This window comes from Cellulomonas sp. ICMP 17802, assembly GCF_041295535.1.
Classification (GTDB): Bacteria; Actinomycetota; Actinomycetes; order Actinomycetales; family Cellulomonadaceae; genus Cellulomonas.
This window is the reverse complement of the sequence record NZ_JBGFQZ010000003.1, coordinates 111875-169545: the sequence shown is the minus strand read 5'-3', so window position 1 is coordinate 169545 and position 57671 is coordinate 111875. Positions and strand designations below refer to the sequence as shown.

The window sequence follows — 57671 nt, the reverse complement described above, 5'->3', positions numbered from 1 at the left end:
CACCGCGTCACGGCACGTTCGCCCCGCCGTTGACGTTGATGACCTCGCCCACCACGAAGCTCGACTCCGGCGACGCGAGGAACACGTAGGCCGGTGCCTGCTCGACGGGCTGGCTCGTGCGGCCGAGCCAGGAGGACTCGCCGAAGCCCTCCAGCTTCTCGGACGGCTGCCCGTCGGTGACCTGCAGCGGCGTCCACACCGGCCCGGGCGCGACGGCGTTCACGCGGATGCCGCGCGGCGCCAGGTCGGCGGCCAGCGCCTTGGTGAAGCCGATGATGGCGAACTTGGTCGACGCGTAGTTGATGATCATCGGCGAGGGGTTGTAGCCCTGGACCGACGTGCTGTTGATGATCGTCGAGCCGGCGCCCAGGTGCGGCAGGGCGTCGCGGGTGATCCAGAACATCGCGTACAGGTTGGTCTGGATCGTCCGGTCCAGGTCGGCCTCGTCGAGCTCGTCGTAGCTCGGGTGGTACACCTGGTGCGCCGCGTTGTTGACCAGGATGTCGAGTCCGCCCAGGCCCTCCACCGCGTCGGCGACGAGCGTCCGGCAGAACTCGCGGTCGCGGATGTCGCCGGGCAGCAGGACGGCCGTGCGGCCCTCGGCGCGGACCAGCGCAGCGATCGCCTCGGCGTCCACCTGCTCCTCCGGCAGGTAGCTCAGCGCCACGTCCGCCCCCTCGCGCGCGAACGCGATGGCCACCGCCGCGCCGATCCCCGAGTCGCCGCCGGTGATGAGCGCCTTGCGGCCGGGCAGGCGGCCCGTGCCCCGGTAGCTGGTCTCGCCGTGGTCGGCCTTCGGGTCGAGCTCCGCGTCCAGGCCCGGCACCGGCTGCCACGAGGCGTGCGGCTTGATGTGCGCGTGGCGCTCCACGGGGTTGTCGAACGTGAGCTGGTCAGGCGACATCGTCATCTCCTCGTGAGCGGTTCGATAACGATATCGGTCCGGCCGTCTCACCACTCGTCGTCGCGACCCCAGCCGCCGAAGGCGCCGTTGGCGCGCGACCGCAGGTAGGAGCCGATGACTGCGGCGCCCAGGTCGTCGGACTCGGGCGTGACCACGGTGCCGCCCGCCCGCCGGGCCATGGAGTCGACGAAGCGCGCGAGCCCCGGGTCGTCGCCGAGCCGGAAGAAGGTGGTCCGGGCGCCCAGGCGCGACGAGCCGTCGAGCTCGCGCACCGACAGCGCGATCGTCACCGGGTTCGGCGGGTAGTCGAAGAAGACCTCGCCGTCGGGCTCGAGGTGCGACGTCGGCTCGCCGTCGGTGACGATGAGCAGCACGGGCTGCGCGTTCGGGTGCTTGCGGAAGTGGCGGTTGGCCAGCAGCAGGGCGTGGTGCAGGTTGGTGCCCTTCTCCCACTTCTCGTCGAGCCCGACCAGCTGCTCGATCTGCATGACCGAGGCGCTGCGCCCGAACCCGATCAGCTGCAGCTGGTCGCCCCGGAACCGGCTGGTGATGAGGGTGTGCAGCGCCAGCGCGGTGCGCTTCATCGGCACCCAGCGCCCCTCCATCGCCATGGAGAACGAGGTGTCCACCAGCAGCGCCACGCACGCCTGCGTCCGAGCCTCGGTCTCCTGGATCTCGACGTCGTCCACCTGGATCGTGCGCGACCCGCGGGCCAGCGCGTTGGTGAGCGTGCGGCTCACGTCCCACGGCTCGGTGTCGCCGAACACCCACTGGCGCGTCGAGCCCGACGGCTCGCCGGCGGCGCCGGAGCGGCGGACGTCGTGGCCGCCTTGGCGGGCCGACATGGTCTCGGACACGGCCTTGAGCACCGCCTTGCCCAGCTGGCGCATCGCCTTCGGCGTGAGCATGAGCTGGCCGTCCGAGCCGCGCCGGACGGTGCCGTCCTTGAGCGCGTGCTCCAACCGCTGCAGGGTGCGGGCATCGACGACGGCCTCGGAGCCGAGCTGGCGCGCGAGCTTCTCGAGGTCGAGGTCGTCCAGCTGGGAGCCCTGGTACGACTGCGCGAGCTGGTCGGCCAGGGCGTCGAGGTCCGCGAGGTCCTGGAAGACGCCGGTTCCGTCGCCGAGCCCGAGCCCGTTCTCGCCGTCCATCCGCTGCGAGCCGCCCCAGTCCTCGCCGGGCCGCAGCGAGCGCAGGCTGTCGTCCATCCGGCTGAGCTCGTCGATGAGGTCCGACGAGCCGAACGCCTGCTGCGCGAGCGCGTCGAGCTCGTCGCGCTGCTCCTGGGTCATCGAGTTCCGCATGCGCTGCGCGGCGGCGGCACGCTGCGCGAGGGCGTCGAGAAGCTGGTCGAGGGTCTCCGGGTTCTCCGGGAAGTACTCGCCGTGCTGGGCCATGAAGTCGTCGAACTGCTCCTGCGTGTCGGTGCCCCGTCGCCGCGCCTCGAGCAGACCGTTGAGGTCCTCGAGCATGGCCTTCAGGTCGGCCCGGTCCTCGTCGGTCGCGTTCTCCAGCGCCTCCTTCAGGCCGGCGATGCGCTGGTCGAGGATCTCGCGGCCCAGCAGGTCCTTGATCTTCTCGAACTCCTGCCGCGCCTCGCTGCTGCGCCAGTCGTAGCCGTTGAGCTCCTCGACCGCGGCCGCCGGGGACGACGGCAGGTTGTCCAGCTGCAGCTGCGCCAGGGCCCGGTCGCCCTCGTCCATGTCGACGTCGCGCGCCAGCTGCTTGCGCTCGGCCAGCACCGCCCGGTCGAGCAGCTCCTTGACCTCCTGCAGGGTGCCGTCGAGGTTGTTGTTGCGCGTGAGCTCCCGGCGTCGTTGGGCCACCCGCCGCGCGAGCTCGTCGAGGCCGACCTGGTCCTGGCCGCCGCGCCGCAGGAACTCCCGCATCGCGCGCTCGGGCGAGCGGCCGGCCATGACGTCCTCGCCGATCGCCTCCAGCGCTTCGGCCAGGTCGACCGGCGGCGCGAGCGGGTCGGGCCCGTCGACGTAGTGCGTGTACCGGGCCAGCCGCCGGTTGGGTCTAGCCATAGATCGTCTCGCCGCCGCCCGACTCCTTGCTGATCCGGCGGGCCAGATACAGGCCCTCCAGCGCGAGCTCGATCGCGGCGGCGCGCTCTCCGTCGTTGGTGGCGTGGAGCCGAGCGCAGACCTCGTCGTAGAGCTCGGACTCCCCCAGCGCCGGCAGGCCGGTCAGCACGTCGCGGGCCGTGACCTGCTCGCCCGTGGTCACCATCGCCCCGCCCTGGATCGCGTCGACCAGCAGGCTGAAGTCGACGCCGCGCAGGTGCGCGCGCACGGTCTCCGCCGTCGCGGTGCGCAGCAGGTGGTCGAGGATCTCGTCCTCGCGCCCCTCCTCGCCCGACTCGAACTCGATCTTCCCGGCGAGGACGTCGACCGCGGTCTCCAGGTCCACGGGCCGCGCGACGGCGTGGTCCTCGCCCTGCCGCGCGGCCCGGTGCAGTGCCGACGCGGCGACGGTCTCGGCGCCCGCGATGGCGAACCGGGCGCTCACCCCGCTGCGCTGGTCGACCGCGCTGGACTCCCGCAGCGCGCGCGTGAACCGGGCGAGGATCTCGATGAGGTGGTCGGGCACGTCCGCGTGGAGCACGGCCTCCTGGCGGATGACCGCGACCTCGTCGGCGAGCTCGGTCGGGTAGTGCGTGCGGATCTCGGCCCCGAACCTGTCCTTGAGCGGCGTGATGATCCGCCCGCGGTTGGTGTAGTCCTCGGGGTTCGCCGTGGCGACGACCAACACGTCGAGCGGCAGGCGCAGCACGTAGCCGCGGATCTGGATGTCGCGCTCCTCCATCACGTTGAGCATCGCGACCTGGATGCGCTCGGCGAGGTCGGGCAGCTCGTTGATGGCGACGATCCCCCGGTGCCCGCGCGGCACGAGGCCGAAGTGGATGGTCTCGGGGTCGCCGAGCGCGCGCCCCTCCGCGACCTTCATGGGGTCCACGTCGCCGATGAGGTCCGCGACGCTCGTGTCGGGCGTCGCGAGCTTCTCGACGTACCGCTCCGTTCTGTGGCGCCAGGCGATCGGGAGGTCGTCGCCGTCGGCGGCAGCTCGTCGCTTGCTCGCGGCCGTGATCGGCTCGTACGGGTGCTCGCCGATCTCCGACCCGTCGATCACCGGGGTCCACTCGTCGAGCAGGCCCTGCAGGGTGCGCAGGATCCGGGTCTTGCCCTGGCCGCGCTCGCCGAGCAGCACGATGTCGTGGCCGGCGATGAGGGCCCGCTCGAGCTGCGGTATCACGGTGTCGTCGAACCCGTGGATGCCGGGCCACGGGTCGCGACCCTCCTTCAGAGCGGCGAGGAGGTTGGCGCGGATCTCCTCGCGGACAGGGGTGTGCACGTGGCCGGAGGCCCGGAGCTCGCCGACAGTTGCGGCAGTGGGACGCATCATTCGGTCGAGCGTACGTCCGGTTGCGACCGGTTGCCGATGGGTGGTCGCGGGGGCAGGGTCGGTGCAATGGCGAACAAGAAATCCACCGGTGTCGCCCTGGCGGTCGCGTGGCCCCTGGCCAAGAAGGCGGCGACGCAGCTGAGCGTGTTCGTCGCGAACAACCCCGACATCCAGAAGCGGCTGGCGGGCCTGGGCGCGAAGGTCTCCGACGTGCAGCGGGCCCGGACTCCGGAGGCCAAGATCGCGCGGGCGATGACGTCGGTGCGGGAGCAGGCCGACCTGGTCCTGGCGTCCGAGCCCTCCGACTCCGTCGCCGCGCTCCAGGCCTCCGGCTGGAAGCAGCGGGCCGACCAGGTCGAGAGGGCGCTCCAGATCCTCCAGCACCAGCCCCGCGCGATGCAGAAGTCGCAGCGCCCCCGGATCGCCGCGATGGCGGACTCGCTGGTGGCCGAGGTGCTGACGTCGTTGATCGACGACGACGCCGCTGACTAGCCGCGTCTTGTCGAGACCGTCACGGTGAACTTCGAATCGCGGCTGGCCTGCCGGGTCGGCCCGACGACGCGCTCCAGCGTCGGCCGGTAGCGCAGGTGCGAGTTCCACACGGCCCACAGCTCACCGCCGGGCTTGAGCACGCGCGCGGCTTCCGCGAAGAGCGTCCGGGCCACCCCGTCGTGGACCGCCGCGCCGACGTGGAACGGCGGGTTGAGCAGCACGAGGTCGGCGCTCGCGCCGGGGGTCGTCTCAGCGCCGTCCGCGCGCACGACGACAACCCGGCCCTCCAGCCCGTTCGCCGCGACCGTCGCGCGGGCGGAGGCCACGGCGGCCGCGGACTCGTCGGCCGCCGTGACAGTCACGTGCTCGTTCGCGCGCGCCAGCAGGACGGCCAGCACCCCTGTGCCGCAGCCGAGGTCGATGGCGCTCGCGAGGTCCTGCGGCATCGCGTCGAGGTGCTGCAGCAACGCGCGCGTGCCGATGTCGATCCCGGTCCCGGCGAACGCGCCGCCGTGGGCGCACACCGTGATGCCGAGGTCGGGGTGCTCTCGTCGTTCGGGCCAGCGCTGGTGGGTCTCCGGGCGTGGCACCGACGCGGTGAGCACCCGCGACTTCTGCCGCGCCAGGTGCGCCTGCACGGTGGTGAAGTGCCGCCCGAGGACGTCGTTCATCGCGGTCGTCATGTGCTTGACCCGGCCGCCCGCCACGACGAGCACCTCCGGGTCCGCGTGCGCGGCGATGAGGCCCGCGATCTCGTCGAGCGCGTCGAGGGACCGCGGAAGCTGGAGAAGCACGACCCGGGCGCCGTGGACTAACTCACGCGTCAGTCCGTGACTCGTGAACCCGTCGAGACCGAGCCGCTCGGCGTTCGCCTGGAGCGCGCGCTCGCCGAGGAGGCGGTCCTGGTGCGTGCGGACGCCGTCGAGGTGGTGCCGCGTGATCGCGCCGAGGGTCAGAGCGCCGTGGTGGTCGCCGATGACGACGACACCGGCTGCCTCTCTCGCCAGCGCTGGCGCGGCCTCGTCGAGGATCAGCCGGTCGCTCGCGTCGACCGCGTGCAGGTTGGGCGCTTCGAGGTCGGGGTAGCGCCGGAGGTCGGCGAGCACGTCGGTGTCGTCGTGCCCAGCCGCCTCATCCACGCCATCGAGGCTAACGGTCGGCCCGCCATCCCCACGGGGCGCGCCCCCCGTCGCCTCACGTGTCGATCGCCTCGATGTTCGCGCGGCCCTCGGTCGCGAGGATCAGCGAGATCCAGCCATCGGTCCCGCGGAGCCGTCGCGAGGAGGCGTCGGTCACGACGTACCGCCCGACGAACTCGTGCGTCACGACGTACGTCGCGTCGACCCATCGTCCGCAGACCTCGCCGGTGGCCGCGAGGTCCAGGCTGCGGTGCCTCGTCCCGGTCACGTGGACGGCTGCGGTGGCCGGTTCGCACTCGCCGGGCGCCGGCAGGCTCCCGTCTGAGCTGCTGAGCCTCGCTCGGTACGACCCGTCGAACGGCACGCCGGTGATCGCGCCCCTCAGACGAGCGCTCCCTCCGGCATCCAGCGCGTACGAGCCGATGCCGTCTCCGCGCAGGTCGACGGCCGGCCGCGGTGCGGCCATCGCCGGGGTGGCGGGGGCGAGCGCGAGCAGGGCTCCGATCAGTGCGGCTGCCTTCGTCTTGTGGTTCATGGTCTGGTCTCCTCGGTGCAGGTGGCGGGGTTGCCGTGTCCGACCGTGCCGCGGGACCCTTGAGCCGGTCCTGAGCATGGCTTGCGTCCTGCGCTCGACCGCGCCCGTTCGGGCGATCGCGTCCTGTTCGACGAAAGAGTGGGAGCGTGGCGGACCTCGGAGCAGTGCGACTCCGGGTGCTCGGCGAGCTGGGGGGCACGCGCGACGGCGCGGTCGTCGACCTCGGCGGGCGACGCCAACGCGCCGTCCTCGCGGCGCTGGTCATCGCCCGCGACCAGGTCGTTCCTGACGACCGCCTCGCGACCTGCGTCTGGGGGGACGACCTCCCCGCGAACCCGGCCGGCGCCCTGCAGGCCTACGTGAGCCACCTGCGACGACGCCTCGAGCCCGAGGCCGTGGCCCGCCGGCGCGACGGCGTCCTCGCCCGCGAAGGTGCCGGGTACGTCCTGCGGCTCGAGCCCGACGCGGTCGACGCGTGGTGCTTCGAACGCGCCGTGGACTCGGCGGCGGGCCTCGCGCCGGCCGAGGCGATCTGCACCCTGGACGACGCCCTGCGACTGTGGCGGGGTCCCGCGTACGCCGACTACCTCGGCGAGCCGTGGGTCGAGGCCGAGGCGCTGCGGCTCACCGAGCTGCACGCCGTGGCCCGCGAGCGCCGTCTGGAGACCCGGCTCCAGCTGGGCGACGCGGCCGTGGTCATCGGTGAGCTCGAGGCACTGGTCGCCGAGGACCCGCTCCGGGAGGAGCGCTGGCGGCTCCTCGCGCTCGCGCTCTACAGGGCGCAGCGGCAGGCGGGTGCCCTGGCCGCGCTGCGGAGGGCACGCGAGACGCTCGCCGAGGAGCTCGGCGTGGACCCGGGGCCCGCGCTCCGGGCGCTCGAGGCGGAGGTGCTCGCCCAGTCGCCGGCCCTCGACGGCCCCGCCCGGCGGGTGCAGGTGGATCTGCCGGCCGAGAAGGCGCCTGAGCCGGTCGCGCCGACCGACCTCGTCGACCGGACCCGCGAGGTCGCAGCACTGCGGCGGCTGGTGGAGGAGGTGGCCGACGGCAACGCCGGCTGCGTGCTGGTGGAGGGCCAGGCCGGCATCGGCAAGTCGCGGCTCCTCGTCGAGTCCGTGCGGCTGGCGACCTCGGCGCAGGTCCGCGTCCTCTCGGCCCGGGGCAGCCAGCTCGAGCGCTCGTTCGGCTTCGGCGCCGTGCGCCAGCTCTTCGAGCCCTGCACCAGCGACCCCGCCGCCCGCGACACGCTCCTCGCCGGTGCCGCCTCCGTCGCGAGGGCGGTCTTCGAGGACGTGGCCGGCATCGACGCCACGGACAGCGGCAGCTTTGCCGTGCTGCACGGCCTCTACTGGCTCACCGTGAACCTCGCCGCCGCCGGGCCGCTGGTGATCTGCGTCGACGACATCCAGTGGTGCGACAGCGCCTCGCTGCGCTACCTGGCGTACCTCGCCAAGCGGCTCGAGGGCCTCCCCGTCCTCGTCGTCCTCGCCCTGCGGACCGGCGAGCAGCATCCCGACGACGCTCTGCTCGCCGACATCGCCCTGGACCCGTCCGTCACGGTGCTCCGGCCCGCCCCGCTGTCCCCGGAGGCGGCCGCGACGCTCGTGCAGGAACGGCTCGGGGAAGGCGCCGACCAGTTCGTCGAGGCCTGCCACCGGATGACCTCGGGAAACCCGCTGCTCCTGCGGCAGCTGCTGCGCGCGCTGGCCGACGAGGGGGTCCGGCCCGATGTCTCCCACGTCGACACCGTGCGGGCGGTCGGCTCGCGCGCCGTCTCCTCCCTGGTGACGTTGCGGCTCCGCCGGATGCCGTCCGCGGTCACGGCCGCAGCGCGCGCCGTGGCCGTGCTCGGCGACGCCGCGGACCTGCCCACCGTGGCGGCGCTGGCCCAGCGACCCGAGGCCGAGATGGCCACGGCCCTGGACATCCTGAGCCGCAGCGAGATCCTCACGGACGACCGCCACCTGACCTTCGTCCACCCGCTGGTCCGCGACGCCGTCTACGACGACCTCCCCGTCGGCGAGCGCGCGCTGCACCACGACCGAGCCGCCCAGGTTCTGCTGGCGCAGGGCGCCACCCCGGAGCAGGTCGCGATCCACGTGCTGCGGGCGCCGCGCCGAGGCAGTCCCGCCACGGTGCAGCTGCTGCGCGCGGCGGCCGGTACCGCGATCTCGCGTGGCGCCTCGGACGCGGCCGCAGGACTCCTGCGACGCGCCCTCGAGGAGCCGGTGTCCGGGGCCGATCGCCCCCGCGTGCTCGTCGAGCTCGGGCGTGTCGAGGTGCACGTCGACGGACCCTCCGGTGTGGCCCACCTCCGCGACGCCTACGACGCCCTGGACGACCCGCGCGAGCGCGCCCGCCTGGCGATCGACATCGCCCGGACCCACGTCTTCGTCTCCCCTCCGGGCGTGGCCACGACGTTCGCGCACGACGCCGCCGCCCACCTCCCCGACGACCTCGACGACGAGCGGCAGGGCCTGATCGCGCTGCAGCGCATCGCGGGCTACATGCACGGGCTGCCGGCCGAGTCCTACCGCGCGGGTCCGACGCCGGTCGTGTCGGGGGACGACGACGGTGCCCGCCTGCTCGCCGCGACGCTGGCGTACGAGCTGCTGCGCGACGGCCGGGACCGGGCCGGTGCGGTGCGACTGGCTCGCTTCGCCCTGGAGGGAGACCGGCTCCTGGAGATCGACAGCGGCCTGCTCTGGATCGTCGCCGCGACCGTCCGGCTGATCTCCGACGACGAGCTCGGCGACTTCTGGGACCGCGCCCTGGCGCGGGCGCACGCGACGGGTGGACTCTTCGCCGCCCTCTCCATCAACCTCTGGCGGGGCTTCACCCAGTGGCGACGCGGCCAGCTCGACGACGCGCTGCAGTCGCTCGCCGACGCCGTCGAGCAGCAGCGCGTCTGGGGCATCTCCGGAGCCACCGCGACGTACGCGGCAGCCTTCACGCTCGGCGTCCTCACCGACCTGGGCGACCTCGACGCGGCCGCCGCGAGCCTGGACGAGAGCCGCGCGCTGCCGTGGGTCGGCGACGGCGGCCGGCTGCTGCGGGACTCGGCGGCGCGACTGCTCCTGGAGCTGGGTCGACCCGCCGACGCCCTGGACGAGCTCACCGCCCCGGCCATGTACTCCCCGGTGGCCAACCCGGCCTGGGCTCCGTGGCGCGGACTGCAGGCGCGGGCGCTGGCCGGGCTCGGGCGCACCGAGGAGGCGGTCGCGCTGGCGCAGGAGGAGGTCGACCTCCAGCGGCTCTGGGGTGCGCCCACGTCGCTCGGGCCGTCCCTGCGGGTGCTGGGCGAGCTTCGCGGTGCCGACGGGACGGCCGACCTGCGCGAGGCCGTCGAGGTCCTGACCGGCACGTCCGCCGTCCTGGAGGCGGCCCGCGCGCAGCTCGCCCTCGGCCGCTCCGAGGGGATCGCCCGCGCGGAGGCCGTGGACCTCCTGCGGGCAGCGCACGCCACCGCCCTGGCCTGCGGTGCCCGCACGGTCGTCCGCGACGCGGCGTCGGCGCTCGCCCGGTGGGGAGAGCGCGTCCCTGATGCCGACGGTGTTCGCACCCGGATCACGAGCCGCCAGCGGCGGGTGCTGGAGCTGGCCACGACGGGGCTCGACGTCAACGAGGTCGCCCAACGGCTGTTCCTGACGCCAGGGACGGTGCGGGCCGTCCTCGAGACCGCGCAGAGGTCCGCGCCGTGACCCGGCTCAAGTCGCTCTCAAGTCGCGCTGGGCACGCTGGGAGCCCCGATCGTGAGGAACCCCATGGTCCCTGAGCCCGCGCCACTCGCCCCGTCTCCGGCGGAGGTGCTGCGCGGCCTGTGCGGCGGCGCCGTCCACCTCCCCGGCGACCCCGCCTACGACGAGTCGCGCCTGCCGTGGAACCTCCAGGCAGAGTCCTATCCCGCCGCCGTCGCGTACCCGGCCTTTCCCCCGGAGGTGTCGACGGTGCTGCGCGCGGCGGCGTCGGCAGGCCTGAAGGTCGCGCCGCAGGGCACCGGTCACGGCGCCCCTCCGCTCTCGGGCCACCTCGACGACGCCGTCCTGCTGCGCACCTCGGCCATGACCGAGCTGCGCATCGACGCCGAGCGACGCACCGCGCGGGTCGGTGCCGGGGTGCTCTGGGGGGACGTCGTCGAGCGAGCCGGTCGCGTGAACCTCGCGGCCCTGCACACCTCCGGCCCGAGCGTCGGCGTGGTCGGCTCGTCCCTCGGGGGCGGGCTGAGCTGGTACGGCCGGCGGCACGGACTGCAGTGCAGCGCGCTCACCGCCGTCGAGCTGGTCCTCGCGGACGGCACGTTCGTGCGAGCGACCGACGAGGTCGACAGCGACCTGCTGTGGGCGGCCCGCGGCGGTGGTGGCGGCTTCGGCGTCGTCACGGCACTCGAGTTCGACCTGCTCCCGGTGAGCACCGTGTACGCCGGGATGCTCGCCTGGGACTGGACCCACGCCCAGCGCGTGCTGACGGAGTGGGGCGCGTGGGCCGCCGAGGCGCCGGAGGCCGTGACGAGCGTCGCCCGGCTCCTCCAGGCGCCGGACGAACCGTGGCTGCCGGCCGACGTCCGGGGCCGCAAGTTCGTGATGATCGACGTCGTCGTGCTGGCGGGAAGCGACGCGGCGACGCGGATGGTCGCCCCGCTGCGGGCCTTGCGCCCGGAGATCGACACGCTGGACGTGCGTTCCGCGGCGTCCGTCGCGCACCTCCAGATCGACCCCGTCGCGCCGACGGCCGTGTACGCGAACAGCGTGCTGGTCGGCGGACTGCCTGAGCGCGCCGTGGAGGCGCTGGTCGCCACCGCCGGCGAAGGATCGGGCTCGGACCTGCTGTTCGTCGAGCTGCGCCAGCTCGGTGGCGCGTTGTCCCGCCCGGCCCCGCGCGCCGGGGCGCTCGACCGCATGGACGGCTCGTTCCTGGTCCTCTGCGTGGGGATGGACCAGGGCGCGGGGTGGTCCGCGGTACGCCAGGACGCCCTGCGCGTCACGCGCGCCCTCCAGCCATGGGCGACCGGGGCGGAGTACCTGCTCATGGCCGACGCGGACGTCGACGAGCAGCGCGGCTGGCCGGCCAGCTCGTGGCAGAGACTCGTCGACATCCGGGCCGCGGCCGACCCCCACGGGCTGTTCCTCTCGCCTCATCCCGCCTGAGCACTCCGGCTCAAGTCGGCGGCAAGGTCCGCTCAAGTCACCGGGTCCACGGTGGTGCCACATCCACCACCACAAGGCCCAGGAGGCTGTCATGTTCGCCCACAACTCCGCCCGAGTCGCCGGCCCCGTGCCTTTCACCGAGCTGAGCGCCCGCACGCAGGGCACCGTCGCCACCCCCGACGACGAGGAGTACGACGCACTCGTCTCGCCATGGAACCTGGCGATCCCGGTGAAGCCCGCAGCCGTCCTCGCCGCGGAGACGGACCGGGACGTCGTCGAGGCGGTGCGCTTCGCGGCGGAGCACGGCCTGCGGGTGACCCCTCAGGCCACCGGGCACGGCCCGATGGCCGACCTCCTCACGGAGCTGGTCGTCACCACCTCGCGCCTGGACGAGGTCGTCGTCCACCCCGAGGGCTGGGCCCGCGTCGGGGCCGGCGTCAAGTGGCTGCGCGTCGTCGAGGCCGCTGCCCCCTACGGTCTGGCACCGCTGTCCGGGTCGATCACCGACGTCGGCATCGTCGGCTACACCACCGGCGGAGGTCTGGGCCCGATGGCGCGGACCTACGGGCTCGCGATCGACAAGGTGCGCGCCATCGAGGTTGTCACCGGCGACGGCGTCCTGCGCCGGGCCACCCCCACCGAGCACCCCGACCTGTTCTTCGCGCTGCGCGGCGGGAAGGGGATGCTGGGCATCGTCACGGCGATCGAGATCGACCTGGTGCACCAGCCGATGTTCTACGGCGGCTCGCTGTGGTTCGACGGCCAGGACGCCGCCACCGTCATCGAGCAGTGGCGGGCCTGGTCCGACGACCTCCCGGAGCTCGGCACGACGTCCTTCGCCCTGTTCCAGCTTCCCGAGATGCCGGGCGTCCCCCCGCAGCTCGCCGGACGGCTCACGCTGTCGGTGCGCTACGTGTGGACCGGCGACGCCGACGAGGGCGAGCGCCGCTTCGCCCCGATCCGCGCGGCCGCTCCCGTGCTCCTCGACGACGTGTCCCACAAGCCCTACACCGCGATCGACTCCGTGCACACCGACCCGCTGGACCCGGTGCCGGCGCACGAGGCGGCGGCCGTGCTCACGGGCTTCCCCACCGAGGCCACCGACGCCCTGCTCGCACTGGCGGGACCCGGGGTGCCGTCGCCGCAGGTGCTGGTCGAGGTGCGCCAGATGGGCGGGGCGATCTCCCGGGGCGGCGAGCACCCGGCCGCGTTCGCGTCGCGCGACGTGGCCTACTCGCTCCTGATCGTCGGCATCGCCATGATCCCCGGCGTGCAGGACCACGCGGCCGCGATCCTGGAGGCGATGCGTCCGTGGACCGGCGGCTACCGGCTGCCGAACTTCACGTTCACGCCCGAGGAGTACGCCGACGCCTATGACGAGGTGACGATCGCGCGCCTGCGTCGGGCGATCCGGGCCTACGACCCCGACGGGGTCATGGCCATCGGCGGCGTGCTGGCGTGACGGATGCCGTTGCCGCGTTCGGTCGGCGGGACTGGGACCTGTTTGCGGGTCCCAGCCCCGTCGGCGTCGCCGCAGGCAGCGCGCACCCTCGGCGCGTTTTCGACTCGACCGACCTGTCGATTCCGGTGAGGCTCGTCCGTCAGAGTGGTGACGGGCCACAGGGGGCCGCGACACAGGAGGAGCGACATGACGCAGTACGCCATCTACTTCAACCAGCAGTGGGTCGGGGACCACACGGCCGAGTGGTTCCAGAGCCGCGTGGAGCCCAGCACCGCGCTGGTCCGTGACATGGAGGCGGCCGGGGTCTTGGTGTTCGCCGGCGGGCTCGAGGAGGACCTGGCCGACGCGTTCAGCGCCGACGCGACGAGCGGGACCGTCTCGATCACCGACGGCCCCTACGCCGAGACCACCGAGTACCTGGGCGGGATCACCGTCATCGAGGTGCCCGACCTGGAGACGGCCAAGATGTGGGCGGGCAGGGTCGCCGAGGGGTGTGGGTGGCCGCAGGAGGTCCGGGTGATCAAGTAGATCCCTACCTCGCGCATCGGCCGGGCTCTTCATGGAGTTGGCGGGAATCGAAAGCGCTTTGGTCGCCGTCGACGGGACCCGCGGGCGTCTGATCTGCGAGTTCACTCCAGGCTCGCAAGCTCTCCCACCCGATCTGGAGCCGCTTCGTTGACGTGGTCAACGGGCTGCCATCGCAATGGCGTCCCGCCGCCGACGGTCGCGACGGTGAAATCCTGATCGTCGTCATCTTGGCGTAGATACCTCGGTACTGGCCGCGATCGACCGTCCAGATCCCAGCAAAGCCACCCCACGATGGCCCCAGCGCACGACCCACGTCCGTCAGTCGAGAACGGCGTCCTCGTCCGATGTCATTGGAGCCGCTGCACGGGTATCCCTCGGTAGTCTCGTCAGGCTCGGAGCCGGTGCCAACTTGTTCGGCATCGCCCACGCGCGGAGACCGGGCTTGCTGAGTTCCAGGCTAGCGAGATGTCGCTGCAGCTTCTTGGACATCGGCAGGAAGGTGGCGAGGGTCAGGCCGCCAGAGAACACGGCTCCTGCCACCGGGATAGCCTTTGCGACACCGCTCGCGAACGTCTTCTTGGTCATCGCGACGCCGAGCATGCCGGCGACCTTCTTCACGATCGGGTAGATCGCGCCCTTTGTCAGTGCCTTCTGAGGGAGCCTCCGAGCCGTTTGCGCAGCGATCATGGCGGATACCTTGGTCACCCCGCTCTGCGCCATGTTCACCCCGAACATGACCCCCACGAACAGGGTGAGGATGCTCTCGGTCGCCTCATCGAGCCCCTCGGAGTCGCCCTCGAAGAGATCCGGCCAGCTGTAGATGTACGCGAGCTTCTGCGCGACGCGCAGCATGTGACCCGTGTACTGGAGCATGTCGACCGGCACGGTGCCGACCAACGCCCAACCCCCGGGGATGCCCGCCGCGGCGGAGATCGTCGTGACCTTACTCGTTTCGAACTTGATCGAAGTGTTCGCCAGCTCGCGAATAACCTTTGGAGGGATCCCCGCAAGCGCCGGGCTCTCCGCGATGGCGTGCTCGATCTGCTCATCGGTGCAATGACGCTGGAGAGCCTTCCGAAGGTACGCCGCGCGATCGATCCGCACGCCAGGCAACCGTGCGGCCGCATCCAGCATCTGAGAAAACTTCGATCCGGTGGGTGCGATCTGCTGGTCGGCTGGCACGGGTTGCACGCTGGTGGCATCGACCGTTTGGCGGTGTGACTTAAGCGGCACAGGCACTGCGGGGACGACTGGGTCTGCTACGCGGCTAGGGACAAGTCGGCGCGCCCTGGCGAACGCCTGGCGCAGAGCCCTGACGTCCGGGCAGGGCAGGCTCGGCGTCGGGTCAGCGTCCCGAGGAGACGCACGTGGACGTCCGCGATCTGCTGGCTACGGACCCCGCGTACAGCGTCCGGAGAGCGCTCAAGGGTTTGACCCACCCCAATCAGGTCTACCGAGGGAGTGCGCCTTCCGCCGGGCGCAGCTGGATTGCCAGGAATCGAACGCGATTCGACTTCTGTTGACACGGACGCACGAACTCTTGACCTGCAGGTTCGTTCCGGGTAGTCCCAGGTCATCGACCGATCTGGAGCCGTTCCTTTGACATGGTCAACGGAACGGACCAGAACCGAGATCCGCCGTGCGGCCAGCAGACCCGATGCAGTCGATCGGTCTATCAGTCTGTGTGGGTTCCCGCCGCCCGGCCGAGGTCGGTTACTAGCCCGGCCGCGTCGTGGGTCCCGTCCTAGACGTCCACTCCTGGTGGATATCTGAACGCCCACATAGGAATCTTGCTGCGGTGCTCCTTTGGGACCGGCGGCACTGTCCCGCCGGCGCCGGGCACGCAGACCTTTTCACGCGAGAGTTTCAGCGTCGCCGCTTGTGTCGGGTGCGCTCGTGTTGAGCAGCGAGTGAGACTCCAAGTCTGCGGATCGGGGCCGGTACGCCCGTCCACTCGCGTCTGCTGCTTCGAACTCCCGTTGTCTCCGCGACGAACGCAACGTGTTCGAGACTCAGATGCTCATGACCCGCTTCGTGCAACTTCGCGAGGCAGCGCTCGTACGTCATCGAGAGTCCGCCGCTACCGACTATCCCAAACACGAGACGGAACTCCTCGGCGCTGATGACCGGCGCCTTCTCTGCGCGCAACTCCTGCTTCGCTCTCGACGCCGAGCCAGAGTTCGGATCGATTGTGGCGGCTCGATCCCAGCCGGGTGCGTTGCCGACCCACTCGTCGTTTTCACAGTCGAACTCTGGGTCATCGAGCTGCCTGCCCATTCGAACGTCCTACGTGTCGGGCTCCGAGGTGGATTCGGTGTAATCGATCGGTCTATCGAGTCGGTATGGGACACGGCGCCCAGCCGAAGTCGGCCACGCGCCTGTTCAGTCGCGTGCCGCCAACGAACGCGTCGCCGATCTATAGCCGCCCCAACACCGCCGCGGCCGCACTGTCGCAAGTCGCGCGCCGCCGTTGTGGCGAGTCTTGAGCACCTACCTCACTCATCCGAGCGGGCATCGGCATCGCCCTCGTCTTCGGCGAGCTCGCGGGCACGTTCGAGGATCTCGGACCACAGGTGCTCAGGTGCAACCTCCGCGAGCATGTCGAGAACGTGATGAGCGTTCGAGTCGACTACGGAACGGCGAATCGACGATGCGGCCGCATTACGGGCTTTCGGACGCGCGCGGCGACTCTCAACCGTCATCGGCTCATTCCGCTCAAGGTCCGCTGCCGGAGATTGTGGATGGCCACCGGAGCTGCTCACGCCTTCCTCAGTCACTTCGATGGCAACTGGCTGTGGCAACTCGCGACCGCTCGACTCGGTCAAAGTGAGAGCGTCGAGGCCATCGTGGCCAGAACCTTCGCCCAGGAGCTGCGCCGGAATGCCGCCAGCGAGGTGCACGATGTCGAGGTGGCCCGTCGTGCGGGTCAGGGCGACGTACAGCATCCGTAGGCCGTGTGGCCCACCGTCGACTATCGCTTGCGGGTCAAGCACGACGACGGCGTCGAACTCGAGGCCCTTGGCAGCGGTCGGGCTGACTACGTTGATCGCCTTGGTCAGCTCGCCGTCGTCCGCGTCGGACCAGCTGATCTCGGCCGCGTCGAGCGCTCCTGCGAGGTCGGCACGGTAAGCGTCCGGGCGCACAATTCCAACGAACAACCCCTTGGCGCTGTGCTTCTGAACGGCTTCCACCGCGGCAGCCACCAGCAGTGTCCGGTTCGGTGCCGAGCGCCACGCTGGCTCTCGTTCGACGTCCGTAACGACCGTGGGCGCTTCAACGCCCGGAGCAGCGTCCGGAAGTAGGCGCGCGGCCAGTTCCATCACCGCCCGCGGGACCCGGTAGCCGTACCGCAGGTGCTCGAGTGTGTGCGGCAATGGTGACTCGAGCTCGGAAATCACGTCATCCCAGGACTCGCGGGCCCAGTGACCGGTCGACTGGGCAATGTCCCCAACGATTGTCATCGCACCGGCACGCGACCGGCGGCGGATCGCGATGAGCTGCATCGGCGAGAGGTCCTGTGCTTCGTCCACGACGATGTGCGCGTATGTGCGGCCGTCGCCGCTCATCTCGAACGCCAGAAAGTCGAGCAGTGGGAGGTCTTCCTTGGACCACAGCTGGTCGGAGAGTCTTGGTGCCGACTGTCGGCGCAGGAGCTGGAGGTCCTCCACGTCGAGCGTTCCACTCGACGCCGCCACCAGCCGCTCGAGAGAGCCGAAAAGGTCGCGCAGAAACGCCTGCGGCGTCAGCTGCGGCCAGATGCGCTCAAGGTAGGCGTCGACCTCGGGTGCGCGAGGCCTGAGGTTGGCCGCACGGGCGCCGGCTCGGTCCGTGCGACGGGCCTCACGCATGACGAGTGCCTCGAGTGCGGTCCGCATCCGAGCGCGATTCGCCGCGTACGGCGAGACGCCGACGTCGTCAAGAAGCTCCTGCACTGCGGCCGGATCAAGCGTCACGCGCCATGAGACGTCCTCGAATGAGAACTGGACCTCATCATGCGGAACCCGGACGCGCTCCTGCAAGCCGCGGGCGAGCACCTCACACATCCGGCCATCACCCTTGAGCCGCGCCGCGTCAGGCCGCTCCTTGACCGAAACCGTGACACTCGCATCCATTAGGCGCTGCAGATCCTGGTGGACGACGCGGTCCTCGCCCAGCTCCGGCAAGACCCGAGCGATGTAGCGCAAGAAAGTCGCGTTGGGGCCGACGACGAGGACGTCGTCACGCTCGACGTCCTTGAGCTCGTTGAAGAGCAGGGCGGCGACACGATGGAGCGCGACCGCGGTCTTGCCGGTACCCGGTCCGCCTTGCACCACGAGAAGCTGATCGCCGGGCGCCCCGATGATGTCGGCCTGCGCGGCCTGGATCGTCCGGACGATGTCCTCCATCTGAGGACTACGCCGTCGCTCAAGAACCTGCTGAAGGAACGAGTCTGACGCGAGCAGAGCAGCCTCGCCGCCGGTCAGCTCCGCGACCTTCAACGCCAGCTCGGCGAAGAGGACGTCCGCGATGTCGTCGATGTCGTTGATCGGCCGTGTCCGGTACTGGCGGTGACGTGCGACTCCGCGCGCGTCAGCGTGCGTGGCCCCGCGCATCGCCATGATCGCGGGAGCCAGCCAGTTGTAGACCAGTACGTCGCCGGCCGAGCCGACTATGGAGTGCTTGCCGACGTAGTAGGCGTCGCCGTCCTCACAGTCGATGCGAAGGAACGCGACCTCCTCATCCGGCCTCCCAAGCGTCTCGTCGCGCTGGTGGGCCCGATTGATCGCAATGCGGTCCTTCGGGTTCGCCGCCGCACCGAAGGCGCCGGCTCGACCCTCCCGCTTCGCCTCGCGCTCGGCGCGCACAGCGTCGAACCACTCCTGCTCGATCTCCAGATCGGCGTCGATCTGCGGTGCTGCAAGGACCACGGGCGCTCCTCATTCGCGACTTACGACTCTCCATCGGTTCCCCAGCCCCGATGCCTGAGCGAAACCTAGCGACGACCACCCACGGAGCGGCCGGAGAATCGGCGGGGTCAATCCTGGAGAGGGTTGGTCCGGAGGTCACGGCCAGGTCGGCTCGCTCCTCCATCTAGGACGACCGCCAGTCGGGCCTCGGCGAGCAGCTCGAAGCCGAGACACCACCGTCCTTCGGCCGTCTTGCCGTGCTCGGCCAGGACCGCGTCAACGGGGCGGATGACCGAGGCGCGATCGGAGAAGCCTCACTCGACACCGGTCGGCGGCGGATCGCCGAACGTGGCTGGCGCACCCTCAGCCGTGGAGGAGTCGGTCCGGCTCGGAGAAGGCGCGCGCGGGGCGCCAAACCGCCAACTCGATGCCGGTCGATGCGTTCGTAGACGAGGTCACCACAGCTGCGCTTCGGATGCCCGGTCGGTCGATCAAGCACGGGCCCCCTCGAGCTCGACTGCGACCGACGCACCGTTTTGTCGCCGGCTAGTCATTCGACATGTAGATCTTCCTGGCCTGAACCGACTCCGGAGTCGACACGTACGCGACGCCGACGTTGAGCTTCTCGAGCTGCTCGCTCAGGTCGACCCCCGACCGCCCGCGCAGGAAGCCGCTCACCGTCTTTGACGCTGGAAAGTTCGTGCGGAACGCGATCTTCGTGCCAGCATTCGACAGCACTTCCTTGTGAAAGTCATCGACGTTTTGGCTGGCAACGATGACGCTCGCCCCGTACTTCCTGCCTTCTTTCATTATCTTAGGCAGCGTCACGTCGCGGGCCATACGATGAGCCTCATCGAGGACCACGGCGAGCTTCATTTGACCGTTTTGCTGCCACCCGAACATCTCTCGGTAAACCCGACGCAGGAGGAAGGAGGCTCCGAAGCGCTGGACCTCTTCAAGACCGAGTTTGCTGAGGTCGACGACCCAGCCGTTTCGCTCAGGGGTCAGCACAGCGAACCGGTCGGTCGAGGCTTCGTCGAAGAGCCCGAAATCGGTGAACGGCTGGAGCCGCGCGGCCGCGTTGCGCCCGGCCGCGGACGTTTCCACAGTTTCGAGTGCCTGCACGAACTCCGCCATAGTGGGCGTTCCGCTTCCTGGCGTCGTTCCCACCCAACCCTTCGCCCCGTAGATGTCCTGCAAGGCCCGATACACGTGGTTGCGCTGGATCTCGCCGAGCTTGGCGACGTATCCCACGATCTCCGCGATCTCCCAGGCGGACGTATTGATCGGGCGCCCGAGCTCGATGTCGGGTTCGAAGGGACTAAAAGGGAGGCCACGCGCGGCGTCCAGAACCACGGCATCTGCGGGTGGATCCGCTGCCATGTCACCGTGGAAGTCGAAAACGAGCGCAGGGAGGCCCTGGCTAGCAAACTGACGAATGATTCGGCGAGTCGTCACTGACTTACCTTGACCCGGGATGCCGAGAATAAATGCGTGCGGACTGCCCTTTGTGCTCACGCCCCACCTCGCCTCCACGCCGTGTGCGTCGGAGCCCAGCGAGACGGCAATCACGCCGTCGTCCGGCGAATTTGAGATGTCAACGCCCACGCGCGCGTCGACAACTTCATGACCGAGGACCTGGCCAGCGAGCGCCTCTTCCACTGCCGACGGCTCATCGTGAGGGGCCGGCGGTATCCCGACAACGGCGACTGCCTCACCGGCACGGCCTCCACCCGAGACCGGCGAAGGGCTAGCGGTCGGGCTTGCGAACACCGTCGAAGTCGAACTGCGGGACATCTGCTGCTCGAGTTCGGCGCTCCTAGTCGTGAGGCCCACGCCAGCCAGGTCGTCGGCTGTCAAGACCGTCAATGGGACATCGCCGTACCGCTTCTTGAACCCAGCATCACCATCGAGGCTGATGACGTAGCCCTGCATCGAGATCTCAGCAGTCTCGCCCGATTCCTCAATGCGATCGATGTAGCGATGAACCTCTGGGATTCGCGCGGCGTCGATCAAGCCGTTGGCGGCCGACCGGTCCGCGTAGTAGTGCAGCAGGCTCGCGAGGCGCGCCCGCTGTAGCGCCGCATCGATGCGGGGCGGGTCCGAGAAGAACCTCGACTCCAGAAGGCGACGCGTGTCATCCAGTTGATTCACGATCATGTCCGCGAGCGCCGGCGGGAGCTTTGCCTCCTTGCGCGACTTGACCTCGACGCACTCGATCTTGAACGAGCGCTGCCCAACGCGGACCAAGAGAAGGTCGCACCTGCGAGCGTCGGCCCCTTCGCGCCCGGCCGGGCCGAAGATCTCTGGATGCGCGTCGACTGGCACGACGATCAGATCCGTCAAGTCGCCTCGGTTCTGCAAGCACCGCACCAGTGCGGCGAGCGACACCGCCTCCCGAGCTAGCGTGTTGTTCTCGAGCAAACGCAACGCAAGCCGCCCGGAGACTACAGTCAACGTCCGCAGCAACTCGCCGACGCTCTGGTCCACCTCCGCAAGGCCGAGGTCTCGCATCGCCCCTTCAAGTAGGCGTTCGACTTCGAGGCGCTGCGTAGTTGTAACCGTAAGCCGGTCTCCGATGCCCTCGACGAAGTCGGGGGCATAGTCGAGGATGAACGAACCGAGGAAACCGCCCTCGAACAGATCCACACCGATGAATCGGTCCAGTCCGACGACCCAATCCGTTCGATCGTGGGCTGCACGGAGCTGCGCCTGTCGTGCTTCGTCGACGACCGCCCGAACCACGGGAACCTCGCCGTCCGCGCCACCGAGCAGACGACCGATTGCGCGCTGGTGCGATCGATGCGCGGCGATTACGCTCTGGTCGCCGCCGCCCACACCGAGCGCCGGTCCGCTCTCCCACGCTAGCTCGGCCGTCAGCGTCGGCCGACGCGTCACCATCGGTACCAGCAGGTCCCCGAACGAGGCCTTTCGTTCGATAGCAGCTCCGCAGGCAACGGAACTGGCGTAAGCGTCCTGCAGAAGGGCGACATGGGCCTGTTCGTTGTCCTCCAGCAACTGTCGGGTTGGTCGCACCGTCAAGGACATCGGCGGCGCGACGTGGGTTGCCAAACGCGCGTACTCGCGGACTCGCAGCGAACGCTGGAGCGCCGAGAGGTGCGGAAGTGGGTCGACGTAGGACGCGCTGTCGCTGTACGCGAGAACGTCAAGGCGCCTCGGATCGTCCTCCGATTCGCCCTCAGTCGACGACCGCAGCTCCCCTTGGGCGAGCGCACCAGCCAGGAGCTCTCCAGATCCGGGGTTGACGGCGAGGACTCGCAAGGTCTCGCCGGGATCGTGGGCAACCTCGTACGCCGCGAATCGGTCGGCCACCATGCCAGAGGCGGCCCTCATGCTGGGCGTCGCCCGGTCGAGGCCGAGGATGCTGGCGACCGACTCCGCTGCCGTATCCCTATCCATCTCTCCAGGGACGAGGTACAGACCGCTCCCCAGCGTGAGCTCCTCGGCGTACAGCGCGACGTGGCCCGCGCCGTCGATGGTGGAGAACGGCAGATTCGCGGGGATGATCCGAGGCAGGAGGCTCGCGTCGATTCGCGCGGCGCGGGACGCTTTCGAGCCCACCGCCGTCAGTTCTTCAGCCCAACCTCGCAGGACGGAGTCGTGCTCGCTAACCCACCACAGTCGTAGTGGGTGGATCGGAAGGAGGATGACGGCGCGGATCCATTCGCCGTTGCGCTTCACCTGCAATGAAACCGTGTCAAGTTGCAGCAGGTCGGCGAGCGCGTCCGGCGCCGCTCCTTCCAGGGCTCGTCGATAAGTCGCCATGTAGGAAATGGCCGCTGCTCGAAGTTCCGGCGTCCAGCGTGCGGACTCCACCGTGTCTCGCTGTGGGTCGCTCCCGAGCGCGCCCAAGAACGCTGCACGACCGCGCCGGAGGGCCGGTGGTAGCTCGAGTTCGCGCCCCTCGCCGAACGACTCAAGAACACTCCCGAACAGCGTCCTGGCGTCATAGTGGCGAGCCGCGTTGGGCTCGGCCGTCGCGTGCCGCTGGAGTCGGACAATGAGTTCGCTGACTCGAACCTGGATCGCCCGTCGGTTGCCTAGGCGTAAGCCGAACACCTGGCCGCCGAGGTCCCACGACACAAGGTCCTCGGAGAGATCGTCCTGCCCATCGAGCGCGACTCGGACGACCGCCTCGGCGACGCTCGCCGCAGCCGTTCGCCGAGGGCTACGTGCGGCCGCCTCCGCTAGCACGACCTGGAACTCTTGGCTGTCTACGCTCAGCGACCCTCCGGTCGACAGCACGAGTTCCTCCCCATGCTCGCCGATCGGCGTGACCGTGACGACGAAGCGCGATCCTCCGGCGAGGTCGTCCTCGTCTGCGGTCACCTTGACGGTGGCTCGCCGCAGCGCACCTCGGACTCTTGCTTGCGCTAGCGGCTCATCCTCGACAGAACGTAGGTCAGCCGGGTATCCGACCTCGATACGCCAACGAGCAACCGAGTCCGTCTTCAGCGGGACCGTCCGCCACTGGACGACGACACTCCCAGCTCCGCCTTCCGGCACCCGCAGGACGAGCTGGCCGTCTCCGCCCATCGCGAGTTTGCTCGCGGGATCGACCGAGCCATCGGGCTTGCTAAACGGCACGACTTCCACGGCTGTGAGCTCCTGGCCGGCGGAGTCAGCAAGCGGCCAGCGATCAAACGACAACCCTTCGGTCTCCGCCAGGCCGCGGGTCCAGGCCCGTGGGTTGGCGAGAAGGGGACCTTGATGCTCCAGATGGCGGCGAAGCCGCCCACGCCAGATCCCCTCTTCCACCCCCGCCCGGGTGAGGCGATCATCGATTGTGGATGATGGGCGCGACGGGCGACTGAGCTCGTTGGCTGCCACGCGATTGCGCTCGAGGCGACCCTCAAGCCCCGGGGCAAGGTCTGGGACAAGTCCGATCCGCCAGAGGTTTCGTCCGAGCGTCAGCTCCGACGGATCCGCACAGAGCTCCGCGATGAGCTGCGTCCAGGACTCCAAGCCATTCCGCGAGAGCATCCGACGGACTCGGGTCAGCGTGTCCTTGAGGCTGGACGGCTGCAGCTGGTCTAGCAACAGACGCTCGACACCTGGGTAGACCGAGCTCATCGGCAATCGATTGAAAGAGTTGTCGAGCGAGCTCGCCGCGTGCCCCTCTCCAGCAGGAACGAAGAGCAGCAGTGCCTTCTGCTTCCTGTTGCGCAGCTCGATCGCCCTCTCCGGAGCGACTTCGAACGACTCTTGCGGTTCAGCGCGCAAGACGTGGACGCGTACGTGGTCAGGCGCGTCGGTCATGGCCTGACAGAGCTCGGCCGCCAGACCAGGGTCGACGTCGTCGAGGCGAACGCAATGCCCTGGGGCCGCATCGTGCATGACTGCGACCAGGTGGGTCGCGATCGCACGACAGAGCAGGATCTCGCCGGGGGTTGTCATGCCGCCTCCCGCGGGCGCGTGACGTACTGCGCTGAGAAGTCATCAGATAGGCCCTCGAAGCAGCCGAGCAACTTGAGTCGTCGCGTGAACGCCTCCAGGTTGTCGGCCGCACCCGCACGCGCCTCTCCGGAGTCGAGACCAGCGGGCGGTCGATCGATGATCAGCCCGAATCGGCTTTCGAGCCGTTCCAGGACGACGCGAATAGGCAACGAGCGAGCTACCCGGAACTCACTGTCGACGAAGCACATGCACAGCAGCGTGGTCAGCACTTCATCTGACGGCGCGTAGCGCCAGGTCGAACGGACGCGCAGTGTCCCCGACAGAACGCCATAGTTTTTTGTGATCCCACCGGTGGTGTGGAACCACTTGATCTGGTTCTCGAGCCCGCGCTTTCGCAATCCTTCGACGAGAACCGCAACGAATCGGTCCTCGGGCGACAGGCCCTCCGAGCCGAGGATCTCGTTAATGAATGCTCGTCCGTCGGAGTCTTCGTCCAATGCGTGGAAGATCTGCTGGAGCCGCATTCCGAGTGCCATCTGTGTTCGCTGGTCATCGCGGCTGTTGGCGCACCACCTCATAAGCTCTTCAGCAGTCTCGCCAACTGGCGTCACGCCGGTGAACGGGTGCACCTCAGATAGCGCTCGAAGCAGGAGCCGGTCTGCGAAGAACGCCCGGAGTACCTCGAGATCTCGCATCACGCACAGCTTGGACGTCTCGTCGGATGCGCCTCCCCGCCGTCTGGTGAAGTCGCAGTACATCTCCGGCCGGACGGGCTGATCGCTGGACGCGTCGCCGGACAGCAAGCGCCTGGCGACGACTGCCGAGACGAGCGGCAGCTGGAATAGCCTCAGAGCGATGATGGCGCTGACGTGTCCGTATGCCTCTGCCACTGGCATCGATGGGCCGTAGGCGCGAAGGAACGCGATGAGATCCTCGCCCAGCGGGTCGACCGCCTGCGGGATCGGGATCTCGACGTCACTCCGTTCGCGGCTCAAGTTCTCGCTACCCTCGAAACCTTCCAGGAATCGGAGCGCGAGCAGTGTGTCGATATCGATTTCCGTTTCGCCGTCGTACCGCGGACCTGCCCACGGCGCCTCGCCCAGTTCGACGCCCGTGCCGAACGTATCAACGAAAAGCTTCCTTACCTCGGCGGGCGGGTTGTTCGAGCCTCGGCGAGCAACGGCCCGAATCATGCTCTGGTAGGCCACAACGTCAGCTTTTCGGTTTCGAGACGACGTCTTCGGCAGCCCACTCCGGTACGTCGCGATCGTGAGCGGGCGCAGATAGCCCATCTGCACCGTGTCGCGACGAAGGCCAGCGCGTTCCTCTTTGACGATCGACGCCCGCACCCATCCGTCGAGAAGGTCGCGACCGTGCTCGCCGTCGAATCCGACCAGGTTTCCCGAGTCCCGCAACGCGTCGAGATAGCGGTCGTACTCGTTCGCGTTAACCCGCGATGATGCCGTCCTCCCCTGCTTTACCGCCATCTCAAGGACTCGCGTAATCATTCGGTCGACGTCGGTGTCATTCAACTCCACTGGCAGCACGGTCGGCGTGACCAACGTGCTGAACTCCTTGGGCAGCGAAAATGTCACACCGGCTCCAGCAGGATGTTGGGTCCCTCGGCACGAACCGAAGCGACAGAACCAGAGGCGTCCACGATCCGCGCACGACGCGATGGCTGACGGGCAAGTTGGCTCACGAAGCCGTCGATCTCCTGTCGCACCCCGTCTGATGCGACATCGTCGACGATTTCGCCATCGGCGACTCGCAGAATGATCTCGGCGGTGTCGAGGCTGAGGGACAGTCGTGCGATCGGGTGCACGATCGCGAGTCGGTCCGGCATCGACTCGATAAACCGATCGTTGCGCCCGGTTACCTCGACCTGGAACTGGTCTGCCGGCAGAGAGTGCAACACAGTCCATGCCGAATCGGCGCCCGTACTCACGGCCAAGCCCTCGTCGTTGTACCCAAATGCACCGACCAGCCGACTGATCCCCAGTAGGAGACGATCGCGGATCGTCTTCTGCGGCAGGTCGCCCGCGAGCATCGCCTTGAACTCGCTCAGGTGGCGGTAGACCCTCATTTCGCTCGGTCTCGCCTCGTCTGACGAGACGACTCCCCAGTAGAGCGCGCGGGCAACACTGTCGACCGACTGCAAGTATCGGCGAGCGGGATCGCGACGCATCTCCCGTCGAGTGCGATCGACGGCAGGTGCAGCCACCAACTTCGGGTCAAGGTCGGACCATTCGTCGACTAGATAGTCGCCTGACCCCTGCGCGAACGCCAGGTCGTGGGTGAGGGCGTCGGGCAGGTATAGCGGCGAGAGGCCTTCCTCCCGCCGGACGTGCACCGCCTCGCAGCTCCGATCGCCCGTGATGAGCCAGGCCGCGGCGGAGCGCACGTCGCGGAACGTCGCCCGTCGGCGGCGCCGCAGGTGACTGATCCCAAGGAGCTCGTCGAAGACCTCCGCCCCCCGGCCAGCCAGGGTGTTGCGATTGGCGAGGATCGGACACTCCGCCTGGGCCACGCAGCTCACGCAGCTCGTCCACAAGTCGTCGCGTACCAACTGCTCGAGGACGCGGCGTCCCAACCCGGGCTCGACTGGATTGGCACTCGTCAGGGTCCGTCGCTTGAGGTCAACGAGCACGACACGGTCATCTTCAGGCGCCAACCCATCGAGCTGATCCCGCACAGCAAGGGCCCAGTCTTCATAGACGCCGTCGAAATCCCTCAGGAAGTTGTGCAGTCGGCCGTCATTCACTGCGATCAGCGCGGTCGCATCCGAGCGCCCAAGAACGGGATCCAGAGCTCGCCGGATCAGGTCGTCTGAGGAGAGGCCCTCGTGCGATTCGCTCGCGTCGTACACAGCAATGAACGTGTGGCCGGCGAGGTCGATAGCCCATCCGGCATCGTCGTCGTACGTTGAAACTCCGCCTCTGCGACGCAGCTCGTCGCCAAGCTGGACGAGCACCGAGGTCTTGCCATCGCCCGGGTTACCGCTCAACAGAACCAGCTCGAAGTCGCCGGCAAGGACGCGCGGGAGAAGTTCGGTGTCCAACCTCGTCGGAACGTACGTCCGCTTGGCGAACTCGTCGTCGAGCCCGCGGTTGCCGGCATTTCCGATCGTCGAGCCCCTGTAGAGCCGACGGACGGCCTCCACCGTGGGGTTCGTCTGGCGGACGAGAGCAACGCCGGGCGCCGGGACCGCCACCGATGGCGGTTGTTGCGACTCGATGACGAGTGACCGAAACGCCGCTGCGCTCTCCGGTCGTGCAGTCGGGTCGTTCGACACGCCACGCATGAGCACGCGGAGGAGTCGCTCGCCCGACTCCTGCCACGTAGCCAGTTCGTCGGGCGTCGGCTCGACAACCACTAGCTCGCGGTCCTCGTAGGCCGCGACATGCCGACCGAGCATCGCGAACGCCATTGTGGCGGCAAAGCTGAAGATGTCGCTCGCAACCACGGCGCTGCGTCGCTCGATGACTTCTGGCGCGGCGAACCGTGGGCTCCAGCCGGCCGGGGTTCCCCCTTTTTTCATCGCGAGCCCAAAGTCGATGAGTTTTGCGTAGCCATTGCCATCTGTCGACACGATTACGTTGGCCGGCGTGACGTCACCGTGCACAAACCCCTTCCTGTGGATGTACTCCAGCGCCTCGAGCACACCCACAGCGATCGACCGAAGTTCATCCACGTCCCGATCGATCCCACCGGTCGCAAGGCTCTCGCCCTCGACGTACTCGGAGACCAGGTAGTACGGCTCGCGGCCGACACGCACGTCGTAGACGCGCCCGCACCCATCGTGCTGGAGAGTGTTGGCGGCGTTGTACTCCGCTCTGAGTTCGTCGGGGTCACCGTGCATAAACTGCTTCAGGACCTTGGTGTGATCGGCCTCGCGGTCATAGACGAGCCAAGACGTGGCGTACCCGCCTCGGCCTAGTTGACGCTTGATCTCATAGCGCCCGTCGATGGTTTGCCCGACAACGAATTCAGCGTCAGGCTCCGTCACCGGCTCGACCACGACTGGCTCTGGCGATAACGACTCGACGACTTCCTCCGCGGTCGGCCTGGCCGTGGGCGAGGTCGCGAGGCCGTCAACTAGGGCGGCCGCCCATGGGTACCCGGCACGGACCTGCGCCGCTAGGGCGTCGGGAGCGAGCTCGGTGACATCCCGGCCAAGAAGCCAAGCGCTCAAGCAGAGCGCGAGGCTGTAGACGTCCGACTTCGCCGTAGCGCTGCTGAGGTCAGCGACGCACTCGGGCGCGCGATAGTTTTCGCTGACGTCGTAGTCCCGCGCCCAGCCAGCGATCGTCGCACCGTCAGTTACACGCGCGAAATGGAAGTCGCTGAACATCACGCGCATGCGTCGTGCTAGCCAGACGCGGCGTGGATGCAGCGCGCGGTGAATCAGCCCCTGCGCATGCACGTCGGCCAGCGCGAGAAAGGCGTCTCGCGCGACGTCCCGCGCCACGTCGTCATCGAGCTCGCCGTCGCTTCGCTCCGGGCCGGGCTTGACGATCGCTTGCTCGAGTGATCGCGCTTCCGCCGGCGGAACCACGGGAACAACGAACAGCCCCCGAGCCGGGTCCTCGAAGAACGGGCGCGCGTGCCAAGTTCGGGCGTAGTCCGCGAGGCGGTTCAGAGCAATCGTCTCGCGCCGCAGGAACTCGCGCGGATCACCGTGAGACTCGAGGCGATGCAACGGGTAGCACTTCAGGAGCACATGCTGTCCGTCGTTGCCGACCGCGTAGTACGTCAACTCTGCGCCAGGGACCTCAACGCGGCCCAGCACACGGTAGTCCCCGATGCGGGTGTCCTTGCGCGCCTGTGGCAGCTCGTCGAGGTAGGCCAAGACAGTCCGGCGAGCGTCTCCGAGCGGCGTCTCGCGCCGGTCGATGGACAGCATCGCCTCGTCGGCTTGTTCTAGCGACCAGATGTGCTCGGAGGCGTCATGGTTGGCGGCACCCATGACGGTCACGTTGTCGTGGCTGAGCACGACCGCTGGCACGACCCTCTTACCTCGCACGTTCGCATACCCGCGGGCCTTGTCCTTGAAGAGTCCCGCGAGCTTGCGCGCCAGTTGCGCGTTTCGGTTGAGCGGGTTCGGCCGGGCCTCGCCGTTGACGTGCCAGAAGTTGTCGCCAACGACGATCCGTGGCCCCCAGGACTTCTCCTCGAGAACGAAGATGGTTCCTGCCCCAACCACGATCAGGTCGACGTCATCGCGTGTCTCGCCAGCAAGCTTGCGGCCCGCGAACACCACCCAATCCGAGGGAAGGCGCTCGGCAAGCCTCTCGGCCGCCTTTCGCTCGCCTGGACCGACGTACTCACCCATCACCTTGAGCTCTGCCACTCACTCCTCCGGGAAGTCGTCGGGCCATACCCACCGCCGAAGGGTCTCAACTGGCAGGCCGCGGATTCTCTCAAGGTAGGCGTTGTCCTTGGAGTACGTGACGATCAACTGATCGCGAGCACGGGTCATGCCGACGTAGCCGGCTCGACCCTGTCGCTCAGCCTCCTCCGATTGTTCACCTTCCGGCAGGTTCTCGAGGCCCACCAGGAAGACCACGTCGAACTCAAGCCCCTTGGCCGAGTGGACTGTCATGACCGTCACCGTCGGTTCACCGAGCGAGAACGACCCTGCTTGATTCGCATATACCGCCCGCACCGGGACACCGGCCCCTTCGAGCGCCGCCCGAAGTCGCCCGATGTGGAACTTGCGCGTGACCAGAACCCCGATGTCTTGGGGGTTCCGCTGTCCTGACTCGATCAGGCGCTTCGCGTCGCGAGCGACCGACGCGGCCTGGCCATCGATCTTCTCCGACCACACCAGGTCGACCGGCTCGCCCTCGAACGCGTGGGCCCGACCGCTAACGACGCTCGACGGTCCTAGTGCGGAGGTGACATCCAGGATCTGCCGCGTCGACCGGTATGGGCGCTGCAATACCACTTGCCGGACCTCCAGGCGCCCCTCCACGGCAATGCCATCGTCGAGTCCCTCGCGATAAAGAGCCTGCTTTGGATCACCAGCGACCGCAATGCCACCGTGCCCCGGCCGCACGGATGCGACTGCGAAGTCGATCCACGAAGGGAAGAAGTCCTGCGCTTCATCAATGACGAGGGCGTCAAGCGGTGGATTCGCGCGAAGCACCGGGAGATGACGCGCAACGTCTCGACCAGCCAGCCCCTCGTCGCTGAGGTGGACTCGGAAGCCGTAGCGATGGGCGAACTTGCCGAAGGTATTGACCTGAATGTTCGGCACGTCGGCAACCAGGGACTCGAGGTAGCTGACCAGCATGTTGTTGAAGCAGAGGACCTGAATCGTCCACTTTGGATGCGCCAGAGCGACGCGCCTCGCACGCGCCACGAGCACGAGAGTCTTGCCGCTTCCCGGCGGACCGGTGACGACGACAACCTCGCTTGCGTCGTCCGCGACGACGTCGGCCTGCTGGCGGTCCAGGGCGATGCGAAGAGCGGCCCGCTCCCCCGCCAGATCGTCGTCGAGCGGCAGCCGAATCGGCACGTCGATCACGGCCGCGGGGCGATACGCGGCGACAACGTCCGCTCGGACCTGCTCATCGAGGAGCCGAACGGGAATCTCCTCGATCCAGTTCGTTCCAGCGACGTCCACCGGAGAGAGCACAGAGCTCGTGTGCTCTGGTCCGTCGCCGTCGCTAACGAGGAAGCGACTGAATCGTTCGCGCCGTACAGCAGGAATCTCGTCGCGGAGGATCGCGATTTGTCGGTTGAGCGCCACCATCGCGCCATTGGAGCCGTCCGACAGGCCCAGGGCCAACAGCCCCCGACTCGCATGGTGGGCCAGGATCGGAGGGCGCCAACCCGCCGGGTCGGTGTGCACGATGAAGCCGCACGCCTCCAGCGTGGCCTTGGCCACCTGCAAAGAATGGTCCCCCTCGGGGCGTTGACTCATGCAACCTCGCTCTCGATCCCCGCTTCGGTCGCGGGCGTCGCAGGTGCCACCGCTCGCAAGCCCAAAGATGCTATCGGTCACCGACATCACATCTTTAGGTCTGGGTTGGATTCGACTGACGACATACCTATGAATCGCGCCACGGCTGCCAGCTCGGCGCTGCGGCTAACCGCCGGCTACATCGCCGAGCACGTCGAGCTCGGCCCACGCGACGACCATCGCACGCACCCAGGGCATGACGATCGACGAGCCGCATGCAGTGGTCACCGACGGATGGGTCGCGAGGACCCGTCGTCGCGGTCAGCCGAGACCGCCACACCAACCGGCTCTACGTCACCACCAACCGGCCCGACCCTGACTGCCTGCCCGCCTGACAAAGCCGTGTCAATCGTGACCAGCATCCCTCGACCTCCCACGCGCCAACTCCGGCGGCCGAGACGTGAGCGGAGCACCAGCCCGACTCGCCCGAGCCGCCATCGCCGCCGCGCGCACAACCTGGCGCACCTCTTCGGCCAGCGCAACGCTGAGCCGGGTCTCGGTCCAGACCTGCCGTCGCTAGACGGCGGCTCGTTCGGCGAAGCCCGCTATCGCCGGGCACACGCTCGGTTCCGTGGGGCGCTTGTGACTCAACAGTCTGCGCTCGCTGTGTGAGGCTAGGCACCGTGATTGCGAAACCGTCGTGGGCGTCCTCGCCAGGACGCCGCCGAAACATGCAGGCGAACCGCCGTCGCGATACCCATGCTGAGCTTGCGGTGCGACGGCTTCTGCACGCTCGGGGGCGCCGATATCGCGTCGACGCCCGGCCGGACCCATCTCTGCGCCGCCGTGCGGACATTGTGTTCACCCGCCAGCGCATCGCCGTCTTTATAGACGGCTGCTTCTGGCACGGCTGTCCAGAGCATGGCCGGAAGTCCTTTGCTCACAACGTCGACTACTGGCCGGCCAAGATTGCGGCCAACGTCGCTCGTGACGCCGACACCAACGCACGGCTCGCTCGTGCGGGCTGGACCGTACTCCGGTTTTGGGAGCACGAGTCTGTCGATCTAGTTGTCGCCGACATTGAACGAGAACTCGGGGTGGTCACGTCCGCGTCACCCGTGGTGCGTCGCGCGAAACTGGCATCGGTCGACGGACCCGCGTAGCCGCACGACTGACGTTTTGGCGCTCGTCGTCGGTCGGCCGCGCCAACTCGCCCTTGGAATTGAGCTCGAGGTCGGAGTCGGGCGGCTCGACGACGTCCGGCGGGCGCGCACCGGTATCCCGCGCACTCGGTGCCGATGGCTCCCGGCAGACGGCGACGGGTTTCTTGGGCGCCACACCGAGACGTTACTGGCGCCCGACCGCGTGCGACCTCGGAAAGTGGTCCGCCCGTACGTTCGCGCCTCGCTTAGGTGCGAGACCGCCCGACTAGCTGATGCGCGATCGTGCGGTCTCGAACGCGCCGTGGCGCAGGTGGTCGTCCTGCCCAACGAACCCTCGGAACGCGCCGAGCTGGAACGTCGCTTGCTCACCGGTGCCGCCAACGAGCAATTCGAAGTCCTGACGCAGCGCCTCAAGTCGGCGAGCGAACTCAAGTTCACTGACGGCCTCGCCGATCCGCTCTGCGATCTCAGCTGTCGTCAAAGGCCCGCTCGCCGAGCGAAGTGCAACGTACAGCGGGTCATGCGTGACGTCGGCTTCCGATGGCTCGCGTCGAGCAGGCAAGCCTTCGTGGCGGAGGGCCGCGGCGATCGCGCTGCCGACAGCTCGCGCGACGGGTGGTGGAAACGCGTTGCCAATCTGTCGGGCGCGGGACGTCTTCAGTCCAGTGAAGGTCCATGCGTACTCGACGTCAGCTCCCCACCCCTGGATGCGAGCGATCATCTCGGTGGTGAGCTTGGGTTGGAATCCGAGTGGAGCCTCCGCCGACGGGGGCTCATCGGCTACGCCAATGCCGTTAACGCCGAGCGCCGCCCAAGCGCGCCTCGCACGGGTTGGTCCAAGATCCGCACCGCCGTGCTTCTTCGAACCGCCGACGATCGTGGGGGCGATTCCGTTGGCGCTCTCGGCCCAGGTATCGGCCCCAGCCCAGCCGCCGGACTTCATCATGTCGCGCAGCGCCGAGCCCACAGTTCCGATATATGGCGTCGGCTGAGGCCAATGGAAGTACTGGGCATCCTCCAGGCGCAGCGCGACGAGGATGAATCGCGGACGCAACTGTGGAACGCCGTAGTCGCGCGCCTCGAGCAACTTCCAGTCAGACCAGTATCCGAACGAGGCCAGGCGGTCCTTGACGTGCTGTCGGTATGCGGCGAACCTCGGCATCGACAGACCGCGGACGTTCTCGAGAAGTACGGCTCGCGGCTCCATCCGGCCCGCAAGTTCGACGGCCCACGCGAACAGGTCACGCTCGTCACTGGTGCCGAGTTGCTTCCCCGCAATTGAAAAGGGTGGGCACGGCACACCGCCCGCCACAAGCGAGAGATCCTCGGAGAACTCGTCAGGGTTCCAGACCTCAGGGTCCGCGACGTCCCCGACCCGGACTTCCCAATCCGGACGGTTGTGTCGAAGCGTCGCCGCAGCGTTCTCGTCCAGTTCGATCGCCAGGCGGTGGTTGAACCCGGCAAGCTCGAGACCGAGCGCCTGGCCACCTGCACCTGCGCAGATCTCGACTACCGAAAGTTCGCCCACGTCTTCTACTCCTCTGCTCGTAGCGAGGCTAAGTCTCGCCTAGGTTGCACGCCCCCACCGACACGGCGTGGGAGGCAGATCGGGTTCATCGTCGCGTGCTAGAGGGCGACGCGCCGCCTGACTAGCAGAGTTGTGGACGGAACCGCCGTCCAAGCCGGCAGGTGACGTCTGAGTGCGGCCTACTGACGAGACGCACCCAGCGGGCTGTCGACGGCGAGCAAATCCCCGAGCCGCCCGATACCAGCCTCGCGCGCTTCGCGCGGTGCCTCGAACCGAGCGCTCTCCCAGCGCACTGCCAACGAGGTGTCTGCCGGAGCCGCTTCGCGCAGCCAATGGGCGCTCACTGTTTCGACCTGCTCGAGCTGGAGCGAAGTCGACAACTGGACGAACACCAGGACCCACAGGCCGTCGAACCGGCAGACCTCGAACTCGTTCCGAGAGAGATAGAACGACCCCGAGGCCTTCCTCGTCGTGCTCTTGACCTCGATGTGGCATTCGAAGTCGCGGGCCCCCACAGCGATGTCGTAGCCCAAACCATCGCTCACGGCAGCTACGTGCTCCACGGTAGCGCTCGGTACGAGAGACCCACGTAGCAGCGAGAGCAGCGCACGCTCGCCCGCCGCGCCCACCTCCTCTCGGCGCGCAGTGTCGACCCTTCCCCAGTGAGTCCGAATGACCTGCGCAGCCGCAACCGGATTCAGCCCAAGCTCGTCGGCCGCGAACGCGGCATCGAGTGGTAGCTCATCGGGCTCACGGACGAGCAAGTCGGCGTTGGCGAACCAGCCTGCCTCGCCGACGAGGTGTTCGAAGACGGCGACGCGTGCGTGCGCGGAGGCGAGGAGCGGCTTCTCCAATAGTCCGCGCGCTTCCAGCCATGCCAGCGCCGTCTCGTACTGGGTCGGCGTGAGGTCCTGGTACTGGGCGCTCGTCATCAAGAGTGAGCGCGATCGCTGAATGCCACTAGTTGGCACGAGCTTCAGCCACCTGGCCATTGCCTGCACGATTGGTTCAGGGGGAAGAGGCATTGAGGTGGCCGATCAGCGACTGTAGGTCGGACGCATCGAGCCCACCGCCGACAGCGGGCTCCTCGTCGAGGTCCGCGAGCTCTCGCAGAGATGCGTCGTCGAGGATTCGCGCCATGAAGTCAAGCTTGACGCCAAGCCGCTGCTCGATGACTTCGTCGATGGTCTCGTTCGCCACGAGGACGGTAACGCGCGTCGCAGCGTCTGGGGCGAGTCCGAGTCGATGGATCCGGTCGACGCTCTGGAGATACCGGCCCGCCGCGAAGTCCCTATCGACATAGACAGCATCGTGGCACTCGTGGTGGAGGCTGATGCCCTCACCGAGTGTCGCCGGATTCGAGAGCAGAACAAGGCAAGCGGGATCCTCTCGGAATCGCTGGACCTCTGCCTCTCGGTCAGCACTGCCACCGTGCACCAGAGCAGGCCTGTACGGGGCCAGGAGCTCGCGGAGCGTGGTCAGACTGCGGATGAACGTCGACCAGACCAGCGTCTTGCGGCCGACGGCCGCGTTCTCCTGGACGATCCTGATGACCTCTTCGTACTTTGGCGAGAGCTCGTGGCGCGGCAACCGCGCGAGCAGGTCGGAGAGGGTCGTTCCGTTCGGAACTTCGAGCGGCGCGACCTGGTAAGCGAGCGGCTCGTAGCGGGTCGTTCCGACCGACAGCAGGGCGGGGCTCGTCGCCGCCATCATCAAGTAGACGAGCACCTTTCCGAGCGCCTCGAGGTCGCCCTGCCCACCGATGGCGCGAGCGGAGAACTCGCCGAGCAGTGCCCTGTAAACCTCCTGATGGAGTGGTGGCATGTCGAGACGCCTCACGACGGCCGTGACCGGAGGGAGCCCCAGCTGCTTCTTGGTCGTCCGCGCGAACAGGGGACGCAATCGCTGGCTTGCAATCGCCAGGTTGCCGCCGCCCACGGCCTGAACAACGCGCTGCCGACCCGTGCCCGGCCACACGAAGGCGAAGAGGCTCTCCAGGTCCCGCACGCCGTTCGGGGCGGGGGTTCCGGTGAGAACGAGCCGACGCCGGCTGTATGGGCCGAGGGCAAGGCATGCGGCGCCGTAGACGCCATCGGCACCGAGCTTCATCCGGTGAGCCTCGTCGAGGACCATGAGCGTGGGCTTCTCGTCGAGCCACCGGGTAAGCGTCGGTACCGCCGCCGAGAGCCGCTCATAATTGATGACAACGGCATCGGCCACCGAGCTCGGTCCACGGTCCATGACTTCCAGGCGCAGGGGAGTCTCGAAGCACTCGAGGTTCTCCGACGCCCATGATCCGTAACTCGACTTTGGACCGACGATGAGCAGCCGTTCGACCTCACCCTGTTCCCGCAGTGCGTGGAAGACCGCTAACGCGACCCTAGTCTTGCCGGCACCCGGTACCGAGAAGTTGGCACCGTGCCGCAAGGACAGCAGCTTCGTGATGTCGTCGCGCTGAAATTCGGTGAGATCCGCCTTCCACCCTGCCCCATCGAATTGGGTGCTCGACGCCAGCGTGGGCGTTGCCCCACCCGCTCCCGCAAGCCGCTCAGCGACGATTTGCGCGTCGCGCATTGAATCGGTGACGACCCGTGCCACCGCTTCGTCCCACTTCACCGTTCCGGGCTCTGGCCACCGCTGAAGAGCTGCGACGTGCGTCATGAGGTCATCGAGCGGAACCTCGATCACCAGGCTCGAGACGCGCTCCGTGCTCGGGAAGCGGAGCGCGAGACGGCGCAGCGCCTCCTCCATCCCGGGCCGGGCCCTGAGGCGGACCTTGGTCGGGTGAGCGCTGAGCCCAATCGCGAGACTTGGCTCAGACATCTTGATCAGCGCGCGCCCGGGCGGCGGCGAGCAGCCAGCCAACGCCTTGGGGAGGGCTCGGGTACGCCCGTGACGCCAGTTTCGCGAGGCCCTCGATGCTGCTCCTCAGCTCCAGGAGCGCACTATCGAAGGCGTCCTCGTCGAGCGTCCGCTCCTGCCGAGACTTGGCGAACTCCGTGGTCGCTTGGTTCAGGAAGTCGGACGCGTCGACGACTCGGTCCGGGACCGCGGTCTGCTTCTTCGCCAGCGTCTCGTCCTGACCAGCGAGTTTCGTGGCCCTGCGGAACGCCTGGTTTGCCTCGTCGATGAACTTCGCCGCCGCGGCCTTGGAACCTGGGGCTTCAGACGTGGCCGTCTGAGCCCGTGCCTGGAGCAGGCTGTCGGTCAATGCCCTCGCAGCGCGCGCGCCGTCGCTGCTCGCCGGCGCCATGGTTCCGACGCCTGGCAATCCAGGAATTGCGATTGCGGTCGGCTCCGGAACCGTGGGCTTGAGGTTTGGTGGCAGCTGGCGCTCCAGATAGCGCGTGTAGAACTCGCCGCCCACGGCTCGTAGCGACGTCTTCGGTAGACCCAACACCAGCGATGCAAGTCGCGCTTCACGCATCTGCTCGGCGCCGTCCGGGTCCGTAGCGAGCAGAGCCTGATAGCCACGATGAAATTCGCGGAAACTTTCCTGCTGGTCATTGAAGTGGAGCAGGTTCAACTGCGCCCCGTCGCTCGTACGGCTGCGATCGATCGCCTCGCGGATCAGCGCGTAGGCCCACATGTCTGCCTTTAGCGATTTTTCCGCAATATTCCAATCGTGCGCAACGTCGCGTTCGCTCATCCCTGCCGCCAGTTGCTCCTCGATCGAGATCAGACGGTTGATGTATGGGTAGTCCCTGCGCTTGTCCTTCCGAAGCTGGATCTGCAGCTCGATCGCATTGATGTCCTCCCAGTTGGCACTATGCTTTAAGACGCCAACTCGAATATGCGTTACTCCCAAGTCGCGTAGTGCCACGCATCGAGTATTCGCGTCGACGAGAATGCCCGTGCGCGTAACGATGCCGGGATCGCGCTGCCCGTGGCGCCCGAGCTCGGTGACCAGCTCCCTGTACTCAGGGTCTTCGACGTTCGGCTCGGTTGGCTTTGACCGCAACAGGTCTCGCAGGTACTGCTGGCCCTCCTCACCCCAAGGGTGCCGACCGAGAGCCTCGTCGCGCGCAGGGTCGGACGTACGCTGGGCACGGATCCGGTGAGTGTTGGGGTTCAGGTAGAGCTGGTTCACCGGGACTGAAACGACGGTCAGCACGTCCCATCCGCCCCTCCAGGGCACGCGCATCGACTCCGCGTTCCCTTCCTGCTGAGCCTCATCCACCCACAACGCCAGGTTCTCCGCGACAGTCGCGCCGGTAGGAGGAATCCCAAAGTCTTGCGCGACCACCGATATCTCCTTCGTGCCTATGGTTCGAAGTTCTCACCCGCTGGATCCGGCGGGCCCATACGGCATCATGCCAGTGAGCATCCACTACACGGGTGCAGTCGGTGGCTACCGGGACGGTGAAGCAGTGATGAAGACGGCAGCATGGAACGACCCCGCACTCCAGGGCGGCACCATGGTCCGGGGCGCCCTCTGGCTCGTTCAAGAGGTCGGCATCGGCAATACCTTCACCAAAGAGGACATTCGCCAAGCCTTTCCAGGTATCGCGCAGGCGGACCGACGCATTCGGGACCTTCGCGACTTTGGCTGGATACTGCACACCCGCGCGGATGACGCATCGTTGACCCGGGAGCAGAACCGCTTCGTGACCGAGGGCGTCGCGGTATGGAACCCACGCGAGCGGCGCGCTGCCGCGTCGGCACCAACGATCTCGAGCAAGGCCCGTGATGACGTCATGGCGCGCGATGGCTTCGTATGCACGATCTGCGGAATCGCCGGCGGCGAGGGATACCCGGACGACGCAATGCTGACGGCCGTCTTGGCCGTATCCAGTCGGCCGGTTCGCCTCCCGGGCGGCGCGACGACGCGTGAGTTTGTTACCGAGTGCAAGCGCTGCCGTGCCGGCCAGCGCGAGCGCGACGCCGACGGCGCCCTCGCCGACGCCCTTGCGCTCCCGACCGCCGATATCGACCGCCTCATCCAGTGGATTCGGCAAGAGAAGCGCGACGTCTCCGCCCTCGAACGGGCATGGGGTAGGTACCTGCGGCTCACGCCTGCGGCGAGAGCGGCCGTTCGCGCGCGGCTCGGTGCTTAGGCGCGCATCTCCCGTAAGTCGGGCCCGACGGAGGCGGCCCCCGGGTGACTTGGTTCGCCGTCCGTTCCACCAATCGTTCAGGCAACTAGCCGGAGTCGCGCGGACCGATCGCGCGCGACTACCCGATCCCACCAAGCGCTCGAGTGGCTGCGACGGCCGCTTCGGCCTGCTCGTCAGGCAGCAGGTGTGCGTTCGCACGTCGCTGGCGATAGGTGGCGCGGGTATGTGGACCGATCGCGGTCAGCAGCTCGGTGTGCTCGGCGACGGCGTCCTCGACGGAAGCCCGTGACTGCGGACAGCAGCCGCGAGCTGCGCGGCTTTGCCCGGATGCCCGCGGTCACCTCCAGCAGGTGCTTTGCCACGGGGGGCCTCGTTCTCGTCGTCGTACGTCATCGAACTCTGGTGCTTCGTTCGGGGTTCCCCGCCAGAGCACCCCGAAGGGGCCCGTGACCCGTCCGCTCCCGCATGGAGACCCTAGACACAGAAATAGCCCCTCGCGTCAACAAGAGGCTAGATCCGTGTCAACAAGACCTACGTTTCCGCAGGTCAGATGGGTGGAGGTGGCGGGAATCGAACCCGCGTCCGGTGACGCAGTACCAGGGATTCTCCGGGTGCAGTCTGCTGTGCTTTTCTCGGCCCCCACGATCACGCAGACATGTTGTGGACGGGCCCAGTCAGATTAAAGTCCCGGCAATCGACCTGACGACGATTACCAGCAGTGGCTCTCTAGATGACGCTGGTTACTGAGTCGAGAGCGTACTCAGGCCAACGGACTTCGGGACTCGCTCAGGCGGCGAGGGCGAAGTCGGTGCGGTTGGAATTGGCACCTATTGGTTTGCACGGAGCGTTGACGAGATAACCGTGCGTCCTCGACCCGCTTCTCCTGGTTCGACGATCACCGTCGAAACCGATCACCCCCATGTTCAGTTTTCAAGCACTGACCGAAGCCAGTCCGACCAGCCTACCTCTCAACGGCAGGCTGGTCGGACTCATTCCGGCGCGTCAGTCGGCCGGGCCGGCGATGAGCGTGACCGTCGCGGAGCCGGCGGTGCCGCCAGCGGTCGTCCAGGTCAGCGCCACCGAGTCGCCGGGGGCGAACTGGGCGAGCGCGTCGGACAGGGCCGAGCCGGAGGCCACCGCCACCCCGTTCACCGAGGTGATCGTGTCGCCCACGGCCAGGCCGGCGGACGCAGCCGGGGTGCCGTCGAGGACGCCCGCCACGGTCGCGGTCGAGTCGGAGGCGAGCGCGACCCCGAGGAACGCCGGGTAGCCGATGGTGACGGTCGCGGAGGCGGCGCCGGGGTCGATCTGGTGTGCGATGACCAGCGCGTCCTCGATCGAGATCGCGTAGGCCACCGTCGTCACCTGCGTGCTGGAGGACGCGGCCGTCGTCATGCCGACCACCTCACCCTCGGAGTCGAACAGCGGGCCGCCCGAGTCGCCGGGCACCACGGCCGCCGAGAACTCGATGAGGCCGCTCAGGGTCTCCCCCTGCGACGAGCCGTCCGACGCCGTCATGGTCTGGTCCGTCGCCACCACCGAGCCGGCCGCGGCCAGCAGGTCGCCGCCGCCCTCCGCGTTGCCCACCGCCGTGATCGCGTCGCCGGCCACCACGCCGCTGTCGTTGTCGAGCGTCACCGTGGACAGGCCCGACGCGCCCTCGAGCTGCAGGAGCGCGACGTCGTGGGTGGCGTCCGTGCCCAGCACCGTGGCGGTGTACGTCTGGCCCGTCGACTCGATGGTCACCTGGATGGCCGTCGAGCCCTCGATCACATGGTTGTTGGTGAGCACCAGCCCGTCCGACGTGAGCACCATGCCCGTGCCGGCCGCCGACGCGTTCTGGTAGCCCAGCGTCGTGTTGATGGTGACGACGCCGACCTGCTGGTCCGCGGTCGCCGCGGTGGCCGCCGACGTTGTGGTGTCGGGAACCGTGCCGCCGCGGGGGTCGGTGCCGTACGACGGGGTGTCGGCGGACGGCGGGGTGGCCGTCGGCGGCACGAAGGACGCGCCCTGGGCGCTCGTGGTCGTGCTGTCCGCCGACGACGCCTGCGAGGCCGCGATCGCCGCCGCCGTGACGCCGCCCGCCAGCAGCCCCAGGGCGAGGGCGCCGCCGGCCGCGCCGATGGCCAGGCCGCGCCGGACGGTGGGCTTGGTGGCCGTCGCGACCGACCCGGCGGCCACCGGCATCACGGGCGGGGCGCCCGGCGCCTCCGACGCGCGGGCTGCGATCGGGGCCGCGTGCATCTGGGGCTCGGGTGCCGCGGAGGTCGCCTGCGCCTCGGGGGCCGTCGCCGGCCCGTCCGAACCGGACACAGCCGGGGTCGCGCCCACCGTCTCGTCGCGCTGCTGCTCGTCCATCGTCCTGCCCTCCTCGGCGGCACCCGGGGTGGTGCCGACAAGGATCAGAGAACTCGGGCGAACCGGGAGATCGCTGGTATCAACCCGTGCGCAACCTGTGGAACGTCAGCCGGCGGCCAGCACGTCGGACAAGGAGTACGACACCGGCTCCTCCAGCTGCGCGTAGGTGCAGGACTCGGGCGAGCGGTCCGGGCGCCAGCGGCGGAACTGCGCCGTGTGCCGGAACCGTTCGCCCTCCATGTGGTCGTACGCCACCTCGACCACCAACGTCGGCGAGAGCGGCACGAACGACAGGTCCTTACCGCGCGACCAGCGGCTGCCCTCGGCCTCGCGGGGCGTGCGGCCGTCCGACGAGTAGTCCCACGGGTGTCCCTCGAGCGGGACCACCAGGGGTGCGAGCTCGGTGACCAGCTCACGCCGCCGCGCCATCGGGAACGACGCCGCGACCCCGACCGAGGCCAGCGTCCCGTCGGCCGTGTACAGCCCGAGCAGCAGCGACCCGACGGCGTCGGGCCCCGACGCGTGCGGGCGGTAGCCGGCGACCACGCAGTCCGCGGTCCGCTCGTGCTTGATCTTCTGCATGGTCCGCTTGCCGGGCTCGTACGGCCCGGCAGGGTCCTTGGCGACGATGCCGTCGAGCCCGGCGCCCTCGAACCTCGAGAACCAGTCGGTGGCCTCGTCGAGCGAGGACGTCTGCGCCGTCACCGAGATCGGGCCGCCGGGTGTGACGAGCGACTCCAGCACAGCCCTCCGCTCCGAGAACGGCCGGGAGGTCAAGTCGTCGTCCCCCAGCGCCAGCACGTCGAAGAGCACCAGCAGCGCCGGCGTCTCGACGGACAGCAGCCGCACGCGCGACTCGGCGGGGTGCACCCGCTGCAGCAGTGCCTCGAAGTCGAGGCCGCTATGAGAAGACGACGGCACGATGATCTCGCCGTCGACCACACACCGAGGAGGCAGGTGCTCCAGACAAGCCGCGACGACCTCCGGGAAGTACCGCTGCATCGGCTTGGTGTTGCGCGACCCGATCTCCACGGAGTCCCCGTCGCGGAACACGATGGCCCGGAAGCCGTCCCACTTGGGCTCGTAAAGCTTGTCGCCCGGGATCTTCGGGACCGACTTGGCAAGCATGGGGTCTACGGGCGGCATCACCGGCAGCGTCATAGAGGAAGTCTTACCAGCCCCCGCCGCCACCGCCTCCGACGCCACCACCGGAGAAGCCGCCCGAGAACCCGGAGCCACCCGACGTGCCGGGGGTCGGCGCGGAGATCGCCTCGGTCGCGATCGACTGGAACCGGTCCAGCGAGGAGGCGAACGCGGTCGCCCAGTAGATGTTGGCGCCCGGGTAGTAGCCGCCCACGTACCAGCCGGGCTGCGCGACGGCGCGGCCCTGCGCGGCGAGCTCGGCGAAGACGCGCGCCCACCGGTCGGCCAGCCCGAACACGATGGCGTAGGGCAGGTATCGGCTGAAGATGTCCTCGCCCTCCTCGAACTTCAGCTGGTTCGCCTCGGCCGTGGCCAGGTACCGGCGGAAGCCGAGCGACTGCGCGAGCACCGCGGTGCCGTCCTCGGTGCGGGCGGGCGCGGCCTTGGCCAGGGCGAACACCAGCACGCCGATCAGCGCGATCGCGATGGGCACCAGCGCGATGCCGCGCACCGCGACGCCGGACGCGAAGGCAAAGGCGGCCAGGCCGCCGCCGACCACCACGAGCGCGATGCCCGCGGCGCGCCAGAGCGACCGCACCGACTTGGGGTTGGACCGGAACCAGCCGGACGACGTCACGTGGTCGTAGAGGCCGTCCTGCACCTTGGCCATCGAGGACGCGAACGTGGTCTTGAGGTCGGAGAGCTTGACCGAGGTGGACGTGGCGAAGATCGAGGTCAGCAGCGTGTCCTCGTAGGGCAGCAGCGAGCCGTCCTTGTTCTTCAGCTGCACCAGGGTCCAGTCCTTGGCCTTCTTCTTCGGGTTGGACCGCGGCACCTCCTCGATGCGCAGCCAGCCGCGCACCGCGAGGTCCACCAGGGTCGCGGTGACGTCGACGGGGTCGGCGGTCTCGTCGACAAGCGTGCCCACCTCCCCCGGCCGCACGCCCGCGGGCGGCTGGAACTGCACCGAGACCACCTCGCGGCGGTCGCGGAAGCCCGATGCGGCACCCGGCTGGTTGTCGGCCGGGCGCAGGCCCGGGGTCAGACCCAGATAGGCGCGGTCGCGGCCGACGCGGCGCACGCGCAGGATCGCGAGGATCGCGCCGCCGATGAGCACCAGCAGCCCGAGCACGCCCAGCGGCGACACCGGCTGCACGGGCGCCAGCGGGTCGGGCTTGTCGACGAGGATCGGCTCGACCCCCGGGAACGTGCCGGCCGGCCAGCCGGTGACGGTCGAGAACTGGTCGCCGACGGGGACCAGGTCCTGCGTGAATGTCGACGACGACCCGTCGACCGACGACGACGTGCACGGGGTGGTCGACCCCTCGGGACCCGCGAAGCAGACCGCGCCCTCGACGGCCGCCGGCCCGGTCACCTGCACCGACAGGCCGCCCAGCGGGATCTCCCAGCCGGCGCCGATCACGTTCCAGTACAGCTCGTCGCCGGAGTGCTGGGAGTTCGCCGGGTTGACCAGCCCGTCGACCGTGTACTGCACGTGATAGGTCTGCACGCCGGAGATGTCACCGCGGTTGGGGTCACCGATGCGCAGGATCAGCGCGGTGTCCGACGACTCCTGGTTCACCTGCGCCGGGGCTCCGGTCGACGACGACGCCGAGATGTCGGTGTACCGGAACGCACGGTCCGACGAGTCGTCGTAGTAGACCCTCGTCGGCAAGGTGAGGAAGGGCCCGTGACCGGGTTCGTCGCCGAAGTCGAAGTCGAAGTCGAGCCCCACCTGCATGACGCCGTCGGCACCGAGCGTGGCGGTGACGTCGTACCGCGTGATCTCGCGGCCGGAGGTCTGGTCGGGGGCGGCGACGGCCGGGACCGCGCCGAGCACCACCAGGACGAGGGCCACGACGAGGGCCCGGACCGTCCTCACAGGTCGCGCTTCTCGCGGATGGCCCGGTTGGCCTCGAGGTTGTCCTGCCGCTCGCGCAGCGCCTGCCGCTTGTCCCACTCGCGCTTGCCGCGGGCCAGCGCGATCTCCACCTTGGCGCGCCCGTCGAGGAAGTACAGGGATAGCGGGATGATCGTCTGCCCCTTCTCCCGCGTGCGGGACTCCAGGCGGTCGATCTCCTGGCGGTGCAGCAGCAGCTTGCGCTTGCGGCGGGGCGCGTGGTTGGTCCACGTGCCCTGCGAGTACTCGGGGATGTGCACGCCCTCGAGCCACAGCTCGCCGTTGGTCACCTCGCACCAGCCGTCGACCAGCGACGCCCGGCCCATGCGCAGCGCCTTGACCTCGGTGCCGCTGAGCACCATGCCGGCCTCGAACACGTCCTCGATGACGTAGTCGTGCCGGGCCTTGCGGTTCGAGGCGACGACCTTGCGCCCGACGTCCTTGGCCACGGTGGTCGAACCTCGTTCCTGCAAAAGGTGAATGGTGCGGAACGAGACTACAGACCCAGCAGCGGCCGCGGGTTCGTCGTCGCGCCGTTGACGTAGACCTCGAAGTGCAGGTGGCAGGCCGCCGACGTGCCGGTGTTGCCCGAGTGGCCGATCAGCTGGCCCTGCTCCACGTGCTGGCCGGCGCTGACCGCGAAGCTGGTGAGGTGGTTGTACGACGCCGACAGGGCGTTGCCGTTGACGAACCCGCTGTCGATCATCACCTGGTTGCCGAACCCGAACCGCGTCTTGGCCCACGTCACCGTGCCGGCGCGGCCGGCGTAGATCGGGGTGTTGCAGTAGGTGCGCAGGTCGATACCGGCGTGCAGCCGGACGTAGTGCAGCGTGGGGTGCATGCGCATGCCGTACTCGGACGTGACGTAGATCGGGCTGATGCTGGTCGGGTTGGCGAACAGCGCGCTGCCGATCGGGCCAGCCGGGCCGTGGGGGTTGCCGGCGGCGGCGTCGCGAGCCTTCTGCGCGGCGATGGCCGCCTGCAGCTCGGCCTGCACCGCGGCGGCCTCGGCGTCGGCCTGCGCCAGCTGGGCCTCGAGGGCCGCCTTCTGGGCGTCGAGCGCCTGCTGCTGGCTCACCTGCTGCGCGAGCAGGTTGTCCAGCGCGGCCTTCGCGGCGGCCGCGGCCGTCTTCGCGGCGTCGGCCTCGACCACCTTCTGGTCGGCCTGCGCCTTGAGCTCGGTGATCTTGTCCTTCACCGCGCCCAGCCGCGCCTCGGCGTTCTTGTTGGCGGACTCGGTGGCCTTGAGGTCGTCGAGGATCTGCGCCTGCGTGCGCAGCGCGGTGGACATCAGCCCGTAGCGCTGCACGAAGTCGTCGGTGCTCTGCGCGTCGAGGATGATGTCGACGCCCGAGACCCCGCCGCCGCCCTTGTACGCCTCGCGGGCCATCTGGCCGATCGCGGCACGCATCTGCGTCGCGTGCTCGGCGTCCTGCGTGATCGTGGTCGAGATCGCCGCCTGCTGGTCCTTGGCGTCCACCAGCCGCGCCGCGATGATCGCCGCCTCGCGCTGGGCCTTTTCCAGCGCCGCGTTCGCCGCGTCGAGCGTGGCCTGCGCGACGGGGATCTGCGCCTGCGTGTCCGCCAGCTGCATCGCGAGAGCCTGCAGGCTCGCGTCGACGCCCTCCATGGCCGCCTCGGTGTCGTCGCGCGCCTTGGCCACGGCGGCCTTGTGCGCCTCGGCGGCCTTGCGGCGGTCGTCGATGCTGTCGGCCGACGCCGGCCCGGCGAACAGCGCGGTGAGCAGCAGGGTCAGGACGACGAGGAACGCGGGCATCCGCAGGCGGCGCATCATCACACCTTCGTGTAGCGGCTCAGGGTGACCAGCGACGAGATCCCGGCGAGCAGGATGGCGACCACGATGAGGATCGGCGCGATCGCCGCCACGTCCGCCGTGCTGACGTACGGGATCCAGGTGACCGACTCGCCCAGCCAGTCGTCGACCAGGTAGCCGACGCCCAGCCAGAGCCCACCCACCGCCAGCAGGGCGCCGATCGTCGCGGCGATGGCCCCCTCGAGCATGAACGGCAGCTGGATGAACACGGTCGACGCACCGACCAGGCGCATGATCCCGGTCTCCCGGCGGCGGCTCAGGGCGGACAGGCGGATGGTCGTCGTGATGAGCAGCACCGCCGCCAGCAGCATGACGAGCGCGAGGCCGCCGGCCAGCAGCGTGGCGTTGTTGAGCACCGTGAACAGCTTGTCGAACAGCCGCTGCTGGTCCTTGACCTCCTCGACGCCCGGCCGGCCCGAGACCACGTCCGAGACCACCGCGTACTTCTTCGGGTCGGTCAGCTTGATGCGGTACGAGGAGTTCATGTCGTCGACCGTCGCGGCCGACGCCCAGAACTGGTCCTTGAACTGCTTCTGGAACGCGGCGAACGCCTGCTCCTTGGTCTCCGTGTAGATCTTCTCCACATACGGCTTGACCTCGGGCGACGCCAGCGCGGCCTGGATGTCGGCCTTCTGGTCGTCGGTGACCTCGCCGCTCGCGCACGTCGGCTGGTCGGAGTTCTGCGGGCAGAGGAAGACCGAGACCTCGACCTTGTCGTACCAGTCGTCCTTCATCTTGCCGATCTGCGCCTGCAGCAGGGCGGCGGACCCGACGAACGTCAGCGACACGAAGGTGACCAGGATGACCGAGATGGTCATCGACAGGTTGCGACGAAGGCCGAGCCCGATCTCGCTCAGGATGAACTGGAGGCGCATCAGCGGTCCGACCCGTAGACGCCGCGCGACTGGTCACGCACCATGTCGCCCAGCGACAGCTCGATCACGCGCTTGCGCATCTGGTCGACGATCTCGTCGTCGTGCGTCGCCATGACCACCGTGGTGCCCGTGCGGTTGATCCGGTCGAGCAGGCGCATGATCCCCAGGGACGTGGTCGGGTCGAGGTTTCCCGTGGGCTCGTCGCACAGCAGGATGTTCGGGCGGTTGACGAACGCGCGCGCGATGGCCACGCGCTGCTGCTCGCCGCCGGACAGCTCGTGCGGGCGACGCTTCTCCTTGCCGGCCAGGCCGACCATCTCGAGCGTGTCCGGCACGGTCGTGAGGATGTGGTGGCGGGGCTTGCCGATCACCTGCAGCGCGAACGCGACGTTCTCGAACACCGTCTTGTTGGGCAGCAGGCGGAAGTCCTGGAACACGGCGCCGATCTGGCGGCGCAGCGTCGGCACCTTCCACGACGACAGCGTGCCCAGCTCCTTGCCGGCGACGAACACGCGGCCGGCGGAGGCCCGCTCCTCGCGCAGCACGAGGCGCAGGAAGGTCGACTTTCCGGAGCCCGAGGCGCCGACGAGGAAGACGAACTCCCCGCGTTCGACGTCGAGGGAGACGCGGTCCAGCGCGGGCCGGGCGCCGCGCGCGTAGACCTTGGTGACGTTCTCGAATCTGATCACGGTGCTCGCGGGCCAGGTGTCGGGGACGGACGGGGTACAGCTCTGGCCTCGTCGAGAGTAGGCAGCGGACGGGGGGTCACCGGACGGTGACACGCCGACGATTGCCTGTGAGAACCCGGCCGTGGGCACTTTGGTGCAGAATGTCGGACCCTCAGGTCCCCGAGAGCACCTGCGGCTCCTCGTCGGACAGCGCCTCGATCGTGCCGACGGGGTCCTCGAGAACGTCGGCGAACGCCACCTCGGCGCCCCCCACCAGCTGCGCGTCGGAGCCCAGGTCGGACCGCACCAGCAGCGCCTGCTCCCGCATCGGCCCCAGGGCCCGCGAGTACGACGCCGCGAGCGTCTGCTCCATCGTCGGGTAGAGCGCACCGAGCGTCCCGCCGAGCACGACCACGCGCGGGTTGAAGATGTTCACCAGGCTGGCCAGCCCGAGCCCCACCCACTCCCCCGTCTTGCGCACGCCACCGATGGCGCGCCGGTTGCCGATGGCCACGTCGCTGAGCACGTCCTCGATGTCCGCCTCGCGCGGGTCGCGGCCCACCGCGCGGATGATCGCGGCGTCGCCGATCTCGGCCTCCCAGCACCCCCGCGCGCCGCACGAGCACACGCGACCGCCCGGCTTGACGACGATGTGGCCCACCTCGCCCGCGTACCCGCCGGCGCCCTTGAGCAGCTCGCCGTCGACCACGACCCCGCCGCCGACGCCGACCTCGCCGCGCACGTAGAGCACGTCCTGCTGGCCTTGCGCGGCGCCCCGCAGGTACTCGGCCACGACACCGAGGTCGCCGTCGTTGCCGACCGCGACCGGGTACATGTGGCCCGTGGCCTCGCGGAGCAGGTCCGCGAACGGCACCTCGTGCCAGCCCAGCGGGGGCGACCGGCGCACCAGCCCGTCGGGTTGCCGCACGCTGCCCGGCACCGAGACCACCAGCCCGAGGCACAGCGACCCCGGCGAGGCCTTGGCCTGCATCTCGCGGGCCAGGGTCGCGATGAGCTCGACCACCGCGGGGACGTCGTGCGGCGACGTGCTGTGCAGCCGCCGGCGCACCTGCAGCATGTAGCCGCCCAGCCCGACGCGGGCGGCGCCGACGCTCGACGGCGTCACGTCGAACGCCAGCACGTGCACGCTGGTGCTCACCGGCTCGACCACGTTGGACGGCCGCCCCTTGCCGCTGACGACGCCGGGTCGCTCACGCACGAGCCCGAGCTTGACCAGCTCGGACGTGAGCGACCCGACCGTCGACCGGTTGAAGCCGGTGGTGGCCACCAGGTCAGACCGCGTGGCCGGCCCGTGGAAGTGCAGCAGCCGCAGGACCGCCGAGAGGTTGGCCCTTCTGACGTCGTCCTGCGCTGCCGCGTCGGCGCGCCTGACGGGCGGGCCTGCCCCGAGCCGCACCGACAGCCTCCTTCAGGTTGTACTAGCCGCGTCCGGTGGCCCGTGCGCGCCGACGGGAGATCGCGTCGACCGAGGCCGCCGCGACCAGCACCGCGCCGGTGACAACGTACTTGACGCCGGCCGTGTACCCGAGCAGCCCCATGCCGTTGTCGATGACGGCGATCACGGCACCACCGATGAGGGCGTCGACGATCCGGCCCTTGCCACCGAAGAGCGACGTGCCACCGATGACGGCCGCGCCGACCGCGTAGAGCAGGACGTTCGAGCCGCCCGCGTTCGGGTCCACGCTCGTGGCCCGCGAGGCGGCGAGCACGCCGGCGATGGCCGCCATGAACGAGCAGATCATGAAGCAGACCATCTTCACGGCCTTGACGTTGATGCCCGCGCGGCGCGTGGCCTCCTCGTTGCCGCCGACCGCGTAGATGTGCCGGCCGAACGCCGTCCGCGTCAGCAGGAAACCGAGCCCGAGGGCCAGGACCACGATCAGCGGGACGACGATCGGCACGCCGATGATCGACGTGCGCAGCGGGTTGAGGCTGCGCTCCTGGTTGAGGACCGCGACCATCCCGAGGACGACCAGCGCGAGCACGACCAGCTTGAGCACGACCATGCCGAGCGGGGCGGAGAGCAGGCCGCGCTTGCGGCGCAGCTGCCACGTCCGCAGGCTCGTCGCCCCGTAGGCCACGACGGCGAGGATCGCGAGCGCCCAGCCGACCAGCGGCGGCACGTTCTTGTTCTGCAGCGCGATGATGACCGGGTCGGTGATGGAGATGTTTCCGCCGCTGCCGATGATCAGCAGGACCACGCCCTGCAGCGCCAGGAACATGCCCAGCGTCGTGATGAAGGACGGCACGCCGACCCGCGCGACGAAGGTCCCGATGATCAGACCGATGACGACGCCGGTCACCAGGCCCGCGAGGAGCGAGACGTACCACGACCAGTGGTAGACCGTCAGGCCCGTGGCCAGCACTGCGCCGCACACACCCGACGTGACGCCCGCCGACAGGTCGATCTCGCCCAGCAGCAGGACGAAGATCAGGCCCATGGCGATGGTCGCGACGACCGCGCCCTGCTGGAACAGGTTGGCGATGTTCAGCGCCGACGGGAACGTGTTGGGCTTGAGGATGACGAACGCCAGCGTCAGGACGCCGAGCGCGAGAAGGGCCGGCAGGGACCCCATGTCGCCGCCGCGCACCTTGCTGACGTAGTTGCTGACGGCCTCGCCGAACGTGGGCTGCTCGACCGAGCCGGCCAGCAGCGAGGGCGCGACCTCCGAGGGAACCGTGGGCGTGCTCATGCGGAGGTGCTCCCGTTCGTGGTGGTCGGCGCTTCGCTCGTGGTGGCCGTGGCACTCGCGACGCGCTCGGGCGCGTCGGGCGAGACCCGCGGGGCCACCTGGCCGGGGGCCAGCCCGGCCGAGCCGCTCGTGATGAGCTCGATGATCTCGGTGCGGGACGTGTCCTTGGTGCGCACCTGCGCGGCCGTCTGGCCCAGGTACAGCACGTTGATGGAGTCCGCGACCTCGAAGACGTCGTTCATGTTGTGCGAGACCAGCACGACCGCCAGGCCCGCGTCGGCCAGTCGTCGGACCAGTTGCAGCACCTGCTCGGTCTGCGCCACACCCAGGGCAGCCGTCGGCTCGTCGAGGATGACGAGCTTCGAGTTCCAGAGCACGGCACGCGCGATCGCGACCGTCTGACGCTGACCGCCGGACAGGCTGGCGACGTGCTGACGGATGGACCGCACGGTCCGCACCGACAGGCTGGCCAGCACCTCGGCGGCGCGGGTCTCCATGGCGGACTCGTCGAGCCGGAAGCCCTTCCTCAGCTCCCGGCCGAGGAACATGTTGTGGACGATGTCGAGGTTGTCGCACAGCGCGAGGTCCTGGTACACGACCTCGATGCCCAGCGCGTTCGAGTCGGCCGGCGACGAGATGTGGGTCTGCTCCCCCTGGAAGAGGACGTCACCCGCGTCGAACGGGTAGATGCCCGCGACGCACTTGATCATCGTCGACTTGCCGGCGCCGTTGTCCCCCACCAGCGCCGTCACCTCGCCGGCGCGCGCGACGAGGTCGACCCCGCGCAGCGCGTGCACCGCGCCGAAGTTCTTGCGACCGCCCCGGACCTCGAGGGTCGGCGGAGGGGCCAGGTCAGGTGCGGCATGCGCTGCTTGTGTCATCGTCCACCTCGTCGGGTCTGCGGTTCACCCCGCGTCGTCGCGGGTCTGTGCGTGGCCGTGCGCGCGGCGCGCGTCGCTGCGCGCCCGTCGTTCTCGTCCTGCGTCCATCGTCGTTCCCGACGCCAGGCCGGGGCCGGCCGCTCTCGCGGACCGGCCCCGCCTGGTCACCGGGGATCAACCCCGGTGTCGATCGTCAGGAGATGCCGGCCTCGGCGCACTTGGCGGCGAGCTCGGCGGTGCAGACCTTCTCCTTGGTGGTGTAGCCGTCCGCGATGACGTCCTTGACGTTGTCGAAGTAGATGGCCTCAGGGTCGAGGAGCACCGACTGGACCTCCTTCTTCGTCTCGGTGTCGGTCACGGTGCCGGTGGCCAGGCTCGCGGTGTCCTCGCCCTTGGCGAGCGCCACGGCCAGGGCCGACGCGGCGTCGGCCTCCTTCTTGACGGCCTTGTAGACGGTCATGCACTGGTCGCCCGCGAGGATGTTCTGCAGGCCCTGGTCCGTCGCGTCCTGACCCGTCACCGGAATGGTGCCGTTGACGCCGTTCTTCTTCAGGATGGCGATCGCGGCGTTGCCGAGACCGTCGTTGGCCGCGAGGACGCCGTCGATCTTGCCGGCGTTCTCCGTCCACATCTGCTCGAAGATCGTGCCGCCGACCTGGTTGTCCCACTTGTCGACAGCCTGGTCCGCGACGACCGTGTACGAGGCGCCGTCGACCTTGGCAGTCTGACCCTTGAGGTTCGACGGGTCCGGAGCGTCAGCCAGGCCGAGCGCCGTGGCGGCACCCTGCTTGAACAGGGTCGCGTTGTTGTCCGTCGGCGAGCCGTTGAGGAACGCGATGTTCCCCGTGGTCTTGCCGTCGTCGGCCAGGCACTTGGCCAGGCCCTCGCCCTGCAGCTGGCCGACCTTGACGTTGTCGAACGACACGTAGAAGTCAGCGCCGCCGCCCAGCGTGAGCCGGTCGTAGTCGATCGTCGCGATGCCCTGCGACTGAGCCTTCTGCAGCACCGCCTTGCCCGACCCGGAGTCGAGGTTGACGATCATGAGGACGTTGACGCCGCTCGTGATCATCTGGTCCGCGATCGTCTGGAACTGGGTCGCGTCGCCCTGGGCGTTCTGGATGTCGTAGTCGACGCCCGCGGCCTCGAAGGCCTCCTTCAGGTACTTGGCGTCGGCGGTCTCCCACCGGGCCGAGGACTTCGTGTCGGGCAGGATCACGCCCACCTTCGGCGTCGTCCCACCGCCGCTGCTGGCGCTCTCGGTGCTGTTGCCAGACGGTGTGTCGTTGCTGCTACAACCAGCCAGCAGCAGTCCGGAGGCCGTGACGGCCGCCATTGCCAGAACCATGCTCCGTCGCATCGTGCTCCCTCTCGTGACGACGCCTCTTTGCGCTCGTCTCCACCCGGCGCTTTCGGGCGCTCGGACTATGTTGCGGGCCACAACATATGGCTGGGCGGGGTCCCTCACAAGGTCAGACGCATTTTCCGTGGTCAAACTGTGACCTTGTGCGCTGAGCAAGCGCTTTCTTGGGTGCCCGATTCGCCCACCTGGGCGAATCATGTTCGCGGCCACAACAATCCCTGTGCCGTGGCTGAGCACAAAGGCGCCCTCGGGGCCGCGTGAACCCCCTTCCGCTTGCGTCCGCGCTCCTGGGGGTCAGGGCCCCACGGAATGCGGATGCCGAGGTGACCCCGGCCGGACGTCCGCACTCGAGTGGGCCAGAGCCTCACGGAGTGCGGACGCAACGAGAACCCCGACAGGACGTCCGCACTCGAGAGGGCCACAGCCTCACGGAATGCGGACGCAACGAGAACCCCGGCAGGACGTCCGCACTCGAGAGGGCCAGAGCCCTACGGAGTGCGGACGTCCGCACATTCGAGCGCTGGGACGACCGGATCTGCGGACGCAGTGGAGATTCTGGCCGGACGTCCGCACATCAGAGGGCTCCGGCGACCAGATCTGCGGACGCTGCGGGCCCGGGACGGCGCCGCGAGCTCAGGCCGACGTCCGGCGTCGGACGACAGGCGTCAGGCGTCGGCGGACTCGGCCGAGCGGCGCCAGCGGATGCCGGCCTCGATGAAGTCGTCGATGTCGCCGTCGAACACCGCGGCGGGGTTGCCCACCTCGTGCTCGGTGCGCAGGTCCTTGACCATCTGGTACGGCTGCAGGACGTAGGAGCGCATCTGGTCGCCCCAGCTGGCCTTGACGTCGCCGGCGAGCGCCTTCTTCTTGGCGTCCTCCTCGGCCTTGCGGACCAGAAGCAGGCGGGACTGGAGCACGCGCAGCGCGGCGGCGCGGTTCTGGATCTGCGACTTCTCGTTCTGCATGGACACGACGATGCCGGTCGGGATGTGGGTCATGCGGACCGCGGAGTCGGTGGTGTTGACCGACTGGCCGCCGGGGCCGGACGACCGGAACACGTCGACCTTGATCTCCGACTCCGGGATGTCCACGGAGTCGTTGGACTCGATGAGCGGGATGACCTCGACGGCCGCGAAGCTGGTCTGGCGCCGGCCCTGGTTGTCGAACGGCGAGATGCGGACCAGGCGGTGTGTGCCGGCCTCGACGGACAGGTTGCCGAACGCGTAGGGCACCTTGACCTCGAAGGTCGCCGACTTCAGGCCGGCCTCCTCCGCGTACGAGGTGTCGAGCACGGTGGTCGGGTAGTTGTGCCGCTCGGCCCAGCGCAGGTACATGCGCAGCAGCATCTCGGCGAAGTCCGCGGCGTCGACGCCGCCGGCGCCGGCGCGGATGGTCACCACGGCCTCGCGCTGGTCGTACTCCCCCGCCAGCAGCGTGCGGACCTCGAGCTCGCCCAGGTCCTTCTTGATCTTCAGCAGGTCGGCCTCGGCCTCGGCGAGGGTGTCCTCGTCCTCCTCCTCGGCGGCCATCTCGACCAGCGTCTCGAGGTCGTCGATGCGGCCGTCGAGCTTGCTCATGCGGTCGAGCTCGGCCTGGGTCGACGACAGGGCGCTGGTGATCTTCTGCGCCGCCTCGGGGTCGTCCCACAGGTCGGGGGCCGACGCCTGCTCCGACAGCTGTGCGACCTTCGCCTGGAGCGCGGTCGGGTCGCTCACCGCCTGGATGGTGCCCAGGGTGGTGCGCAGCTCTCGGATCGCGGAGGGGAAGTCGGTGGTGGCCACAACCGACCAGGCTACCGGGTCGGGACGGGCGACTCCTCCCCGGGGCTCACGATCCGCGCGCGACCGAGTCGGCCTCCAGCGCGATGCCGTCGGTCCACGGCGCGAGCACCCAGCTGACGAGGGCCGGCCGGACGACGGCGCCCAGGTGCACCTCGGCCGAGCGCCCGTCCGGCGTGGACGCCGACAGCACCGCGAACTCGTCCCAGGAGGCCACCGCGTCGGGGTTGTCCTCCAGGTACTCGTCGACCGCCGCGCGCACCGCCGTGTCCGTCAGCGGCAGGCCGGACGTCTCGGGGTCGCCCTGCCCGGCGCCGGGCGCGAAGTAGCGGTCGTCGCCGACGGCGTCGGCGGCCTCGAGCGCGAGCACGTCCGCGAGCGCCAGCAGCCGCTTGCGCTCGAGGTGCACGCCCGCCGCCGACACCACGACCGTGACCAGCAGCAGCGCGACCACGACGAACCCGAGGGTGAGGATCATGATCTGGCCGTCGTCCGCACCGGCCCGTGGGAGTCGTCTCATCCGGCCGCCCGGTACGCGTCGACCGGCGCCACGCGCTCCGCGCTGACCGGCAGCTCGAGCGGGACGATCTCGCGCACGAACCCCGGCACGAACGGCAGCGGCACCCGCACGTCGATCCGTGCGGACACGTCGCCACCCGGCGCGAGGCACGGCGACGCGGAGCACGCGAGCGTCAGCGCCCCGGCGGGGTCGTCGTCGAACCCCTGGTCCCGCAGGGCGATCCCGGCCGCGGCGATCGCCCGCGCGGCGCCCTCGTCGGAGTCGTCCGCGACGACGAACGTGCGCGCGGCCTCGCGCGCCGCGCCCTCGGCGGCGAACGTCGCGGCCTCGACCCGGCTGAGGACGAGCACCAGGTACACCAGCGGCACCAGGAGAACGAGCGAGAGGCCGAGGAACTCGACGACCGAGCTGCCCCGGTCGTCTCCGAACCGGGCGATCACGGCGCCTCGACCAGGGCGTGACCGCGGACCGTGAGCGTCCCCGCCGGGCCGACCAGCCCGACCAGCGGCAGCGGGGCGGCCACCTCGACCTCGACCACGTCCAGGCCGTCGAGCGTGGTCCGTCCGGCCGTGACGTCCTGCGCGTACGCGGCGGAGAGCGACTGGGTGATCAGCTCGCGCGCGCGGTCGGCGCCGTCGGCCGGGTCGTGACCGACCAGCGCCCCGTAGCGCGCGCCCTCGGATGCCGAGTCCACCAGCGTGTTCCGCACGTGCAGGACGAGGGTCAGCTGCAGGACCGCCGCGAACAGCACGGTGAGCAGGCCGCCGACGAGCGCGAAGTCGACGACCGCCGACCCCGCGTCGCCCGTCAGGGGGCGGTGACGCTGTCGATGGCGTTCTCGAACACCCGCGCCAGCGCGTCGCCGGCGACGATCCACAGCGCGGTCACCAGTCCTGCCGTCATGAGGGTCACCAGGACCCACCCGGGCACGTCGCCGCGCTCGGGATCGCGCCCCGCCACGCGGTGCCGCACGGCGCTCCACGCGGTCGCGCCCCACACCAGCGAGCCCCACAGCAGGGTCGCCGTGCGGGACGTCGGCGGCTCGGCTGTCTGTCCGGTCGACCTCTCCCCGGCAGTCGTCATCGGTCCTCGTCCCTTCGTCGGGCACCCGCGGGGCGCCTGGCCAGATCTGCACACCCGTCACAGGCCGACCCGCAGGACGACCATGCTCGGGAAGACCGCGAAGACGACAGTGACCGGCAGGATGAGAAACACCACCGGCACCATCATCAGAACTTCCTTGCGCCCGCCCGTCTCCATCAGCGCGCGACGTCCCTCTTCGCGGACGTCCTGCGCCTGTGCCCGGAGCACGTCCGCCAGCGGTGTCCCGCGCTCGACGGCGACCGCGACGCCCTCCGCGAAGCGCGCCAGCGCGGGGAGGCCGGTCCGGTCGGCCAGGTTGTCCAGCGCGACCGTCAGGGGCGCACCGGCGCGGGCGTCGGCCAGCGTCCGCGCCAGCTCCGCGGTCAGCTCGCCGTGGGTGGTCCGCACGACGCGCTCCAGCGCGCCGACCGCCCCCTCGCCCGCGCCGACGGCCAGCGCGAGCAGCTCGGCGATGGTCGGCAGCTCGGTGAGCATCCGCGACTCGCGCGCCTGCAGCTCGCGCGTCAGGGCCCAGTCGCGCGCCAGCACGCCGACCAGCCCGCAGACTGCGACGAGCACGACCAGGGGTCCGACGCCCGAGCCCCGGGTCGCGGCCAGGAGCAGCGCGAGCGCGAGGCCCGCCGCCAGCCCGAGCACGCCCCAGACCACCTGACCGGCCCGGAACTGCTCGACGGTCTCGCTGCGCCCGGCCCGGGTCAGCCGCCGGCGCAGCTCGGACGTGGGCGAGCCCAGCCGGGTGACCAGGCGGACGGCGTCGCTCATCACGGGAGCCACCAGCCGCTCGATCGTCGCGAACGGCCCGCGGACGCTGGGCGCCGCTCCGAGCAGTCCCGACGCCGTGGTCTGCGGTCGCAGGTACGGGGCGAGCCGCTGGTCGAGGCCGATCCGGCGCGACCGCAGCCGCAGCACCACGAGCGCGAGTCCGAGGCCGCCCAGCAGGCCGATCAGCGCACCGACCGCGCCGGGGCTCACCGCAGCACCCGCGGGTCGTCGGGCAGCCGGGCGATGCGCAGCATGGCGACGTACGCGACCGCGGAGCAGGCGCCGCCGACGACGAGCACCGCGAAGCCGACCGTCGTGTCGTAGGCGCTCGCCGCCTCCGGACGCGTGGACAGCAGGGCCAGGACCACCCACGGCGCGGCGACGGCGAGTCGCGCCGCGTACACCGTCCAGCTCTGCCGCGCCTCGAGCTCGCCGCGGGTGCGCACGTCCTCGCGCAGGAACGTCGACAGCGTGCGCAGCAGGCGGCCGAGGTCGGTGCCGCCGACGTCGCGGGTCAGCCGCAGTGCCTCGACGATCCGGTCCGCGACGGGGTCCGCCAGCCGGGCCTTGAGCGCGTCCAGGCAGTCGCCGAACCGCCCGGTGGCGCGGTAGTCCTCCGCGAACGCCGTGAACGCCGGCCGCAGCTCGACCGGCCCGCGCTCGCCGATCTGCGCGACGGCCTCGGGCAGCGCCAGCCCCGCGCGGATGCCCGAGCCCAGGTGGTCGACCACCTCGGGCCACAGCTGCCGCAACCGGGCACGCCGGCGCCGCGCACGCCCGCGCACAACGGCCCACGGGGCCAGCGCCGCGAACACCGCGAAGCACAGCGCGATGGACGGGATGCGGGTGAGCGCCACGCCGACCAGCAGGACCACGAGCCCGACCACCACGCTGGTGAGCACGAGCGCGCCGGGCGTCACCCCGGGCGCTCCCGCCTGCACGAGGGCGTCCTGGGTGCGGGCGTGCCAGCCGGCGGTCCGTGCGCTCGACGAGCGACGCGGCTCGGCCCAGAACGACCACCAGATGCACGCGAGCCCGGCGCCGAGCAGCAGCCCGACCACGACCCCCATCAGCCGCGCCCGCGCAGGAGGGCGGCGAGGTCGGTGCCCGTGCGCGCGAAGCGCTCGGGGTGCGGCGGGTAGCCGTCGGCCCGGACCAGGTGCCCGTCGCGGGCGTGGAACACGTCGGTGGTCTCGACGACGC

At 69.3% G+C, this 57671-nt stretch carries 41 protein-coding genes and 1 other RNA gene (1 of these 42 cut by a window edge); 7 read left to right on the top strand and 35 right to left on the bottom strand.

The genetic code is table 11. The features are described 5' to 3' along the window. Nucleotides 1-7: 7 nt before the first annotated feature. The 3 genes from AB5970_RS05925 to AB5970_RS05915 are packed head-to-tail and all read right to left on the bottom strand — an operon-like array spanning nucleotide 8 to nucleotide 4312. The gene (locus AB5970_RS05925; protein ID WP_370502990.1) at nucleotides 8-904 is read right to left on the bottom strand and encodes an SDR family oxidoreductase; all 897 of its coding nucleotides are present in this window, start codon (nucleotides 902-904) and stop codon (nucleotides 8-10) included. A 47-nt stretch (nucleotides 905-951) separates the two neighbouring features. Continuing rightward, nucleotides 952-2934 carry a vWA domain-containing protein gene (locus AB5970_RS05920; protein ID WP_370502989.1) on the bottom strand — a complete coding sequence of 661 codons (1983 nt, stop codon included), beginning with the start codon at nucleotides 2932-2934 and terminating at the stop codon, nucleotides 952-954. Continuing rightward, nucleotides 2927-4312 (bottom strand): magnesium chelatase, encoded by a 1386-nt coding sequence (locus tag AB5970_RS05915; RefSeq protein WP_370502988.1) that lies wholly within the window; start codon nucleotides 4310-4312, stop codon nucleotides 2927-2929. Before AB5970_RS05915 ends, AB5970_RS05920 begins: the two co-directional genes overlap by 8 nt. Before the next feature lie 66 nt (nucleotides 4313-4378). Here AB5970_RS05915 and AB5970_RS05910 point away from each other — a divergent pair, with 66 nt between their 5' ends. After that, nucleotides 4379-4804 (top strand): hypothetical protein, encoded by a 426-nt coding sequence (locus tag AB5970_RS05910; RefSeq protein WP_370502987.1) that lies wholly within the window; start codon nucleotides 4379-4381, stop codon nucleotides 4802-4804. Here AB5970_RS05910 and AB5970_RS05905 read toward each other — a convergent pair. Together AB5970_RS05905 and AB5970_RS05900 are read right to left on the bottom strand one after the other, a co-directional pair. Next, nucleotides 4801-5943 carry a class I SAM-dependent methyltransferase gene (locus AB5970_RS05905; RefSeq protein WP_370502986.1) on the bottom strand — a complete coding sequence of 381 codons (1143 nt, stop codon included), beginning with the start codon at nucleotides 5941-5943 and terminating at the stop codon, nucleotides 4801-4803. The genes AB5970_RS05910 and AB5970_RS05905 overlap by 4 nt on opposite strands. A 55-nt stretch (nucleotides 5944-5998) precedes the next feature. Continuing rightward, complete coding sequence (locus AB5970_RS05900) at nucleotides 5999-6478, bottom strand: hypothetical protein (protein ID WP_370502985.1); 480 nt, start codon at nucleotides 6476-6478, stop codon at nucleotides 5999-6001. 146 nt (nucleotides 6479-6624) lie between these two features. Here AB5970_RS05900 and AB5970_RS05895 point away from each other — a divergent pair, with 146 nt between their 5' ends. The 4 genes from AB5970_RS05895 (at nucleotide 6625) to AB5970_RS05880 (ending at nucleotide 13609) form a co-directional block, all read left to right on the top strand. Continuing rightward, the gene (locus AB5970_RS05895; protein ID WP_370502984.1) at nucleotides 6625-10176 is read left to right on the top strand and encodes a BTAD domain-containing putative transcriptional regulator; all 3552 of its coding nucleotides are present in this window, start codon (nucleotides 6625-6627) and stop codon (nucleotides 10174-10176) included. Nucleotides 10177-10239: 63 nt separating this feature from the next. Continuing rightward, nucleotides 10240-11619 carry an FAD-binding oxidoreductase gene (locus AB5970_RS05890; RefSeq protein ID WP_370502983.1) on the top strand — a complete coding sequence of 460 codons (1380 nt, stop codon included), beginning with the start codon at nucleotides 10240-10242 and terminating at the stop codon, nucleotides 11617-11619. Nucleotides 11620-11710: 91 nt separating this feature from the next. After that, nucleotides 11711-13081 (top strand): FAD-binding oxidoreductase, encoded by a 1371-nt coding sequence (locus AB5970_RS05885; RefSeq protein WP_370502982.1) that lies wholly within the window; start codon nucleotides 11711-11713, stop codon nucleotides 13079-13081. Between the two features lie 186 nt (nucleotides 13082-13267). Further along, the gene (locus AB5970_RS05880; protein WP_370502981.1) at nucleotides 13268-13609 is read left to right on the top strand and encodes a YciI family protein; all 342 of its coding nucleotides are present in this window, start codon (nucleotides 13268-13270) and stop codon (nucleotides 13607-13609) included. Between the two features lie 318 nt (nucleotides 13610-13927). On the opposite strand, the gene AB5970_RS05875 is transcribed toward AB5970_RS05880, so the two are convergent. The 6 genes from AB5970_RS05875 to AB5970_RS05850 all read right to left on the bottom strand — a co-directional run bounded on the left by AB5970_RS05875 (nucleotide 13928) and on the right by AB5970_RS05850 (nucleotide 30808). Beyond that, nucleotides 13928-14791, bottom strand: coding sequence for a hypothetical protein (locus AB5970_RS05875; protein ID WP_370502980.1), 864 nt, complete (start codon nucleotides 14789-14791; stop codon nucleotides 13928-13930). A 1313-nt stretch (nucleotides 14792-16104) separates the two neighbouring features. Further along, nucleotides 16105-18516, bottom strand: coding sequence for a HelD family protein (locus AB5970_RS05870; protein ID WP_370502979.1), 2412 nt, complete (start codon nucleotides 18514-18516; stop codon nucleotides 16105-16107). Between the two features lie 525 nt (nucleotides 18517-19041). Beyond that, nucleotides 19042-23913, bottom strand: a complete 4872-nt coding sequence (locus AB5970_RS05865; RefSeq protein WP_370502978.1) for an ATP-binding protein — start codon at nucleotides 23911-23913, stop codon at nucleotides 19042-19044. Beyond that, on the bottom strand, nucleotides 23910-25508 hold the full coding sequence (locus tag AB5970_RS05860) for a hypothetical protein (RefSeq protein ID WP_370502977.1): 1599 nt from the start codon (nucleotides 25506-25508) through the stop codon (nucleotides 23910-23912). The genes AB5970_RS05865 and AB5970_RS05860 overlap by 4 nt, the downstream gene beginning before the upstream one ends. After that, a complete protein-coding gene (locus AB5970_RS05855) occupies nucleotides 25505-29266 on the bottom strand; it encodes a protein kinase domain-containing protein (RefSeq protein ID WP_370502976.1) in 3762 nt (1253 codons plus the stop codon). Before AB5970_RS05855 ends, AB5970_RS05860 begins: the two co-directional genes overlap by 4 nt. Further along, on the bottom strand, nucleotides 29267-30808 hold the full coding sequence (locus AB5970_RS05850) for a 3'-5' exonuclease (RefSeq protein WP_370502975.1): 1542 nt from the start codon (nucleotides 30806-30808) through the stop codon (nucleotides 29267-29269). A gap of 683 nt (nucleotides 30809-31491) precedes the next feature. Between AB5970_RS05850 and AB5970_RS05845 the strand changes: the two genes are divergently transcribed. Beyond that, nucleotides 31492-31986 (top strand): very short patch repair endonuclease, encoded by a 495-nt coding sequence (locus AB5970_RS05845; protein WP_370502974.1) that lies wholly within the window; start codon nucleotides 31492-31494, stop codon nucleotides 31984-31986. A gap of 265 nt (nucleotides 31987-32251) precedes the next feature. Here the strand turns inward: AB5970_RS05845 and AB5970_RS05840 are convergent, their stop codons facing one another. From AB5970_RS05840 to AB5970_RS05825, 4 genes are all read right to left on the bottom strand, one after another. After that, nucleotides 32252-33514 carry a DNA cytosine methyltransferase gene (locus AB5970_RS05840; protein ID WP_370502973.1) on the bottom strand — a complete coding sequence of 421 codons (1263 nt, stop codon included), beginning with the start codon at nucleotides 33512-33514 and terminating at the stop codon, nucleotides 32252-32254. Between the two features lie 179 nt (nucleotides 33515-33693). Beyond that, nucleotides 33694-34506, bottom strand: a complete 813-nt coding sequence (locus AB5970_RS05835) for a DUF3883 domain-containing protein (protein WP_370502972.1) — start codon at nucleotides 34504-34506, stop codon at nucleotides 33694-33696. A gap of 16 nt (nucleotides 34507-34522) precedes the next feature. Continuing rightward, nucleotides 34523-36265 carry a DEAD/DEAH box helicase gene (locus tag AB5970_RS05830; protein ID WP_370502971.1) on the bottom strand — a complete coding sequence of 581 codons (1743 nt, stop codon included), beginning with the start codon at nucleotides 36263-36265 and terminating at the stop codon, nucleotides 34523-34525. Between the two features lie 64 nt (nucleotides 36266-36329). After that, entirely contained in the window at nucleotides 36330-37760 is a 1431-nt protein-coding gene (locus tag AB5970_RS05825; protein ID WP_370502970.1) for a transcriptional regulator, read from the bottom strand. Nucleotides 37761-37833: 73 nt separating this feature from the next. Here AB5970_RS05825 and AB5970_RS05820 point away from each other — a divergent pair, with 73 nt between their 5' ends. Next, nucleotides 37834-38571 (top strand): hypothetical protein, encoded by a 738-nt coding sequence (locus tag AB5970_RS05820; protein ID WP_370502969.1) that lies wholly within the window; start codon nucleotides 37834-37836, stop codon nucleotides 38569-38571. Between the two features lie 552 nt (nucleotides 38572-39123). Here AB5970_RS05820 and ssrA read toward each other — a convergent pair. The 20 genes from ssrA to AB5970_RS05720 form a co-directional block, all read right to left on the bottom strand. Then, nucleotides 39124-39490: a transfer-messenger RNA gene (gene ssrA / locus AB5970_RS05815) on the bottom strand. 83 nt (nucleotides 39491-39573) lie between these two features. Beyond that, entirely contained in the window at nucleotides 39574-40929 is a 1356-nt protein-coding gene (locus AB5970_RS05810; protein ID WP_370502968.1) for a trypsin-like peptidase domain-containing protein, read from the bottom strand. A 105-nt stretch (nucleotides 40930-41034) separates the two neighbouring features. Next, nucleotides 41035-42090, bottom strand: coding sequence for an ATP-dependent DNA ligase (locus AB5970_RS05805; protein WP_370502967.1), 1056 nt, complete (start codon nucleotides 42088-42090; stop codon nucleotides 41035-41037). Nucleotides 42091-42100: 10 nt separating this feature from the next. Further along, entirely contained in the window at nucleotides 42101-43954 is a 1854-nt protein-coding gene (locus AB5970_RS05800; RefSeq protein WP_370502966.1) for a DUF2207 domain-containing protein, read from the bottom strand. Next, a complete protein-coding gene (gene smpB, locus AB5970_RS05795; RefSeq protein WP_370502965.1) occupies nucleotides 43951-44421 on the bottom strand; it encodes an SsrA-binding protein SmpB in 471 nt (156 codons plus the stop codon). Before smpB ends, AB5970_RS05800 begins: the two co-directional genes overlap by 4 nt. 47 nt (nucleotides 44422-44468) lie before the next feature. Beyond that, nucleotides 44469-45764 (bottom strand): peptidoglycan DD-metalloendopeptidase family protein, encoded by a 1296-nt coding sequence (locus AB5970_RS05790; RefSeq protein WP_370502964.1) that lies wholly within the window; start codon nucleotides 45762-45764, stop codon nucleotides 44469-44471. A gap of 2 nt (nucleotides 45765-45766) precedes the next feature. Then, nucleotides 45767-46681 (bottom strand): permease-like cell division protein FtsX, encoded by a 915-nt coding sequence (ftsX, locus tag AB5970_RS05785; RefSeq protein ID WP_370502963.1) that lies wholly within the window; start codon nucleotides 46679-46681, stop codon nucleotides 45767-45769. Continuing rightward, nucleotides 46681-47370 carry a cell division ATP-binding protein FtsE gene (gene ftsE / locus AB5970_RS05780; RefSeq protein ID WP_370502962.1) on the bottom strand — a complete coding sequence of 230 codons (690 nt, stop codon included), beginning with the start codon at nucleotides 47368-47370 and terminating at the stop codon, nucleotides 46681-46683. The genes ftsX and ftsE overlap by 1 nt, the downstream gene beginning before the upstream one ends. 151 nt (nucleotides 47371-47521) lie before the next feature. Beyond that, the gene (locus AB5970_RS05775) at nucleotides 47522-48766 is read right to left on the bottom strand and encodes an ROK family transcriptional regulator (protein WP_370502961.1); all 1245 of its coding nucleotides are present in this window, start codon (nucleotides 48764-48766) and stop codon (nucleotides 47522-47524) included. A gap of 22 nt (nucleotides 48767-48788) precedes the next feature. After that, a complete protein-coding gene (locus tag AB5970_RS05770) occupies nucleotides 48789-50063 on the bottom strand; it encodes a sugar ABC transporter permease (protein WP_370502960.1) in 1275 nt (424 codons plus the stop codon). Next, complete coding sequence (locus tag AB5970_RS05765) at nucleotides 50060-50944, bottom strand: ATP-binding cassette domain-containing protein (protein WP_370502959.1); 885 nt, start codon at nucleotides 50942-50944, stop codon at nucleotides 50060-50062. The genes AB5970_RS05770 and AB5970_RS05765 overlap by 4 nt, the downstream gene beginning before the upstream one ends. A 193-nt stretch (nucleotides 50945-51137) precedes the next feature. Continuing rightward, entirely contained in the window at nucleotides 51138-52160 is a 1023-nt protein-coding gene (locus AB5970_RS05760) for a sugar ABC transporter substrate-binding protein (RefSeq protein ID WP_370502958.1), read from the bottom strand. A gap of 809 nt (nucleotides 52161-52969) precedes the next feature. Further along, entirely contained in the window at nucleotides 52970-54085 is a 1116-nt protein-coding gene (gene prfB / locus AB5970_RS05755; RefSeq protein ID WP_370502957.1) for a peptide chain release factor 2, read from the bottom strand. A 46-nt stretch (nucleotides 54086-54131) separates the two neighbouring features. Next, nucleotides 54132-54602: a pilus assembly protein TadG-related protein gene (locus AB5970_RS05750; protein ID WP_370502956.1), complete on the bottom strand. Its 471-nt coding sequence runs from the start codon at nucleotides 54600-54602 to the stop codon at nucleotides 54132-54134. Next, on the bottom strand, nucleotides 54599-55042 hold the full coding sequence (locus AB5970_RS05745) for a pilus assembly protein (RefSeq protein ID WP_370502955.1): 444 nt from the start codon (nucleotides 55040-55042) through the stop codon (nucleotides 54599-54601). Before AB5970_RS05745 ends, AB5970_RS05750 begins: the two co-directional genes overlap by 4 nt. Next, a complete protein-coding gene (locus tag AB5970_RS05740) occupies nucleotides 55039-55479 on the bottom strand; it encodes a TadE/TadG family type IV pilus assembly protein (RefSeq protein ID WP_370502954.1) in 441 nt (146 codons plus the stop codon). Before AB5970_RS05740 ends, AB5970_RS05745 begins: the two co-directional genes overlap by 4 nt. Next, nucleotides 55410-55685, bottom strand: coding sequence for a hypothetical protein (locus tag AB5970_RS05735; RefSeq protein ID WP_370503029.1), 276 nt, complete (start codon nucleotides 55683-55685; stop codon nucleotides 55410-55412). The genes AB5970_RS05740 and AB5970_RS05735 overlap by 70 nt, the downstream gene beginning before the upstream one ends. Before the next feature lie 57 nt (nucleotides 55686-55742). After that, nucleotides 55743-56678, bottom strand: coding sequence for a type II secretion system F family protein (locus tag AB5970_RS05730; RefSeq protein WP_370502953.1), 936 nt, complete (start codon nucleotides 56676-56678; stop codon nucleotides 55743-55745). Further along, nucleotides 56675-57538: a type II secretion system F family protein gene (locus AB5970_RS05725; protein WP_370502952.1), complete on the bottom strand. Its 864-nt coding sequence runs from the start codon at nucleotides 57536-57538 to the stop codon at nucleotides 56675-56677. Before AB5970_RS05725 ends, AB5970_RS05730 begins: the two co-directional genes overlap by 4 nt. Continuing rightward, a protein-coding gene (locus AB5970_RS05720; RefSeq protein WP_370502951.1) for a CpaF family protein crosses the window boundary here: on the bottom strand, nucleotides 57538-57671 show its 3' end. The gene runs 1093 nt beyond the window's last position; only the last 134 of its 1227 coding nucleotides appear in the window; its start codon lies beyond the right edge, outside the window — the gene reads right to left on this strand; the stop codon is at nucleotides 57538-57540. The genes AB5970_RS05725 and AB5970_RS05720 overlap by 1 nt, the downstream gene beginning before the upstream one ends.

Bases quoted from the DNA above. Each gene is read 5' to 3' on its own strand.
- AB5970_RS05805 (WP_370502967.1), bottom strand. From the start codon at position 42,090: ATGACGCTGCCGGTGATGCCGCCCGTAGACCCCATGCTTGCCAAGTCG.
- AB5970_RS05790 (WP_370502964.1), bottom strand. From the start codon at position 45,764: ATGCGCCGCCTGCGGATGCCCGCGTTCCTCGTCGTCCTGACCCTGCTG.
- AB5970_RS05890 (WP_370502983.1), top strand. From the start codon at position 10,240: ATGGTCCCTGAGCCCGCGCCACTCGCCCCGTCTCCGGCGGAGGTGCTG.
- AB5970_RS05830 (WP_370502971.1), bottom strand. From the start codon at position 36,265: ATGGAGGAGGCGCTGCGCCGTCTCGCGCTCCGCTTCCCGAGCACGGAG.
- AB5970_RS05885 (WP_370502982.1), top strand. From the start codon at position 11,711: ATGTTCGCCCACAACTCCGCCCGAGTCGCCGGCCCCGTGCCTTTCACC.
- AB5970_RS05865 (WP_370502978.1), bottom strand. From the start codon at position 23,913: ATGACAACCCCCGGCGAGATCCTGCTCTGTCGTGCGATCGCGACCCAC.
- AB5970_RS05910 (WP_370502987.1), top strand. From the start codon at position 4,379: ATGGCGAACAAGAAATCCACCGGTGTCGCCCTGGCGGTCGCGTGGCCC.
- AB5970_RS05750 (WP_370502956.1), bottom strand. From the start codon at position 54,602: ATGAGACGACTCCCACGGGCCGGTGCGGACGACGGCCAGATCATGATC.
- AB5970_RS05880 (WP_370502981.1), top strand. From the start codon at position 13,268: ATGACGCAGTACGCCATCTACTTCAACCAGCAGTGGGTCGGGGACCAC.
- ftsX (WP_370502963.1), bottom strand. From the start codon at position 46,681: ATGCGCCTCCAGTTCATCCTGAGCGAGATCGGGCTCGGCCTTCGTCGC.
- AB5970_RS05900 (WP_370502985.1), bottom strand. From the start codon at position 6,478: ATGAACCACAAGACGAAGGCAGCCGCACTGATCGGAGCCCTGCTCGCG.
- AB5970_RS05925 (WP_370502990.1), bottom strand. From the start codon at position 904: ATGTCGCCTGACCAGCTCACGTTCGACAACCCCGTGGAGCGCCACGCG.
- AB5970_RS05915 (WP_370502988.1), bottom strand. From the start codon at position 4,312: ATGATGCGTCCCACTGCCGCAACTGTCGGCGAGCTCCGGGCCTCCGGC.
- AB5970_RS05835 (WP_370502972.1), bottom strand. From the start codon at position 34,506: ATGGCCAGGTGGCTGAAGCTCGTGCCAACTAGTGGCATTCAGCGATCG.
- AB5970_RS05765 (WP_370502959.1), bottom strand. From the start codon at position 50,944: ATGACACAAGCAGCGCATGCCGCACCTGACCTGGCCCCTCCGCCGACC.
- AB5970_RS05920 (WP_370502989.1), bottom strand. From the start codon at position 2,934: ATGGCTAGACCCAACCGGCGGCTGGCCCGGTACACGCACTACGTCGAC.
- AB5970_RS05725 (WP_370502952.1), bottom strand. From the start codon at position 57,538: ATGGGGGTCGTGGTCGGGCTGCTGCTCGGCGCCGGGCTCGCGTGCATC.
- AB5970_RS05810 (WP_370502968.1), bottom strand. From the start codon at position 40,929: ATGGACGAGCAGCAGCGCGACGAGACGGTGGGCGCGACCCCGGCTGTG.
- AB5970_RS05770 (WP_370502960.1), bottom strand. From the start codon at position 50,063: ATGAGCACGCCCACGGTTCCCTCGGAGGTCGCGCCCTCGCTGCTGGCC.
- AB5970_RS05735 (WP_370503029.1), bottom strand. From the start codon at position 55,685: ATGACGACTGCCGGGGAGAGGTCGACCGGACAGACAGCCGAGCCGCCG.